Origin of the sequence: Corynebacterium ciconiae DSM 44920 (assembly GCF_030440575.1) — a bacterium.
GTDB classification, from domain to species: Bacteria; Actinomycetota; Actinomycetes; order Mycobacteriales; family Mycobacteriaceae; genus Corynebacterium; species Corynebacterium ciconiae.
The window spans coordinates 1,091,257-1,148,927 of the sequence record NZ_CP047189.1; the positions used below are offsets into that span (position 1 = coordinate 1,091,257).

At 61.0% G+C, this 57,671-nt stretch carries 46 protein-coding genes, 3 tRNA genes and 1 riboswitch (2 of these 50 only partly in view); of the genes, 36 read left to right on the plus strand and 13 right to left on the minus strand.

Annotation, left to right across the window (positions count from 1 at the left end):
• The 7 genes from CCICO_RS04860 to CCICO_RS04890 form a co-directional block, all read left to right on the plus strand.
• Window positions 1-569: the end of a DHA2 family efflux MFS transporter permease subunit gene (locus CCICO_RS04860; RefSeq protein ID WP_244264000.1), read on the plus strand. The gene continues 943 nt to the left of window position 1, outside the view; the window shows 569 of its 1,512 coding nt (coding positions 944-1,512); its start codon lies beyond the left edge, outside the window; the stop codon is at window positions 567-569.
• Window positions 570-586: 17 nt separating this feature from the next.
• Complete coding sequence (locus CCICO_RS04865) at window positions 587-1,618, plus strand: 6-phosphofructokinase (RefSeq protein WP_018019959.1); 1,032 nt, start codon at window positions 587-589, stop codon at window positions 1,616-1,618.
• A gap of 64 nt (window positions 1,619-1,682) precedes the next feature.
• Window positions 1,683-3,188, plus strand: a complete 1,506-nt coding sequence (gatB, locus tag CCICO_RS04870) for an Asp-tRNA(Asn)/Glu-tRNA(Gln) amidotransferase subunit GatB (RefSeq protein ID WP_018019958.1) — start codon at window positions 1,683-1,685, stop codon at window positions 3,186-3,188.
• A gap of 521 nt (window positions 3,189-3,709) precedes the next feature.
• Complete coding sequence (locus tag CCICO_RS04875; RefSeq protein WP_018019957.1) at window positions 3,710-4,906, plus strand: efflux RND transporter periplasmic adaptor subunit; 1,197 nt, start codon at window positions 3,710-3,712, stop codon at window positions 4,904-4,906.
• Window positions 4,899-5,576: an ABC transporter ATP-binding protein gene (locus tag CCICO_RS04880; protein WP_026161489.1), complete on the plus strand. Its 678-nt coding sequence runs from the start codon at window positions 4,899-4,901 to the stop codon at window positions 5,574-5,576. The genes CCICO_RS04875 and CCICO_RS04880 overlap by 8 nt, the downstream gene beginning before the upstream one ends.
• Window positions 5,573-6,880: an ABC transporter permease gene (locus tag CCICO_RS04885; RefSeq protein ID WP_018019955.1), complete on the plus strand. Its 1,308-nt coding sequence runs from the start codon at window positions 5,573-5,575 to the stop codon at window positions 6,878-6,880. Before CCICO_RS04880 ends, CCICO_RS04885 begins: the two co-directional genes overlap by 4 nt.
• A 234-nt stretch (window positions 6,881-7,114) precedes the next feature.
• On the plus strand, window positions 7,115-8,542 hold the full coding sequence (locus tag CCICO_RS04890) for an HNH endonuclease signature motif containing protein (protein WP_018019954.1): 1,428 nt from the start codon (window positions 7,115-7,117) through the stop codon (window positions 8,540-8,542).
• Between the two features lie 57 nt (window positions 8,543-8,599).
• On the opposite strand, the gene CCICO_RS04895 is transcribed toward CCICO_RS04890, so the two are convergent.
• Together CCICO_RS04895 and CCICO_RS04900 are read right to left on the minus strand one after the other, a co-directional pair.
• Entirely contained in the window at window positions 8,600-9,724 is a 1,125-nt protein-coding gene (locus CCICO_RS04895; protein WP_018019953.1) for an ABC transporter ATP-binding protein, read from the minus strand.
• A 121-nt stretch (window positions 9,725-9,845) separates the two neighbouring features.
• A complete protein-coding gene (locus CCICO_RS04900; RefSeq protein ID WP_018019952.1) occupies window positions 9,846-11,204 on the minus strand; it encodes a M20/M25/M40 family metallo-hydrolase in 1,359 nt (452 codons plus the stop codon).
• An 80-nt stretch (window positions 11,205-11,284) separates the two neighbouring features.
• Between CCICO_RS04900 and mgrA the strand changes: the two genes are divergently transcribed.
• The gene (gene mgrA, locus CCICO_RS04905; RefSeq protein ID WP_018019951.1) at window positions 11,285-12,379 is read left to right on the plus strand and encodes an L-glyceraldehyde 3-phosphate reductase; all 1,095 of its coding nucleotides are present in this window, start codon (window positions 11,285-11,287) and stop codon (window positions 12,377-12,379) included.
• A gap of 79 nt (window positions 12,380-12,458) precedes the next feature.
• Here mgrA and CCICO_RS04910 read toward each other — a convergent pair whose 3' ends face one another.
• Window positions 12,459-13,253, minus strand: coding sequence for a LysE/ArgO family amino acid transporter (locus CCICO_RS04910; protein WP_018019950.1), 795 nt, complete (start codon window positions 13,251-13,253; stop codon window positions 12,459-12,461).
• Between the two features lie 70 nt (window positions 13,254-13,323).
• Here CCICO_RS04910 and CCICO_RS04915 point away from each other — a divergent pair, with 70 nt between their 5' ends.
• Entirely contained in the window at window positions 13,324-14,202 is an 879-nt protein-coding gene (locus CCICO_RS04915; protein ID WP_018019949.1) for a LysR family transcriptional regulator ArgP, read from the plus strand.
• Between the two features lie 86 nt (window positions 14,203-14,288).
• A complete protein-coding gene (locus tag CCICO_RS04920; protein WP_018019948.1) occupies window positions 14,289-15,647 on the plus strand; it encodes a DoxX family protein in 1,359 nt (452 codons plus the stop codon).
• A 186-nt stretch (window positions 15,648-15,833) separates the two neighbouring features.
• Here the strand turns inward: CCICO_RS04920 and ilvD are convergent, their stop codons facing one another.
• From ilvD to CCICO_RS04935, 3 genes are all read right to left on the minus strand, one after another.
• The gene (gene ilvD, locus CCICO_RS04925) at window positions 15,834-17,678 is read right to left on the minus strand and encodes a dihydroxy-acid dehydratase (protein ID WP_018019947.1); all 1,845 of its coding nucleotides are present in this window, start codon (window positions 17,676-17,678) and stop codon (window positions 15,834-15,836) included.
• A 524-nt stretch (window positions 17,679-18,202) separates the two neighbouring features.
• Window positions 18,203-18,928 (minus strand): PH domain-containing protein, encoded by a 726-nt coding sequence (locus tag CCICO_RS04930; protein ID WP_244263998.1) that lies wholly within the window; start codon window positions 18,926-18,928, stop codon window positions 18,203-18,205.
• Between the two features lie 6 nt (window positions 18,929-18,934).
• Window positions 18,935-20,665, minus strand: coding sequence for a mechanosensitive ion channel family protein (locus tag CCICO_RS04935; protein WP_018019945.1), 1,731 nt, complete (start codon window positions 20,663-20,665; stop codon window positions 18,935-18,937).
• Between the two features lie 621 nt (window positions 20,666-21,286).
• Here CCICO_RS04935 and CCICO_RS04940 point away from each other — a divergent pair.
• From CCICO_RS04940 to CCICO_RS04995, 12 genes are all read left to right on the plus strand, one after another.
• Window positions 21,287-23,245 carry an acetolactate synthase large subunit gene (locus CCICO_RS04940; RefSeq protein WP_018019944.1) on the plus strand — a complete coding sequence of 653 codons (1,959 nt, stop codon included), beginning with the start codon at window positions 21,287-21,289 and terminating at the stop codon, window positions 23,243-23,245.
• A 20-nt stretch (window positions 23,246-23,265) separates the two neighbouring features.
• Window positions 23,266-23,814, plus strand: a complete 549-nt coding sequence (ilvN, locus tag CCICO_RS04945; protein ID WP_018019943.1) for an acetolactate synthase small subunit — start codon at window positions 23,266-23,268, stop codon at window positions 23,812-23,814.
• Window positions 23,815-23,865: 51 nt separating this feature from the next.
• Window positions 23,866-24,879 (plus strand): ketol-acid reductoisomerase, encoded by a 1,014-nt coding sequence (gene ilvC / locus CCICO_RS04950; RefSeq protein WP_018019942.1) that lies wholly within the window; start codon window positions 23,866-23,868, stop codon window positions 24,877-24,879.
• A gap of 115 nt (window positions 24,880-24,994) precedes the next feature.
• Window positions 24,995-25,978, plus strand: coding sequence for a cation diffusion facilitator family transporter (locus CCICO_RS04955; RefSeq protein WP_026161488.1), 984 nt, complete (start codon window positions 24,995-24,997; stop codon window positions 25,976-25,978).
• Between the two features lie 68 nt (window positions 25,979-26,046).
• Window positions 26,047-27,924, plus strand: coding sequence for a GmrSD restriction endonuclease domain-containing protein (locus tag CCICO_RS04960; RefSeq protein ID WP_018019939.1), 1,878 nt, complete (start codon window positions 26,047-26,049; stop codon window positions 27,922-27,924).
• 260 nt (window positions 27,925-28,184) lie between these two features.
• Window positions 28,185-29,855 carry a cell wall-binding repeat-containing protein gene (locus CCICO_RS04965; RefSeq protein ID WP_018019938.1) on the plus strand — a complete coding sequence of 557 codons (1,671 nt, stop codon included), beginning with the start codon at window positions 28,185-28,187 and terminating at the stop codon, window positions 29,853-29,855.
• Window positions 29,856-30,068: 213 nt separating this feature from the next.
• Window positions 30,069-31,664 (plus strand): phosphoglycerate dehydrogenase, encoded by a 1,596-nt coding sequence (gene serA / locus CCICO_RS04970; RefSeq protein ID WP_018019937.1) that lies wholly within the window; start codon window positions 30,069-30,071, stop codon window positions 31,662-31,664.
• Window positions 31,665-31,810: 146 nt separating this feature from the next.
• On the plus strand, window positions 31,811-32,464 hold the full coding sequence (locus CCICO_RS04975; protein WP_018019936.1) for a hypothetical protein: 654 nt from the start codon (window positions 31,811-31,813) through the stop codon (window positions 32,462-32,464).
• A 59-nt stretch (window positions 32,465-32,523) separates the two neighbouring features.
• Complete coding sequence (locus CCICO_RS04980) at window positions 32,524-33,543, plus strand: 3-isopropylmalate dehydrogenase (protein ID WP_026161487.1); 1,020 nt, start codon at window positions 32,524-32,526, stop codon at window positions 33,541-33,543.
• A 152-nt stretch (window positions 33,544-33,695) separates the two neighbouring features.
• Window positions 33,696-35,624: a DUF294 nucleotidyltransferase-like domain-containing protein gene (locus tag CCICO_RS04985; RefSeq protein WP_018019934.1), complete on the plus strand. Its 1,929-nt coding sequence runs from the start codon at window positions 33,696-33,698 to the stop codon at window positions 35,622-35,624.
• Entirely contained in the window at window positions 35,624-36,265 is a 642-nt protein-coding gene (locus tag CCICO_RS04990; RefSeq protein WP_018019933.1) for an exonuclease domain-containing protein, read from the plus strand. The genes CCICO_RS04985 and CCICO_RS04990 overlap by 1 nt, the downstream gene beginning before the upstream one ends.
• Window positions 36,266-36,497: 232 nt before the next feature.
• Window positions 36,498-37,295, plus strand: coding sequence for a fumarylacetoacetate hydrolase family protein (locus CCICO_RS04995; RefSeq protein WP_026161486.1), 798 nt, complete (start codon window positions 36,498-36,500; stop codon window positions 37,293-37,295).
• Between the two features lie 162 nt (window positions 37,296-37,457).
• Here the strand turns inward: CCICO_RS04995 and CCICO_RS05000 are convergent, their stop codons facing one another.
• On the minus strand, window positions 37,458-38,582 hold the full coding sequence (locus CCICO_RS05000; protein WP_018019931.1) for an isochorismate synthase: 1,125 nt from the start codon (window positions 38,580-38,582) through the stop codon (window positions 37,458-37,460).
• Between the two features lie 54 nt (window positions 38,583-38,636).
• Here CCICO_RS05000 and gltX point away from each other — a divergent pair, with 54 nt between their 5' ends.
• The 3 genes from gltX to CCICO_RS05015 all read left to right on the plus strand — a co-directional run bounded on the left by gltX (window position 38,637) and on the right by CCICO_RS05015 (window position 40,445).
• Complete coding sequence (gene gltX, locus CCICO_RS05005; protein WP_083878305.1) at window positions 38,637-40,133, plus strand: glutamate--tRNA ligase; 1,497 nt, start codon at window positions 38,637-38,639, stop codon at window positions 40,131-40,133.
• Window positions 40,134-40,263: 130 nt separating this feature from the next.
• Window positions 40,264-40,335, plus strand: a tRNA-Gln gene (locus tag CCICO_RS05010).
• A gap of 37 nt (window positions 40,336-40,372) precedes the next feature.
• Window positions 40,373-40,445: transfer RNA gene (locus CCICO_RS05015), tRNA-Glu, on the plus strand.
• 108 nt (window positions 40,446-40,553) lie between these two features.
• Here CCICO_RS05015 and CCICO_RS05020 read toward each other — a convergent pair.
• Both CCICO_RS05020 and CCICO_RS05025 read right to left on the minus strand, forming a co-directional pair.
• On the minus strand, window positions 40,554-41,918 hold the full coding sequence (locus CCICO_RS05020; RefSeq protein ID WP_026161485.1) for an MFS transporter: 1,365 nt from the start codon (window positions 41,916-41,918) through the stop codon (window positions 40,554-40,556).
• A 120-nt stretch (window positions 41,919-42,038) separates the two neighbouring features.
• Complete coding sequence (locus CCICO_RS05025; RefSeq protein WP_026161484.1) at window positions 42,039-42,452, minus strand: Rieske (2Fe-2S) protein; 414 nt, start codon at window positions 42,450-42,452, stop codon at window positions 42,039-42,041.
• A gap of 890 nt (window positions 42,453-43,342) precedes the next feature.
• Between CCICO_RS05025 and CCICO_RS05030 the strand changes: the two genes are divergently transcribed.
• Window positions 43,343-43,415, plus strand: a tRNA-Glu gene (locus CCICO_RS05030).
• A 127-nt stretch (window positions 43,416-43,542) separates the two neighbouring features.
• Here CCICO_RS05030 and CCICO_RS05035 read toward each other — a convergent pair.
• A complete protein-coding gene (locus tag CCICO_RS05035) occupies window positions 43,543-44,268 on the minus strand; it encodes an IclR family transcriptional regulator (RefSeq protein ID WP_018019927.1) in 726 nt (241 codons plus the stop codon).
• 221 nt (window positions 44,269-44,489) lie between these two features.
• On the opposite strand from CCICO_RS05035, the gene leuC reads away from it, so the two are divergent.
• Together leuC and leuD are read left to right on the plus strand one after the other, a co-directional pair.
• On the plus strand, window positions 44,490-45,908 hold the full coding sequence (gene leuC / locus CCICO_RS05040; protein ID WP_018019926.1) for a 3-isopropylmalate dehydratase large subunit: 1,419 nt from the start codon (window positions 44,490-44,492) through the stop codon (window positions 45,906-45,908).
• Between the two features lie 35 nt (window positions 45,909-45,943).
• Window positions 45,944-46,531 carry a 3-isopropylmalate dehydratase small subunit gene (gene leuD, locus CCICO_RS05045; protein WP_018019925.1) on the plus strand — a complete coding sequence of 196 codons (588 nt, stop codon included), beginning with the start codon at window positions 45,944-45,946 and terminating at the stop codon, window positions 46,529-46,531.
• A 20-nt stretch (window positions 46,532-46,551) separates the two neighbouring features.
• On the opposite strand, the gene CCICO_RS05050 is transcribed toward leuD, so the two are convergent.
• Entirely contained in the window at window positions 46,552-47,550 is a 999-nt protein-coding gene (locus CCICO_RS05050) for an NUDIX hydrolase (protein WP_018019924.1), read from the minus strand.
• Window positions 47,551-47,574: 24 nt separating this feature from the next.
• The gene (locus tag CCICO_RS05055; RefSeq protein ID WP_018019923.1) at window positions 47,575-48,975 is read right to left on the minus strand and encodes a protein adenylyltransferase SelO; all 1,401 of its coding nucleotides are present in this window, start codon (window positions 48,973-48,975) and stop codon (window positions 47,575-47,577) included.
• Between the two features lie 179 nt (window positions 48,976-49,154).
• On the opposite strand from CCICO_RS05055, the gene CCICO_RS05060 reads away from it, so the two are divergent.
• The 5 genes from CCICO_RS05060 to CCICO_RS05080 all read left to right on the plus strand — a co-directional run bounded on the left by CCICO_RS05060 (window position 49,155) and on the right by CCICO_RS05080 (window position 54,588).
• Window positions 49,155-50,153: an NAD(P)H-dependent glycerol-3-phosphate dehydrogenase gene (locus CCICO_RS05060; RefSeq protein ID WP_018019922.1), complete on the plus strand. Its 999-nt coding sequence runs from the start codon at window positions 49,155-49,157 to the stop codon at window positions 50,151-50,153.
• Window positions 50,154-50,246: 93 nt separating this feature from the next.
• The gene (locus tag CCICO_RS05065) at window positions 50,247-51,356 is read left to right on the plus strand and encodes a D-alanine--D-alanine ligase family protein (RefSeq protein ID WP_018019921.1); all 1,110 of its coding nucleotides are present in this window, start codon (window positions 50,247-50,249) and stop codon (window positions 51,354-51,356) included.
• A gap of 82 nt (window positions 51,357-51,438) precedes the next feature.
• Window positions 51,439-51,529, plus strand: a riboswitch (cobalamin riboswitch).
• A gap of 134 nt (window positions 51,530-51,663) precedes the next feature.
• Window positions 51,664-52,713 carry a FecCD family ABC transporter permease gene (locus CCICO_RS05070; RefSeq protein WP_018019920.1) on the plus strand — a complete coding sequence of 350 codons (1,050 nt, stop codon included), beginning with the start codon at window positions 51,664-51,666 and terminating at the stop codon, window positions 52,711-52,713.
• Between the two features lie 7 nt (window positions 52,714-52,720).
• Window positions 52,721-53,509: an ABC transporter ATP-binding protein gene (locus CCICO_RS05075; protein WP_018019919.1), complete on the plus strand. Its 789-nt coding sequence runs from the start codon at window positions 52,721-52,723 to the stop codon at window positions 53,507-53,509.
• Window positions 53,510-53,523: 14 nt separating this feature from the next.
• Complete coding sequence (locus CCICO_RS05080; RefSeq protein WP_018019918.1) at window positions 53,524-54,588, plus strand: ABC transporter substrate-binding protein; 1,065 nt, start codon at window positions 53,524-53,526, stop codon at window positions 54,586-54,588.
• A gap of 30 nt (window positions 54,589-54,618) precedes the next feature.
• Here CCICO_RS05080 and CCICO_RS05085 read toward each other — a convergent pair whose 3' ends face one another.
• Window positions 54,619-55,614 (minus strand): DUF3515 domain-containing protein, encoded by a 996-nt coding sequence (locus tag CCICO_RS05085; protein WP_018019917.1) that lies wholly within the window; start codon window positions 55,612-55,614, stop codon window positions 54,619-54,621.
• Window positions 55,615-55,776: 162 nt separating this feature from the next.
• Here CCICO_RS05085 and CCICO_RS05090 point away from each other — a divergent pair, with 162 nt between their 5' ends.
• The 3 genes from CCICO_RS05090 to CCICO_RS05100 form a co-directional block, all read left to right on the plus strand.
• Window positions 55,777-56,790, plus strand: coding sequence for a thiamine-phosphate kinase (locus CCICO_RS05090; RefSeq protein WP_018019916.1), 1,014 nt, complete (start codon window positions 55,777-55,779; stop codon window positions 56,788-56,790).
• Between the two features lie 75 nt (window positions 56,791-56,865).
• Complete coding sequence (locus tag CCICO_RS05095; protein WP_018019915.1) at window positions 56,866-57,570, plus strand: uracil-DNA glycosylase; 705 nt, start codon at window positions 56,866-56,868, stop codon at window positions 57,568-57,570.
• A gap of 14 nt (window positions 57,571-57,584) precedes the next feature.
• A protein-coding gene (locus CCICO_RS05100; RefSeq protein WP_018019914.1) for a DAK2 domain-containing protein crosses the window boundary here: on the plus strand, window positions 57,585-57,671 show its beginning. The gene runs 1,494 nt beyond the window's last position; 87 of the gene's 1,581 nt are visible here — the first part of the coding sequence; the start codon lies at window positions 57,585-57,587; its stop codon lies off the right edge, out of view.

Sequence of the window (57,671 nt, forward strand, 5' to 3'; positions counted from 1 at the left end):
TTTCGATTGCGACGATGGGGTTTTGCGTGAACTCGATGATGTTACCGATCATGATGTTTTTGCAGTCAACGCACGACATGGATGCCCAAGCCGCCAGCCTCCTGCTGGTTCCTATGGCGTTGGTCGCCTGCGTGCTTGCCCCTATCACTGGGCGCATGTCCGATCGCGTGCACCCGCGCACCATGTCGGTGATTGGTTTCGGCGGCTGCGTTATCGCGCTGGGCATCATGACGGTATTCATGCTTATCGACGCCGCCCCGCTGCTCATGATGATCCCGATTACTTTATTCGGCGTGACGAGCGCGTTTGTCTGGGCCCCAAATTCGGTAGCCACCATGCGAGAGCTGACCCCGCAGCTATCTGGGGCGGGCTCGGGGGTCTATAACACTACGCGTCAGCTTGGTTCAGTGATCGGTGCCGCCGCGGTGGGGGCGGTGCTGTCTACGAGTGAAGCACTCGCGATGGCGCTGCCGATGCTGGCCATGATCTGTGGGTTGATGAGTGTAAGCAAATACACGTTTCCGAAATCGGAAGAAACGGCTGTCCGATCGGGCATTACGCACGGATAAGGACTAGACTTAAGCGCATGCGTATTGCGACTCTTACTTCTGGTGGCGACTGCCCCGGCCTGAATGCTGTTATCCGCGGTATTGTTCGTACTGCGACCGCCGAATATGGTTCCACGGTGGTGGGATACCAAGATGGCTGGGTGGGCCTGCTTGAGGATCGCCGCACCCAGCTCTATGACGATGAGAGTATTGACCGCATTCTGCTGCGCGGCGGCACTATTTTGGGTACCGGTCGCCTGCACCCTAACCAGTTCCGCGATGGGATCGACCAGGTCAAGGCGAATCTTGCTGACGCTGGTATCGATGCCCTGATCCCGATCGGCGGTGAGGGAACCCTCAAGGGAGCCAAGTGGCTGTCCGATAACGGTATCCCGGTGGTGGGCGTGCCGAAGACCATTGATAATGACGTCAACGGCACTGACTACACCTTCGGCTTCGACACTGCTGTGTCAGTAGCCACCGACGCTATCGACCGGCTGCACACCACCGCCGAGTCGCACAATCGTGTGATGATCGTGGAGGTTATGGGCCGGCATGTCGGGTGGATTGCGTTGCACGCCGGTATGGCCGGTGGTGCCCACTACATTGTGGTGCCCGAGCATCCCTTCGATATCAACGACATCTGTAAGCGCATGGAGCGTCGATTCCAGATGGGCGAGAAGTACGGCATTATCGTTGTCGCTGAGGGTGCGCTGCCGAAGGAAGGCACTATGGACTTCAACGAGGGCGAAGAAGACCAGTTTGGTCACAAGACCTTCAATGGCATTGGCCAAGTCATTGGCGAGGAGATCAAGAAGCGTCTCGGCCAGGATGTGCGCACCACTGTGCTGGGCCATATCCAGCGCGGCGGTACCCCGACTGCGTTCGATCGCGTTCTCGCTACCCGTTATGGCGTGCACGCGGCCCGCGCCTGCCACAGCGGCGATTTTGGTAAGTCCGTGGCTCTGCGCGGTGAGCACATCGAACTGGTGGACCTCGATGTAGCAGTGGGCAAACTCAAGAGCGTGCCCGAGGGGCGCTACCGCACCGCTCAGGCGCTCTTTGGTTAAACCCGTTTCGCATTCAGGCCCGCATGGATATCCCCATGCGGGCCATGAACTATTATGGGGTGCTATGACGCAAGCGGATTTTGACTTGATGGACTTCGAGGATGTTCTCGCCACCTACGATCCCGTGATGGGGCTTGAGGTGCACGTAGAGCTCTCTACCGAGACGAAGATGTTCTCGGCGAGCTCCGCGCATTTCGGCGCCGCCCCGAACTCGAATGTGGACCCGGTGAGCCTGGGACTTCCCGGTGCGTTGCCGGTGGTCAACGCCAAGGGCGTGGAATGGGCAATCAAAATTGGTTTGGCGTTGAATTGCTCGATTGCGGAGTCCTCCCGCTTTGCGCGCAAGAACTACTTTTACCCAGACCAGCCGAAGAATTACCAGATCTCGCAGTACGATGAGCCGATCGCCTATGACGGCTATCTTGATGTTGTGCTCGATGACGGCGAAGTGTTTCGCGTTGAAATCGAACGCGCCCACATGGAGGAAGACACCGCGAAGCTCACCCACCTCGGTGGCGCCGATGGTCGCCTGCAGGGCGCAACCTCGTCGCTGGTGGACTGCAACCGTGCCGGTGTGCCGCTCATCGAGATCGTAACCAAGCCGATCGAGGGCGCCGGCGCGCGCACCCCCGAGGTGGCCCGCGCGTATGTCTCCTCCCTGCGGGATCTCGTGAAGTCCCTCGGGGTCTCCGATGCGCGCATGGACCAAGGCTCGATGCGGTGCGACGCTAACCTGTCGCTGCGCCCCATTGGTCAGAGTGAATTCGGTACCCGTACCGAGACCAAAAACATCAACTCGGTGCGATCTGTCGAGCAGGCCGTGCGCTTCGAGATGCAGCGCCAAGCCGCCGTGCTGCAGGCAGGTGGGTCTATCCGTCAGGAAACCCGGCACTACCAAGAAACCGACGGCACTACCACCCAAGGGCGCCGCAAAGAAACCGCGGATGATTACCGCTACTTCAACGATCCCGACCTACCGCCGGTGTTTGCTCCGCGCGAGTGGGTAGAGGAGATCCGCGCCACCCTGCCGGAGCTTCCCTGGGTGCGTAAAGCTCGGCTGCAGCAGGAATGGGAGCTTTCCGACGCCTCCATGCGCGACCTGGTCAACGCCGGTGCCCTCGATCTGATCGTCGCCACCATGGAGGCAGGCACCACCTCCGCCGAGGCTCGTTCTTGGTGGGTGTCCTACCTCTCCCAAAAGGCCAATGAACTCGATGTTGATCTTGAGCAGCTTGCTATCACCCCAGAGCAGGTCGCTGAAGTGGTCGGCATGATCAACGAGGGCAAACTCACCAACAAACTCGCCCGCCAGGCCGTAGACGGTGTGCTCGCCGGCGAGGGCAGCGTCTCCGAAGTTGTGGCCTCGCGTGGCCTGGAAGTGGTGCGCGATGATGGCGCCATCGAAAAGGCCGTCGACGAAGCCCTCGCCGCCAACCCCGACATCGTGGAGAAATACAAGGCAGGCAACAAAAAGGTCACCGGCGCCATCGTTGGCGCAGTGATGAAGGCCACGCGGGGCAAGGCCGACCCGGCAGTAGTGAACCAGCTGATTGCCACCAAACTGAAGTAACTACGCAACAGAGTAGCCGGCAGCATATCCCCAGTTCCAAGGGGTGCTGCCGGTTTTCTTGTGCGCACATGGGTGCTGTTGCGCTAACAGGAGCATAGGTACTGAGTGGGTGTGAGAGGGTGGGTCTGGTGCTGGGGGCGGTACCGGATAGTTCGGCGGTAGCAAGCAACTAGGCCATGCTTCATCGCCGACTCCAACACTGCTGCACTGCGCCTCTGCGTGGATAGCCCTAAGCGAACGGCGGGGGAGAGTTACAGGGGGTAGCGAGGTGGTGGCGGAATTCAAAGCACTGGGATCAGTGGATAGCTGCTACTACGCAGCTGGGTGCTATTAGATGCACTATGCCAATGACCAGCAGAGAAAGTATTTCTTAGGCTGTTGCGTAGTGCCCATAAAGTCTATTGATCTGTCTGTTACGGAAACCTTATACTTCTGGGGTGTCAAGAAAAGTGAAAATAGGTGTCATTGGGGGAGGGACGGTGCTGGCGGTCCTCTTGGTCGTGACAGGAGTACGCGCGGCTATGGGTCCAGCAGCCACAAGTCTTACCAGCGCGGACATAGCGGTGGTGAAAAAGGAAGAAGTAAAGCGCCAGGTCTCCAGCGCGGGAACGCTGGAGCCGAAGAGCCAGACAACGCTTTCGACGACGCTTACCGGTCCAGTCCTGGAAGTGCTGGTTCGGCCGGGAGATCGCGTCGGCCAAGGCCAACTTCTCGCTCGAATCGATGCCTCCGATGTGCAAACCCAGCTAAACAAGCAGCGGGCCGAGCAGGCTGCAGCTAACACCACCAACGAGCAGGCAGTGGCAAAAGCACAGCAAGAGGCGAATCAGCAGGCTGAAGCGTTGCGACAAGGGCTCAATCCTGAGATCAACGCGGCAACCACCGCATTGACGCAAGCGCAAACCCAGCTCGATGCTGCTATCGCAAGCGGCAACCAGGAAGAAATAGCGGCCGCCACCCGTGCTAAGGACGAGGCACACACAGCTCTCGAAGCGGCGCGGTACACGGCAAAAACTCAGCTGCGTAGTAGCAAATCAGCCTTGGAAGAAGCTCAAGCCCAAGCACAGGCGGCAGCCACCAGTAACGATCTTGCCAACAGTGAACTGGTGGACAAGATCAACTCCTCCGAAATCTACGCGCAACAGGCAGGCATCGTCACCGCCGTGCCGGCTAAAGAGGGAAAGCCTGCGGCCGAAGGGGTGGTGACTGTGGCTGATGACAGCGTGATGGTTATTCAGTCGTCGGTAAAAGAAGCCGAGGTGCCGAAGTTGAAAGAGGGCATGTCGGTCTCCTTTACCACCATCGCCACGGGCGATAAGAAATTCAGCGGCACGGTGAGTTTTGTTTCTCCAGTAGCCACAGCGGAGCCTGCGAAAGAAGACAACGGGAAAACGGTGGCGTCTTTTCCGATCGAGATCGAAGTGACTGGCGATAGAGAGGGGCTACTTCTCGGCTCTGCTGTGAAAGCAAAGATAACCACAGAGTCATCGCCGAGATCACTTGTTGTGCCCATGGAAGCAGTGACCGAGGATGGCCATGTGCTGGTTGTGGTGGGTGATGGTGAAAAACGTAGCGTCGAAAAGCGCGCGGTCGAGAAAGGGATGAACAACGATTTCTTGGTCGCTGTGACGAGCTCCGAGCTCCAGGTAGGCGAGAAAGTGATCGCTCGCGCCGCGGAATACGCGCACCTTGAGGGCCAGGAGGTGCGGGTTGAGTGATCAGCCACTTCTGCTACTACGCAACGTGGTCAAGAGATTCCACTTAGGGGGCGCAGGTGAACTGACAGTGCTGCCTGGAGTCGATCTAGCGGTAGGGCGTGGTGAGTTCGTCTCGATCGTGGGGACTTCTGGGTCGGGAAAATCGACGCTGATGAACATCATCGGGCTGCTGGATCAGCCCACCGAAGGGGACTATCTCTTCGATGGCCAGGACGTGCTGAACATGTCGGACAACACACTCGCGCGCTACCGGAGCGAGCATGTGGGCTTTGTGTTTCAGAACTTCAACCTCATTGGCCGGCTCAGCGCACTACGCAACGTAGAAGTGGCCATGATGTACAACCGTGTTCCGAAGAGGCAGCGCCGCGACCGCGCTCTTGAACTACTTGCCCAAGTGGGTATGGCGGATCGGGCAGAACACACCCCCGCCGAGCTATCCGGTGGCCAAAAACAACGCGTTGCCATCGCGCGGGCGCTTGCAAATGATCCCGAATTAGTCCTCGCAGATGAACCGACGGGTGCCCTCGATACCGAGTCTGGGCGGATGGTGATGGACATGTTCCACGAGCTGCACTCCAGTGGATGCACGATCGTCTTTATCACCCACAACCCCGAGCTCGCTGAAGAAACTCAGCGGATCATCACTCTCAAAGATGGGGTGATCCAGTGACTCTCGGTGAAGCGATGGTATTGGCATTATTCAACCTGCGCACCAACCTACTACGCACATTTTTGACCCTACTCGGAGTGATCATTGGAGTCGCAGCCGTGATCACCATCTTGACGCTCGGCGCCTCGCTCAACAGCTCTATTAAAAAGACTTTTGAAGACCTCGGGGGAAGCGATATCACTGTGGTTGTAGAGCCGTCTGCCGGGGAAGAAAGCGACACGGACAACTCAGCCGACGATCCCTTCCAAGCACTCTACTCAGGAAGCAGTAACGACGATCCAGATTCGGGTTTTAGCACCGATGACATCGAGACCCTGAAGGCACGGCTCGGAGCGTCGATAAGCGGTGTCGGGATCGGGGCAGGGCAGTCTGCCTCACACTACGCAGGAGCCGTGACAGTTAGCTCCTCGGAGCCAACCGACGCGGCCATAGCGTTTGTCAACGCCGATGGTTTCTCGTTCGGAAAGCAACGCGTAGTAGCTGGGCGGGGAATCACTGAGGAGGATGCCCGCGACCAAAGGATGGTGGCGGTGGTACCCGAAAAACTCATCGAGAAATACTTCGATGGCAACGCCTCGGAGGCGCTCGGCCAGGAAATCAGTTTTGGGTGGGAGGACAGCTTCTTCGACGTTCGCGTAGTGGGCGTATATAGCCAAGATGAAACGCCGCTGGTCGACTCTGGGAATACACCAGCTCAGCTCTATTTGCCTTATAGTGTTGCGCCACTGACCGTCGCTCCCGGTGAGCCGCTGATGTGGAGCAACATCGTTGTGCGTGCAGCCGACGGCGTAGAGCCCGACACCGTGCGTGCGGAGATCGACCGGACCGTAGCCACGATGTGGAACAACCGCGAAGGCTACCAAGCTCGCACGCTCGACTTCTCCAGTGTGCTCGAAGAGTCCAACAAAATCACCAACATGCTCAGTGCGGCCCTCGCTGCCATCGCCGGAATATCGCTGCTCGTCGGAGGAATTGGAGTGATGAACATCATGCTCATCACCGTGACCGAACGGACCCGTGAGATTGGCATCCGCAAAGCACTCGGGGCCACGGCCAAGGACATACGCACTCAATTTGTCGTCGAGGCCATGATGGTATGCCTCGCCGGGGGACTAGTGGGAGTTCTGGCAGGCGGGGTGTTCGGGCTCGCTGGGTCAGCCATGATGCGCAACCCGGTGCTTCCACCGATCGGCGGAATCGTGTTCTCACTGTTGTTTTGCCTCGCGATTGGGCTGTTTTTTGGCTGGTACCCAGCTCGGAGGGCAGCGAAGCTGAATCCCATCGAGGCGTTGCGGTACGAGTAGCAACCACAGCTACTACGCATCAGAGTTTAAGGCTATTTGTCCTGCTCGCTGGCTGATGCGTAGTAGCTCGAAGACTAGATTCTCGTCGATGTCCCCGCCTGGGCTGTGCATAAAAAACTGCGAAATTCACAGGCTGGCGGGGCAGTGGGGCCGTGTTGTAGCGGTGGGTTTGCGGATCTGTAACAGTGTTGCTCACAAACACACCTACTGCTGCTGAGATAGGGGACGCTCAACATGACTATCGCCGTTATTGATGAGATTGATCAGTGTGAGGCCTTACTGGTCCGCCTGACTGAGGAGTTGGAGACTGGCGTAAGCGATTTAGCAAGCTTTATTGATACTTATAGGCGTTTGGAAAGACTCCTGGACCTTAAAGCGCACACAGATGTTTTACTAGCACACCGAGTTCGGTGTGATAAAGCAGTGGAGGTTGCGGGAACAAAGAAGCCGGTTCGTTTTCTGCAGGACACATTTGGCTGGTCCAAGAGGCGAGCGTCGAATATATCAACGCAGGCTGCGCGGCTTTATGGCCCGATAAAAGACAACCCGCCGGAGAACGAGCCAGCTGAAGAAACGTCGAAACGCCTTGAAGAAGCGCGACAGCTGAGGGCGCTGAGTGCTGATAAGTTGCGAAGGCATCGTCTGAGCGCAGACATGCGAAAACTTATCGAGTCAAGTTTGGCGGGGTTGCGAACCAAAGATGCGCGAGTTCGCGAATCGATTCGATTCGAAGCTGTCAGCTATGGCGTCGGCCATTCTTACGATGACACCCGAGAATTACTCAACCAGCGCGTACGGAATGTTAATAGGTCACTATCGAAGGAGCAATGTGATAGCGCTGCTTCTCGACGCCTCACCATCACCAAGCCCGGAACTGACGGTAACGTGGGGATATTCGGACGCATTGCGCCTGAGACGGCGGCGGTACTGACTGATCAAGTGGACCGTGAGATGAGAAAGCCTCGCCCTAAGGGGGATCAGCGTTCGTATCATCAACGCTACGAGGAGGCCTTCAGTACCGTCATTAAGCGGGGGACCGGCACTACAGAAAGCACGCTGGTGGTCTGTATCTCGCCCAAAGATTTCACTCATTGCGACTTCATCAATGCGGGAATTGAGCACCCCACCAATACTGGAATTCCGCTCACCACCGAGCAGGTGATGGCGCTAGGAATGAAGAAATTCGGCTTCATTGCTGTGCATGATCCCCATACAGGTGATGTTCTTCGGCTGGGCCGATTCGAGCGCTGCGCCAATATATTTCAACGCATCGCTCTAACGGCAGCGCAGAATGTGTGCACACATCCCGGTTGTTCAACTCCAATCTCCAAATGCGAGATCCACCACATCGAGCCCTACGCACAGGGTGGTGCGACCGACATAGAAAACCTCACGTGCCTATGCCGAATCCACCACAGCGACAACGACGACACCCGCGCACACCATGCCAAACACCACGCAGCCCGCGACCCCAAAACCGGCAGGGTCGGTGCTACCCGTGGGGCTGGACACGACCACAATGAGACTGAAGTGCATCTCAATGACAGCGTCGCAGCACAACAGGCACCAGGGGCAAAAGTAAGGGCCCAAGCCTGGCCACAGCGGTGCCCGCATCACAGCGCTAACCAAGGCGATGACGCCGCCACTACGCACCAGAGTTAGTGCTTTACGCTCGCCGCATTGGGGCATCAGCAACACACCTGACGAGGCCTGCTGGGGCTAAGAGGGTAGGCGCTCACCAGTGCGGGTAGAGAAAAAGTGGAGGGTGGCGTCGTCAATGCGCAGGTGTATCTGGGAACCGAGCTTCGGCGCAGACAGCGGCGGAATGCGGGCGATGATCTGGCGCGAATCGGGGGCGTCGGTTCCGGTATCGCCTAGGCTTTCACCTGCCAAGGGGCCATAGACGTAGGAGTCTGAGCCCAATTCCTCCACGAACTCCAGTGTGATGCTGAGGGAGCTGATCGTGGGATTGTCCGTTAGCTGGAGGTTCTCCGGGCGGAATCCCACAAGCACTGTGTTCTCAGATGCTTCCACTAAAGCAGCGCGGGTCGCGGGAGGAAGAAGAATGCGGGTTGTTCCGAGTAGCGCGGTATCACCGTGGACGTCGCAGGTACTCATATTCATCGCGGGGGAACCAATAAAACCTGCAACAAACGCGTTCGCCGGCTGCGTATAAACCTCATGTGGGGTGCCAACCTGCTGCAAAACGCCATCCTTCAGCACTGCGATACGATCGCCCATCGTGAGCGCTTCGGTCTGATCGTGGGTGACAAATAGTGTGGTCACGCCTAAATCTGCCTGTAAAGCGGCAATTTGAGACCGGGTTTGCACACGCAATTTTGCGTCTAGATTGGACAGTGGCTCATCCATGAGAAAGACCTGGGGTTTCCTGACGATTGCCCTGCCCATGGCCACACGCTGCCGCTGACCGCCAGAGAGAGCCTGGGGCTTACGGTCTAAAAACTTCGTGAGGTCCAAGGTGCGTGCTGCGTCTTCAACACGCTCGGTGATCTCGGATTGAGGCCGCCCAGCCATCTTCAGAGCGAAACCCATGTTCTCCCGCACAGTCATATGCGGATAGAGCGCGTAATTCTGGAAAACCATCGCGATATCGCGATCCTTAGGCGCGAGGTGAGTTACGTCGCGGTCACCGATGAAGATACGGCCGCTAGAGACATCTTCAAGTCCGGCAAGCATACGAAGGGTAGTCGATTTACCGCAGCCCGAAGGACCCACGAGAACGAGAAACTCGCCGTCTTTAATGTTTAACTCGATCGCGTCAACCGAAGGCTCGGTAGCGCCTGGATAAATGCGAGTGGTGCTGTCGAACGTCACCGAGGCCATAGGGGAGTCCTTTCACCGGCAGGTACGTGCCGGACGATCCGTAGTGAAAGTGAAACAACAACGAATGCCAGTCTAGACCGGCAAGAGAAGTGGAAACGCGCCGCTGCGTAGTAGCGCGTGTCTAGACGCCGGCGAAACGCTCAGTGACTCCCACATAGGCACGCAATGTGAGATCGAGATCCTCAAGGTGAAGATGCTCATCATGCGCATGTAACTGAGCCTGGATATCGCCGAGTGTGCGGCCGGCCGCATGTGCTGCAAAACCGTATCCCACGCCGCCCTTCTTTCGCGCAAAGCGGAGGTCAGAGCCGCCTGAGGTGACAATCGGAAGGACTTTCTCCTCGGGGAATAGCTCCGCAAAAGTTTCGGTGATTGCGTGATAGAGAGGCGATTCTGTGGAGGAGACCGTGGCATCTTCGCAGATGAGACGTTCGATGCGGCAGTGACTACGCAGCTCGCCTATGGCCTCTAGTAGGTGCTCATCGACATCGTCCTGGCTCATCCCTGGAGTGGGGCGGATGTCTAGTTCTACGTACCCAGAGGAGGGGAGGACATTAATCGGCCCACCGGCACGAACCACGGTGGGAGCGACAGTAGTGTGGGAAATCGCATGGGCGAAGCGTGACATCTCTCCAAATGGGCTGTAATCGCTGGTGCCGTGGCTAATAAGCGCTTCCTCAGTTTCAGGGTCGAATCCAAAGGCCTGGACAAACGGCTCCCAGAGAGGCTGGTCGGAGGGGATCGAAAGCGAGGCGAGACGCATGGTCACCTCGCCGAGGATGCCTGTGGTCATTGTGGTACCCCACGGTGCGGAGGCATGGCCAGGATCGCCGGTGACGTGGATCCGTCGTTGGGCGGCCCCTTTCTCTCCAGCATTGACCACTACGCATCGTGACACCCCATCTCGGACGATATGTCCGCCGCCGGTTTCGCCGAGGCAATTTTCCCAAGAAATAGCATCTGGCCGGTTTTCGGCGATCCAACCAGCGCCGAGGCCGCCGCGTGCTTCTTCGTCGGCGAGCGCGGCAAATTGGATGGGACGGCGAAGGTGACTCTGGGAAGCCGCCCATTTAGTAACAACCGCGTGCACTGCGGTGATGAAGAGCATATCCACAGCCCCGCGGCCGTATACCTTGCCGTCTTCGATCACAGCGTCGAAGCATGGCTGAGTCCAGTGTTGTTCGTCCACTACAACAACGTCGGTGTGGCCGAAGAATGTGAGGGGAGAAAGCCCCTCATCGCGCGCAGGGGCTGCCGTAACAACGAGGGTTGTGCGTCCGGGGCTTGGTTCGATGCTCTCAATGGATAGCCGCTCTCGGACCTCGGTGGGAGCGTCGTTGAAGAAATCTCGGAGGGTCTCGGCAGTGCGTTGCTCGTTGCCGGACTCCGGCGTGAAATCGTTGACGCAGGCGTTGCGGATTAGGGTGCGGAGAAGATCTAGGGCGGAATCGTAAAGTTGATGCGTAGTCATCTTCCCCATACTAAGAGCCATCTGCCTTGTTGGGGTGCAACTCTGTTGCGTAGTAGCACTATCGACCCCAGCGCAGGCACACTGGGGGTATGTCGTACACAGTAAAAGCCCCGCAGTCCTATCAGCCCGCGGCTGATCGTTACGAGTCTATGCAGTACCGCTGGGTGGGTAACTCGGGTTTGAAGTTGCCGCCGTTGTCGCTCGGGTTGTGGCACAACTTCGGTGACGATCGCCGCCTAGACGTTCAGCGAGAGATTGTGCGTAGTGCATTTGATCTCGGTGTCACCCACTTTGACTTGGCTAATAATTACGGCCCGCCCCCAGGCTCTGCAGAGCGCAACTTTGGTGAAATTTTGCGTAGTGATTTTGCGGGGCACCGTGATGAGATGATTATCAGTTCGAAGGCCGGCTGGAACATGTGGCCTGGGCCGTATGGTTTTGGTGGCTCGCGCAAGTATTTGATGTCTTCGTTGGACCAGTCGCTGGACAGGTTGGGGCTGGATTATGTTGATATCTTTTATCACCATCGCCCTGATCCTGATACGCCGCTGGAAGAAACGATGTTTGCGCTGCGAGATATCGTCGCTTCGGGCAAGGCGCTGTATGTGGGTATTTCTTCCTACGGGCCGGAGCTGACGGCTGAGGCTGCGTCAATTATGCAGGAGGAGGGGTGTCCTTTGCTGATCCACCAGCCGAGCTATTCGATTGTGAATCGGTGGGTGGAGGAGCCGGGTGAGGATGGCGAGTCGCTGCTTGAATCGGCGGCCGATAATGGCCTCGGGGTGATTGCTTTTTCTCCGCTGGCGCAGGGGTTGTTGACTGACCGGTACCTCGATGGTGTGCCGGCGCATTCTCGTGCTGCGGAGAAGGGGTCGTTCCGAGAGGGGATGCTTTCTGAGGATAACCTCGCGATGGTGCGAGCCTTGGATGATATCGCCCACGAGCGTGGCCAAAGCCTGGCCCAGATGGCTATTGCTTGGGTGCTGCGCGAGCAGGGTGATTTCGGTGAGCTGACTGTGGCTTCGGCATTGATCGGCGCTTCCTCCGCGGAGCAGCTTCGTCATAACGTTGCCGCCCTTGAGAATCTCGATTTTTCCGATTCTGAGCTTGCCGCCATCGATGAGGTGGCCGATGATGCGGGCATCAATATTTGGGCGGGCGCAACCGCGTCGAAGAGAAGGTAACTACGCACACGCGCGTGGGCTAGAAAACCCGAGGTGGCGTCGATAATGCTTATCGACGCCACCTCCTTGCCTGGAAAGGCTAGTGCAAAGCCAAACGCGCGGTAATGATGAGCATCACGACGCCAATGGCGAAGTTGAGCCGCCGCCAATTCTGTGGCTTCGACAGAGGCTGGGCCAGGGCTCGCGCGCCGAAGCCGATGGCGGGAAACCACAGTGCGCTTGCGGCGAGGGCCCCAGCGGAGAACTCCCAACGCCCGGTCGGGCCAAACTGGTTGGCCAGTCCGCCCAGCATGACCAAGGTGTCGATGTAGGCGGCTGGATTGAACCAGGTGAACACCAGTGCCGCGATGACCGGTTTGAGCCACGGCTTGTCTGAGGTGGTGATGCGGTTGCGACGCTTGGTAGCGAGCGCGCCGCCTGGGGCGGTAGCAGTGCTGGAAACCCGGGTGTCCTCGCTGGAGTCGCCGTTGTGGATCGCGGTGTTTTGGAGCGCCTCTGCCTCGGCGATGATCTCGGAGGGCTGATGCGTAGTAGCATCTCCGTCCAAATCGATTTCCTCGGGGTCGCGGACATCGGTGGCGCGCAGCGCCCCAGCCTTGGGCGCGAGGGCGTCTCGGAAACAGGTGTAGGCAAAGTAGCTGAGATACACCACGCCTGCCCATTTGAGAGCAACGAGGGCGGTTGGTGCTTTTTCCACTAGCACACCCATCCCGGCGGTGCCGCCGAGGATGAGCAAAATGTCGGAGATGAGGCAGACGGCCACTACTGCGCCTACGGCCACGCCTTTCACGCCTTGTTTAAGTAGGAGTGCGTTCTGAGGTCCAATGGCGATGATCAGGGACAATCCAACGAAGAAACCATTCAGTGCAATCACACAAATGATGTTGTCTTAGAGCTGATGTGAAGGAAAATTAAGTAGTCTTCACCTGCGTTAGAATTGCTTCATGGACCACGTCAAGCTCACTACGCTCCTCGCTGTCGTCGATGAAGGAAGCTTCGAAGCGGCCGCCTCCAGACTCGGCATCAGCCCCTCAGCGGTGAGCCAACGCATCAAGGCGCTGGAAAACACCATGGGGCGAGTTCTACTGAAACGCACCAACCCCGTCCGGGCCACGGAGGCAGGCGAGATCCTCGTCCAGGCCGGCCGTCGTATGGCGCTGCTGCAAGCCGAAACGGACGCCCAGCTCCGAGGACGGCTCGGCCGGGTGCCGCTAGCGGTCGCCATCAACGCAGACTCTTTATCCACTTGGTTTCGCCCCGTGTTGGCCAACGTTGCCTCGTGGAACAGCGCCTCGTTGCGACTACGCATTGAAGACGAATCCCATTCTCGCAACCTCTTGCGCCGCGGCGACGTCCTCGGCGCCGTCACCCGCGAAGCCGAGGCCGTGTCTGGGTGCGAATCCCATTACCTCGGCGTCATGCGCTACCGCGCCGCCGCCCACCCCGACCTGCTCGATGCCTACACGCGCGAAGACGGCAGCCTCGACTGGGCCTCCATGCCCGCTTTGCGCTATGGCCCCAACGACGCCCTCCAAGAACACGATCTACTAGGGCGACTACGCAGCGGCGAAGACAGTCGCCACCGCGGCATCTCCTGGATCCCCTCCTCCGAAGATTTCGTCTACGCCGCCCGCGTCGGGCTCGGCTGGGGTCTTCTCCCCGAACCCCAACTGCGACCCTTGCTCGATCGCGGCGATGTTGTGCTCCTCGACGACAATGTTGAGGAAGTCCACCTCTATTGGCAGCACTGGCGCCTCGAGTCTCCCATCCTCAGCGCACTGAGCGACGCCGTCCTCAGCGCCGCCACCACCCTCGGGCAATAACAATCCTGTAAAGGTTGTGCCTGAAACACGGCGCGCCGGTAATTAAATCCTCCGTTTCACCAGCGTGGGCCTATACGCTGAGCTGCATGACCAAGCCTGACAACCCCCGTCCCGACAAAGCCCGCGCCGACGACTTCGGCGAAGACACCGAAATCCCTACCTACACCCCCAAGGATTCCGCGGGCGGCACCGACGAGCGCGGGGACACATCCTCCGCCAAGGCTTCCTCCCCCCGCTCCGAGGCCGACCGGCCCGCTGACAGCCCAAAGGTTGAAGCCCAGGAAAAGAAGGCTGCTACTACGCATCAGCCTGCCACGGCCGCTCCCTCAACGCAGAAGCAGCGGTCGGCAGGAAATATTTACGAGCGCACCGGCAGGGCAGCGCCGCAGGCTATCCCGCCTCGCGGCCAGGCTGAGCAGCCCCAGGCCACAGACATTGAGTCTGACTCGCTTGAGGAATCTCATCGCGAATCTACTCCGCTGCGTAGTAGCACCTCCGAAGTTCGGGGTGATGACAGCAATGACACAGTCGTGATGCCTCGCGCCGGGGCTGCTGCCGCTGGGGCTGCAGCGGCCAAGGAGTCTTCGGATGATCATCCTGAGCGCTCCCGTCCTCTGGCTTCGGACGCCCCGACCAGTGCTCGCGACACCCGTCAGCCAGAGCCGCAGCCGGATGCAGCGGAGGCTTCTCGACGCGAACCTCCCCGCCAGGTTCAACCCGAAGCCCCGCGTCGTGACCCCGCGCCATCGGCAGCCCAAGAGACTGTGGTGATTCCGCGTTCCCAGCCTGCAACAGACGCAGACTATGACGCGGACTACGCACCAGAGCCGGGTATGGCAGCCGCGCCGGTTGCTGGGCCGCACACGGTGGCGGCTGATGTGGCTGAGCCCGTCGAGGAGGAGCTGGCTTACGACCCAGCATTCGATCATCGCCGGGGCACCCTGGACTTCGGTGTCTTTGTGCTTCGCGTGGGTGTGGGCGCAATCCTCATTCTCGCCGGGGTGAAAACCTTCTTCCAGCTCGGCGATTCTGAGGGGCTGTCTGGGCTGGAAAACGATTTCGGCGGGTACGCGATGCCGTGGCTGCTGTCGGTTGTGCAGCCTAGTCTGCAGCTACTTGCGGGAGTGTTTTTGCTTCTGGGTCTTTTGACTCCGGTAGCTGCCGCGGTGGGTATCGTCGCCACGACGCTACCCGCCCTACACCAGATTGACGTGCTTAATGCGGGCGTGAATCCACTGAATTGGCCGGCCGAGGTGCTATTCTGCGTAGTCATGGTGATCGCCGTGCTGGCACTGCAGTTCACAGGCCCCGGCAAGATGTCTTTGGACTTTAACCGCTCGTGGACGCATCGCCCCTTGCTGAGCTCGTGGCTCTGGGTGATTGTCGGTGGCGCTGCAGCAGCAGCCCTGTGGTGGTTCGGCGCGGGAGTTAACCCCCTGAACTAAAAGCACAGTTATCCGGTATGCACTTCATCTAGGGTGCACGGCGGTTAAACATGGAAGAAGGGGCTGGCCTGTTTACGAGGCCAGCCCCTTCTTTTGCGACTCTGCAGTGCCATGAGGGACAACAGGTGAACACGGAGCCCACCAGCGGAGCCCACCAGCAGAGCCCACCAGCGGCCACACCACCAGCTAGTCGACGATCCGCACGGCTCCCTTGTCTGCGGAGGAGGCCATGGCGGCGTAAGCCTTCAAGGCCTTGCTGACTGCGCGGGGGCGGTCGCTGTGGGGAGTGAAGGGATGTTCCCGAGCGTTTTCCTCCTCGCGGCGGGCCGCGAGTTCCTCATCAGAGATGTCGGCGTGAATGGTCCGCGAGGCGACGTCGATAAGTATGGGGTCACCGGTGCGAACGAGGCCAATGGCGCCGCCGGCGGCGGCCTCAGGGGAGACGTGCCCGATGGAGAGCCCTGAGGAACCGCCGGAGAAACGTCCGTCGGTGACGAGGGCACACTTCTTGCCGAGGCCAGCGCCCTTGATAAAGGCGGTGGGATGCAGCATTTCCTGCATGCCTGGGCCGCCGGCTGGGCCTTCGTAGGTGACGAAGAGTACCTCGCCGGGTTGCAGAACTTTGTTCAGAATGACCGAGACGGCTTCCTCTTGGGATTCGACAACGCGGGCTGTTCCTTCGAAGTGGAACTGCTCCTCGGAGATGCCAGCAGTTTTCAGAATCGCGCCGTCTTCTGCGATGTTGCCCCGCAGCACGCATAGGCCGCCTTCGGCGGTGTAGGCGTGGTCGATGTCGCGGATACAGCCACCTGCGGCGTCGGTGTCGAGGCTCTCCCAACGGTTCTCGGTGGAAAACGGTTGCGTAGTACGGACTCCGCCGGGGGCGGCATGGAAGAGATCCAGGGCTTCGTCGCGGGGATTGTCGGCACGAATATCCCAGTGGGCGATGTGCTCGGCGAGGGAGTCAGAGTGCACGGAATGAACGGTGTCGCTCAGCAGCCCGCCGCGGTAGAGCTCGCCCAAGATGGCGGGGATGCCGCCGGCACGGTGGACGTCTTCCATGAAGTAGTCGGAGTTCGGGGCTACCTTCGACAGGCATGGGGTGCGCCTGGAGATAGCGTCGATGTCGTCGAGGGTGAAGTCGATGTCGCCCTCGATGGCAGCGGCGAGAATGTGCAGCACCGTGTTGGTGGAGCCACCCATGGCTACGTCGAGAGTCATGGCGTTGGTGAACGCATCCCGGTTGGCGATTGCACGCGGCAACACGGACTCGTCCTCTTCTGCGTAGTAGCGGTTGGCGAGTTCAACAATGCGCTGCCCAGCGCGCTCGAAGAGGCGACGCCGATAGGCGTGCGTGGCCAGAGTAGAGCCATTGCCGGGCAGGCTCAGCCCGAGGGCTTCGGTGAGGCAGTTCATGGAGTTGGCGGTGAACATACCCGAGCAGGATCCGCAGGTGGGGCAGGCGGAGTTGCTGATCTGCTCGAGGTGTTGATCGTCGACGTTGTCATTGGCGGATGCGGAGATAGCATCCACCAAATCGGAGCCGCGCTTAGCCACCCCGTCGACCACGATCGCTTCGCCGGATTCCATCGGTCCACCCGATACGAAGATGGTGGGGATGTTCAATCGCAGCGCCGCGTTGAGCATGCCTGGGGTGATTTTGTCGCAGTTAGAAATGCACACCAGCGCATCGGCGGTGTGTGCATTGGCCATGTACTCGACCGAGTCGGCGATGATTTCGCGGGAAGGTAGCGAATAAAGCATGCCGTTGTGGCCCATGGCGATGCCGTCATCGACCGCAATGGTGTTGAACTCCTTCGGCACGCCACCAGCTGCGCGCGCCGCGTCGGCGACAATATCGCCAACATTCTTCAAATGCACATGCCCCGGCACGAACTGGGTGTAGGAGTTAGCGATGGCCACAATGGGCTTGCCGAAATCCTCGAGCTTGGTGCCAGTTGCTTGCCAGAGGGCGCGGGCGCCGGCGGCATTTCTGCCGACGGTTGTCACACGTGAGCGAAGGGGAATCATAAGGTGAACACTTCCGAAAACGACGATTGATGGGTGACTACGCTACAGAGTAGAGGGTCTGCTTCGAGGAGCAATGGACGGGGGCGTTTTCAACCCACCTGGCTACCGATGCGCGCACCTGCGATAGCTCCTCTTTTCACAGCTTATCGACGCCCACCCGCCGGTACTTTCCCCGCGGAATAAGGCTTGGCGTGGGCGGCAAAGCACCGTGTTTGGGCGTGGATAGTCGCCGGGTCGAAGGCTGATGCGTAGTAGCATCCGACAAATCAATGGCGAAGGGGCTGCTTAGGTATGTGCCGCCCCGGCGCTGGACTAGCTTTTCTGGACAAGCGTCCCTAGACCGGACGCCGATCCCTACGTCCAGGCTGGGACCAGTGGGCTCAAGGACTAAAAGAAGCGCTTATGTTCTGCACCATCCGCACCGGGCAGTACAGAGCAGCAGTGCAGTGCCTAGCAGCCGAAGGGGTGCTACACATAGCGCGCGTCCCCCCCAGCGCGCGTGCCCTGCTGCACGCGGGATGCCTTCACGCCTGTTTCGCGCGGCGCTGCGTGGCTGTGCTGTCGGCGGACTTGGTGGACTTTTTCTCCCGCAGTTCGCGGCGGCCGTCTCGTTGGATCACTTCGACCTTTTCTGCCGCTGCCTCGCGACCTTGGGTAATGGGGTCGGGGATGCGGCCTTGAGACGCGGCCTCAAGCGCGGGAAGGGAGTTGAAGGTCACCCCTGGCATGCGGTGTTTCCCAGAGGAGGTGCGCAGCAGCGCCTTTGCCCCTGAAAATTCAACGCCTTCGACTTTGTCCCACGGCACCGTTGTCGAGGAGCCGAATGCGGGGGAGATGGTGACCCCTGCGGGGCCTACGTGGGTGACAGATTTGAGTACGTAGTAGATGAAGACCACGGGCAGCACGAGGATCCAGCCGAGAACCAGCGGCTTATATGCCACGCCCACCAGCGCGATCAGAATCATGATGACGGCGGCCAAGATGTGAGTGCGATCGGGACGGAAGCTAGTCACCGTTGCTGGTGTGTGATCCCTTCCCGTCGATTCCTCTGCAGCCGCACCCCGCGAGCCAGAACCCCGCGAGCCAGAACCCTGCGCCCCGGAACCTCGAGCCGTAGTACCCTGCGGCTCCGGCGCCTGCGGGCGCGAACGACGCTCTTCAACCGAGCTGGCGTGGTCGCGTGCGTTGTCGGTGCCGCGGGGGTGAGTGGATCGTGCGGGAGTATCAGAGTTTCCGGGGCGTGAGTTCATAGCTGACTATTCTACGTCCACTGTGTCGGTGGGCTCACTGGCCTCCGTGTTGGTGGATTCGTTGTCGCCGGGGTTTTGTCCAGAATCACGCCCTGGGTCTTGCCCTGAGTCGCGCCCGGGGTAGTTCTCGGTGTCGCGTCCCGGGTTTTGCGGGGTGGTGCTCGTGGTGGGGGTAGTGCTGGTCGGGTTGGGCTGGTTAGTGGGGGCCGTGTTCTCGGTGGTGGGTTCGGTGGAGGTAACGGCTGGCTCGGAGGTTTCCGAAGTCGACGGCTGGCTGCTGGAGGTGGTCTCCGAGGTGGATGGTTGGGTCGTGGAGGTAGTGGGTTCGACAAACCTGGTGTTGGCGCGCCAGTCATCCGCCGGCTGCACGGTAAACAGTTTGATAATGAGCAGCACCATCACCGCGACCATCATCAGCATCGTGGACACGCGAATGCGCCCGCCGAGCGAGAGCACCTGCTTCCACCGCTGTTCATAGGTGTCCTTGCGGAAGATGTGGGTGGAGTCTTCGTGCTCGTCGCCCTCATGCTTATCGACGCCACCCTCCTCCGTCACCGGCACATCGGTCACAGGGAAGCTGCGGGTGCGTTCATCGGCCATGGCGGCTGCTTGCTCGCCACCGCCTGTCGGCTGAGGGGAGTGGGAGCGCGCCGGCATGTGGCTGGTGGGTGCTTCACTATCCAACGCCGCAGCACCAGCCGCAGCGCCAGCGCCAGCAAGACCGGCCCCACCGGACGCGGCAGACCCACCGCCGGCGCTGGCTTTCTCGCCGTTGTGTGGGGTGTCCGGCGAGGTGGCGTCGTCAAGCGCAGAGCGGGCGGCAAGGGAGTGCTGGCGCTCAAGTGCCCTAGAGGTGGCGTCGCGTAGCTCGGCGACGCGCATGCCATCGACGGTGGTGGCGGAGCCGTATTCGTCCCAGAATTCTTTGAGTACTTCGGTGCGAATGGCGCGTTCGACGGCCCATTGGCGCGCGGGGTTGACTTGGACGATGAAACGCATGGTCATCATCCAGGGCATGCCGACGATGCTGGGCGGGGTGATGTCCACGGCGGGGTGTACTTCCAGCTCGCCCATGATGTCGCGTTTGACTACGGGGTCTTCGAGCGCCCGCTCGGCTGCGGTGGTGGAGCGGCTGATGGCGGACTCCACGGAGTCGGAGCCGAGCAGTGGCACTGGCAGCACGGCGACGGCGCGGGCCCAGTAGTTGGAGTAGTTGATGCACACGCGAGCAGTGCCGTTGGGGATGGTCACGTTTTCGCCGTTGAGGGTGCGAATCTTGGTGGCGCGCATGGTGATCTGCATGACGTCGCCTTCGACGCTCACTCCGTTACCCTCAAACTGCACCCAGTCGCCCACACCATATTGTTTCTCCGTGATGATGAAGAACCCGGCGAGGAAATCGCCAATGAGGGCTTGGGCGCCAAAACCGAGGGCGGCAGAGATCACGGTGGCGGGCACGGCGGCGCCCATCAGCGAAAGCCCTAAGGTTTTGAAGAAGACGAGGATGAGGAGGAAGTAGGCGATACCCTGGCCGATGTAGACGGCCGCGCCCACGAGCGCGAGGCTTGCCTTGCGGTCTTCCTCGGAGTCTTCCCACTTCGATTGCACGTAGCGGTTGATCAGCCTGCCGATTCTAGGCACGAGCAGAGCCAGAAGAGTAAGGAGAATGAGGGTGAGGCCTTGGCTGACGATCCAGTCGAGAGCTTGATAAAAGATGTACTGAGCTTGAGTGAGCATGGTGGTTACCAAGGTAGTCGTTTTCGGCGTTGTCACCAACGGGCAAGCGATGCTTATCGACGCCCACCCGCATCCCCCATGACCTGCTCTCATCTGGTTCTCAGCTCTGTCGATCTGACCGGCTTCGTCCCGTACTACTCGGTGGCGTGACGGTCAGAGATTGCTGCAGCGTGTGGTGGTGTGGGTGGCCGCATGTGGCGGGAGTGGAGCCACAATGTCTGTGTGATGCCGTCTGATGGGGGTAATTTCTGTGAATTGTGTGTGAGTTTGGGCAGGGGTTGTGTATTATTGCCGCATGACCAACCTTCGACTTGTACTCGTAATTACCGAGCGGCGCGCGCCGTAACGGTACGTACTAGTCGTCCCATACAGCACGCGCCCTCGACGGACTCGAACACCAACCGAGTTCCCGCCGAGGGTTTTGGTTTATCAGCGCTTAAGTCCTCCACCACCCCTCGAGGCGCCGCTGAGTGCTAAGACACAACTACACAACGAGTGTTCTCGCCCCTGGCCGGCACGATACGCCCACCCGCGCCCCTGTTGTTCGGTTGATGCAAAGCGGGAAAACTCTGATGCGTAGTACATAGCAAGTGACAGCAACGAGCAAGGAGCCCATCCACCGTGGCCGAGAAGCAACAGCCCTCATCGCAGGCTGCAGCGCACCACAGCCAGACCTCGCAGGCGGAAGCCGTGAATGGTCAGCGCATGACTGGCGCGCAGGCAATCGTCAAGACCTTGGAATTGATCGGGGTCGACACCATTTTCGGTATCCCGGGCGGCGCAGTATTGCCGCTTTATGATCCTCTCTATTCCTCTACCAAGGTGCGCCACGTCCTTGTACGTCACGAGCAGGGGGCGGGACATGCTGCCACCGGCTACGCCCAGGCCACTGGCCGCATTGGGGTGTGCGTCGCCACCTCTGGGCCGGGCGCGACCAACCTGGTCACTCCTATCGCCGATGCAATGTTGGATTCGGTGCCGATGTTGGCGATCACCGGCCAGGTGGGCCACTCGCTGCTGGGCACGGATGCCTTCCAAGAGGCCGATATTCGTGGTATCACCATGCCGGTGACCAAGCACAACTACATGATCGCCGACCCCAATGATATCCCTCAGGCTTTCGCCGAGGCCTATCACATCGCCACTACGGGCCGGCCCGGCCCGGTGCTGTTGGACATCCCTAAGGATGTGCAGAATGCTGAGATGACTTTCCAGTGGCCGCCGAAGATCAAGATCCCCGGCTATCGCCCGACGGTCACCCCGCACAGCCGCCAAATCGATGAGGCGGTCAAGCTCATCTCCGAGTCGTCGAAGCCGGTGATTTACGCCGGCGGTGGCATTATCAAGGCCAATGCTTCCGCCGAGCTGCAGGAGTTCATCGATAAGACCGGTATTCCGGTGGTCACTACGCTCATGGCTCTGGGGACGGTGCCATCGCACCACGAGCTGAACATGGGCATGCCGGGCATGCACGGCACCGTCTCGGCGGTGGGCGCGATCCAGCGTTCGGATCTGCTGATTACCATTGGGGCTCGCTTCGACGATCGTGTCACCGGCGATGTTGATTCCTTTGCCCCAGATGCCAAGGTGATCCACGCTGATATCGACCCAGCCGAGATCGGCAAGATTCGGGTAGCTGATGTGCCGATCGTCGGCGATGCGCGCGAGGTGCTCAGTGCCTTCAACCGCGCCTTCGATACCGACACACACCCCGATGCGGCCAGCACCCAGGATTTGAGCAGCTGGCACAGCTATCTTCACTCGCTCAAGGAACGTTTTCCCCGCGGCTGGGACGATGTAGACGATGGCCTGCTGACCCCGCAGCATGTGATCCGCGAGCTATCGAAGACGGTAGGCCCAGACGCTATTTACTGTGCCGGTGTGGGCCAGCACCAAATGTGGTCGGCACAGTTTATTGACTTCGAGTATCCCCGTACCTGGTTGAACTCTGGTGGCCTAGGCACCATGGGATACTCGGTGCCGGCGGCGCTCGGTGCTAAGGCTGGATGCCCTGACAAGGAAGTGTGGGCCATCGATGGCGATGGATGCTTCCAGATGACCAACCAGGAGCTGACCACCTCCGCAATTGAAAACATGCCGATCAAGGTGGCGGTGATTAACAATGGCAACCTCGGCATGGTGCGCCAGTGGCAAACCCTGTTCTATGAGGGTCGCTACTCCAACACCAAGCTGCGCGAACAAGGGGAATTCGTGCCCGACTTCGTCACTCTCGCCGAGGGGCTGGGCTGCGTTGCCTTCCGCGTAACGAAGGAAGAGGAGATCGTGCCCACCATCCGCAAGGCGCGCGAGATCAACGATCGCCCAGTGCTCATCGACTTCATCGTCGGCCAAGACGCCCAAGTGTGGCCGATGGTCTCGGCCGGTGCATCCAATACTGATATTCAATACGCCCGCGATCTTCGTCCGCTTTTCGACGAAGACTCCTCGGCCGCTTCCGCCTCGGACTATTCGGATGGCAATGCCTCCGGCTACGCGGCGCATGCCTCTCAGGCAGAGAGCGCGTACGCAGAACACACCGCAGCACCTGCTGCCGACACCGACTCCGCATCGCGCGGCTAAGAGAGAAGGATTAAGAATCAATGTCTGAAGAAATCCATCGCCACACTCTCAGCGTGCTTGTTCAGGATGTCGATGGCATCATCTCCCGCGTCGCTGGGCTATTCAGTCGCCGGGCGTACACCATGAGCGCGATCACCTCGGCGCGCACCGAAACTCGGGGCGTTAACCGCATCACCATCGTGGTGCACACTGATGATGATTCGATCGAGCAGATCACCAAGCAGCTCAACAAGCTGATCCACGTGCTCAAGGTGGTACGCCTGACTCCGGAGAAAACGATCTCTCGGGCGCTGTTGATGGTGAAGGTCAATGCCGATGCCACCAACCGCCCTCAGGTGGTTGATGCCGCGAATCTCTTCCGTGCTCGGGTAGTGGATGTCTCGCCCGAGTCCATGGTGATCGAGGCCACCGGGGCGCCCGATAAGTTGGACGCTCTGCTCGAGGTGCTGGAGCCCTTCGGGATCCGAGAGATGGCCAAGTCTGGCCAGATCGCGATGCACCGTGGCCCGCGGATTCTCACGCCCAACCACAAGAAGGCGTCTCAAATAGTGGACTTTGAGTCCCAGTAAGTGATACACTAGCTCTAGTGCTTCCATCAATGAAAGGTTGATCTCTCCAATATGGCTATTGAAGTGTTCTACGACGCCGACGCAGACCTGTCCATCATCCAGGGTCGCAAGGTAGCGGTTGTGGGCTACGGCTCCCAGGGTCACGCTCACGCTCAGTGTCTGCGCGACTCTGGTGTCGAGGTCAAGATCGGCCTGCGCGAGGGCTCCAAGTCCGCCGCCAAGGCCGAAGAAGCAGGTTTTGAGGTCGGATCTGTCGATGAGGTCTCCGAGTGGGCCGACGTGATCATGATCCTGGCTCCGGACACCTCCCAGGCGAAGATCTTCACCGAGCAGATCGAGCCGCACCTGAAGTCCGGCGATGTGCTGCTGTTCGGCCACGGCCTGAACATCCACTTCGATCTGATCACCCCGGCCGAGGACATCGCTGTGGGCATGGTTGCTCCCAAGGGGCCAGGCCACCTGGTTCGTCGTCAGTTCGTTGACGGCAAGGGCGTGCCCTGCCTGATCGCTGTGGCTCAGGATCCCACCGGCGACACCCAGGACCTCACTCTGTCCTACGCTGCGGCAATCGGCGGTGCCCGTGCCGGCGTGATCGTCACCTCCTTCCGTGAGGAAACCGAGACCGACCTCTTCGGCGAGCAGGCCGTGCTGTGCGGTGGTCTCGAATCGCTGATGATGACCGGCTTCGAGGTGCTCACTGAGGCGGGTTACGCCCCCGAGATGGCCTACTTCGAGGTGCTGCACGAGATGAAGCTCATCGTGGACCTCATCTGGGAGGGCGGCCTGGAGAACATGAATTACTCCATCTCCGAAACCGCCGAGCTCGGCGGTTATGTCGCCGGCCCGCGCATCATCGATTCCGAGGCGAAGAAGCGCATGGAAGAGGTGCTCGCTGATATCCAGTCGGGCAAGTTCGTGCGCGACATGGTGGCTGACGTCGAGGCTGGCCAGCCGAAGATGAAGCAATACCGCGAGGAAATCACGAACCACCCGATCGAGAAGACCGGCGCCAAGCTGCGCGACATGATGTCTTGGGTGAAGAACCCGCTCGACGCTACTGCGTAGTAGCAATTCGCTATTGACACGCCCCACCATTCGGTGGGGCGTGTGTGCGTTTGGGGGACTACGCATCAGATTTTCAATACTGGAAATTAATGAAAATCGCGGCTAGGCTATAGGCATGAGCAACCCACCAAGCCGCCACCACGAGTCCGACAGCCACGGCCACTACGGCCACATGCATGGCCATGGTGCCGGCCACTCTCACGCTCATACGAACGTGCCCACAGATTCGCTGCGAGCGCTGCTCATTGTTATTGCACTCACCGCCACGGTGTTCTGTGCTGAGCTGTTGGTGGGGCTTATTTCGGGATCTCTGGCGTTGCTCTCCGATGCGGCGCATATGCTCTCAGATTCGGCCGGGTTGTTTATCGCCCTTATCGCGATGGTGGTGGGCCGCAACGCTCACTCCGATGGGGCGACCTTCGGCTACAAACGCATGGAGGTCTTTGCCGCCCTCGTCAACGCCTTAGCTGTGAGCCTGATCGCGGTCTACATCCTCGTCCAAGCGGTGAGGCGTGTTGGTCACCAGCACACGGTGGACACCGGCATGATGCTCATCGTCGCCGTGATCGGGTTGATCGTTAATTCCGTTGCGGCGATGGTGCTCGTGCGACGCCAACACGACAGCATGAACCTGCGTGGCGCCTATCTGCACGTGCTCACTGATCTTCTAGGTTCCATCGCGGTGATCGTGGCGGGACTGGTTATTCGCTACACCGGGTTCGTCGCGGCCGACACTATCGCCAGCGTGCTCATTGCTGCCTTGATCCTGCCGCGTTCGCTGCGGTTGGTTCTCGATGCCTGCCACGTGCTGCTGGAACATGCACCCGAGGGCGTCACGGTGGAGCACGTGCAGCGGCGGCTGCAAGAGATCGCCGGGGTTGAGCACGTGCACGACATTCACATCTGGAGCTTGGATGGCACGACGCATCTATGTTCCTGCCACCTTGTGGTGGGCGGTCATTGGGATGCCGAACGCCACTGCGTAGTACTCGATAAGGCCACGGCGACATTGGCCGATATGGGGCTTGGGCATGCCACCATCCAGATCGAGCCCGCAGCTCACGCCGAGCACGAGGATGTCGAATGTCAGAGCGCCTAAGTGGCGTGAGGTGAGCGTCGATAAGCGCAATCGCGACGCAAGGTAGAAGAGGCGCTAGGTTTAAAGGTATGGGTTTTAGTACACCTAGCTATGTTTTGACTGATCTTTTCGCCCGCATCAATCGGGGCGATCTCCAACTGCCCGATTTTCAGCGCTCTTTTCGCTGGGATGTTGATCGGGTGCGCGCCCTCATTTTGACCGTGCTGCGCGGATATCCCATTGGCACGCTCATGACGCTCGATGTTCGCGGCGAGCCCATGCGTTTCAAACCGCGGCCGCTGCAAGGGGCGCCGAATGCAAGCTCCGAACCCGGATGGTTGCTTCTCGACGGTCAGCAGCGCCTGACCACCCTGTTCCACACCTTGAGCGGTGATGGCTACATCGACACCATTGACTTTCGCCGCAAGCGGGTGCGCCGCAAGTTTTACCTGGACATCAATAAGGCCCTCGAGGGCGATATTCTGCCGGACGAAGCCGTATTTTCCGTCGATGAACATGGCCAAGTGCAAACGCATTTCGGTCCGGTAATCGATGGGGGAGTCAGCGACCACGAAGCTGAGCTGAGCAACGAAGTTATTCCCATTATCGATCTGCTCAACGATAATGCCGCCAATATGCTCTTCGATTTGGCTGCCCGCGGCGATGCCGATACACGCGAGCGGATGAAGACCGTGATGAATCGCGTCGTGCGGCCACTCTCGCGCTATAGCGTGCCGATGATTCGCCTCGACCGAGACACCCACACTGGGGGCATTGGCTCCATTTTTGTCCACGCCAATTCCGGCGGACTACGCATGGGAGTGTTCGATCTCCTCACCGCCGTTTTCGCCACCGAAGACAGTGACTACAAACTGGGCGATGATTGGAAGAAAACCCAGGATGTGCTGTCCAATTTTGAGGTGCTGGGTGATGTCGGCACCACGGACTTCCTCAAGGCCGTCACTCTTTTGGTCACCTACCGGCGCGGGCGGGCCTCGGGGCAGCGTGAAGACATTCTTCAACTCACCCTCGACGAATACAAACCCGCAGCCGACGCCATGCGCGTGGCATTCGCCCAAACCGCCAAATTCCTGCGCGATCGGCGAATTTTCACCAAAGACCAAGTGCCCTACACCTCTCAACTCGTAGCGCTTGCGGTGATCCTCGCGATCGTGGAGGACGATCCGGCCGTGCGCCAGTCCAAGGAAGCATGGGACCGGCTCTACCGCTGGTTCTGGTGCGTCATTCTGGGCGAGCTTTATGGCACCGCCGCCGTGGCCAACCGTGCCGCGCGCGATGTCAACGAGGTACCGCGCTGGGTGATCGCTGGGGCACATAGCGATACTGCGGCCGAAGCTGGGGATGGCACCGAGGGCGCAGCTGATGGTGCCGATGATGTGGATCTTCCCGCGAGCGTTGCCAAGGCCCGCTTCGCGGAATCGCGGCTGTTGAGCATCGACGCCGATTCCACGGCCTACAAGGGAATCTTCGCACTCATGATGGGACGCGGTGCCAAGGACTGGCGTACCGGTTTGGAGTTCAACGGCGAAAACATCGCGGATCTCGACGCAGGCTTCCACTACATTTTCCCGCCGCGCTGGTGCGCCGAGCAGGGAGTGGATCCGGTGTTGTATAACTCGGTGCTGAACCGTGCTCCGATGGGTCGCCGAACCCAAGTGGTCATCTCTGGGACACCGCCATCGCGCTATCTGCCGCGCGTACAGTCCAAGTCCATCATGGAAGACGCCGAGTTCGACGGGGTGCTGTCTACCTCCATGCTCACCCCCGGATATCTGCACGCAGCCAAGGCGGAGGAGTTTTTCTCCGACCGGCGGCGCCGTGTGCTGCAAGCCATCGAGGAGGCTATGGGTAATGAGGCCATCCATGACGTGGACGAAAACGATCTGCGTGGCGGCCATGAAGGCCCCGACGCCTTCCAACGGCCCGAAGAACCCACGAATGAGTAATTAGATGCGCTAGGCTAAGGCGTCGGTACTGCCCGTGCGGCGTCGGAGGGCTTAGCACGCGTCAGTTCGCCGGTCCAGGCCGTGGCTGCCGTGGTTAGCTTGGCTGCCGTGGCGGAGTCAGGTACCGGCGCGAGCTGTCGAACGTGGCGGCGTAGGCGCGTGTTAACCCGCACCAACGTCCTCGACGGCCCGCATGGGTAGGATTACGCGAACGACAACATCATTAGCTATCGAACCCGTCAGGGCGAGAGGATCATGTAGTGAAGAAGAACAAGGCCATCGCGATTGCCGCGAGTGTGCTCATGCTCTCCGGCGTGGGCGTGGCGTGCTCCAATAACAGTGACAGCTCCGATTCGTCGGCTGCGTCGAATGCGGCAGCGGCCCGCGATGAGGATCCGCGTTTCGGCGATGCTCCCTTTGTGGTGAGCGATACTGATTTCTCCGGCATTGATGCCTCGAAGCTCTTTTTCGATCACTCCGAAACAGCGGTGGTCACCGGAATGGAGACGGCGTCACAGCTGCGTGGCGCGTCGATCGCAGCGGTGGCCCACGCGCCGATGCTGATGAACACCCCAGAGAACCGCTCCGCGGTGCTCGATGAGCTCAAGCGACTCAAGGCCACCAAGGTGTTGCTGGTGGGCGATACCGACTTCGCCGCGGCCGAGGCCGCCAATGATAGCGAGATCACTTTCATCAAAGATCAGGGCACCGTGGAGTCGCTGCAAGTGGCCACGTCTTTGGACTTCACTGAGAAGACCACCGGCGATACTGCCCAGGCCATCAGCGATATCGTGACCCTCGATTCCAAGGAGCCGACCCTGCTGGTGCCGGAGGATTATTCCACCCCAGTCGAGGGCAAGACCGAGGAACAGGGGAATTTCCCTGCGCAATCTGCGCTTGACGACGGCAACTCCCCAGTCGTTTTGACCTCCCCGATGAGCGGTATCGCGGCGACGGCCACCGCTAAGGCATGGGGCGCTGATTTGGTCTCCTTGCCGTGGCCCGATCCCCGCGCCTCGGAGGACGGAATCAAGGCTGTTGCCGGCTTGGAAGACAAGCCGGTGATCGCCTTGGGGCGTCTGTTCGGCTCGAGTGAGAACCTGAAGAAGCGCATCGTGCGCAGTCAAGAGGTCACCGAGGAGCAGCCTGGTGGCGGCCAGCTTGTGTTCCCGGGCCGTCATGTGGTGGCGCTCTATGGCCACCACACCGGTCCCGCGTTGGGCGCAATGGGCGAGCAGGACTCCGAGGCTGCCGCGGAGCGGGTCCACGATATCGCGGAGCAGTACCAAGAGTACGTGGACGATCCAGTGATCCCTGCCTTCGAGATGATGGCCACCGTGGCGTCGGCCGATCCTGGCGATGATAATGACTACTCCAACGAGGCAGACCCCTCTGAGCTGCTTGATTATCTCGACGCCATCACGGAGATCGGTGGCTATGCCGTGATCGATCTGCAGCCGGGCCGTGCGCACCTGCTCGACCAGGCCAAGCTGTACGAGGAGCTGCTGAAGCGCCCGAACGTGGGACTGGCGCTCGATCCCGAGTGGAAGATCGGCCCGAATGAGGTTCCGCTGCAGAATGTGGGCCACGTGGATGCCTCCGAGATCAACGAGGTCTCTGAGTGGTTGGCCAAGCTGGTAGACGAAAACAACCTGCCCCAGAAGCCCTTGGTTCTCCACCAGTTCCAGCTACAGATGATCCGCAATCGCGAACAGTTGAACGTGGATTACCCCGAGCTGGCCTTCGTGTTGCACGCCGATGGGCACGGCACCCCAGACTTGAAGTTCGAAACCTGGGATGTGCTCAAGGAGGGCCTCGATCCGCGCATCTTCCTGGCGTGGAAGAACTTCTACGATGAGGACACCCCGACCTTCACCCCCGAGCAGACGATGGAGATCACTCCGCGTCCGTGGTTTGTGTCCTACCAATAAAGTTCCCCCCAATTGTGGCCGATGCATCAAGGTTTAGCCGCGTAGCCACTAAGCTCTAAACGGTCCCACCCACGCTGTACTACGCAGCAGAGGGTGGGCCTGTTTCTGGCCCCATCGCGAGTCTGGAATCACAGACATTGTGGGGCGGCGTGGCAGCGTCGTCACGCATGGGCCGGAAACCACCCTGAACCCCATATCCCCAGGAGATTTCCCGTGACCGAGACAACCCGTCCAGTCGTTCTCATCGCAGATAAACTCGCCCAGTCCACCGTCGATGCGCTCGGAGATGCCGTGGACGTGCGCTGGGTTGACGGTCCCAACCGCCCAGAGTTGCTTGCTGCGGTTGCCGATGCCGATGCCTTGCTGGTGCGCTCGGCCACCACGGTGGACAAAGAAGTGCTCGATGCCGCGCCGAAGCTGAAGATCGTGGGCCGCGCCGGAGTGGGCCTGGACAATGTGGACATCGATGCCGCGACCGCGCAGGGAGTGATGGTGGCCAACGCGCCCACCTCCAACATTCATTCGGCCTGCGAGCACGCCATCTCGCTGCTGCTATCCACGGCCCGCCAGATTCCTGCCGCAGACGCCACGCTGCGCGATGGCGAGTGGAAGCGTTCCTCCTTTAAGGGCGTAGAGATCTACGGAAAAACTGTAGGCATCGTCGGTTTCGGCCACATCGGGCAGCTGTTCGCGCAGCGGCTGAGCGCCTTCGATACCGAGATCATTGCCTATGATCCCTATGCCAATCCGGCCCGTGCCGGCCAGCTCGGTGTTGAGCTCGTCGATCTCGAGGAGCTCATGAGGCGTTCGGATTTTGTCACGATCCACCTGCCCAAGACCCCCGAAACTGCCGGCATGTTTGACGCCGAGCTGCTGGCCAAGGCAAAGCAGGGGCAGATCATTATCAATGCCGCTCGCGGTGGGCTCGTCGATGAGCAGGCGCTTGTCGACGCCATCCAGGCCGGCCACATCCGCGGCGCCGGATTCGATGTCTACGCCACCGAGCCCTGCACGGATTCCCCGTTGTTCGCCTGCCCCGAGGTGGTGGTGACTCCGCACCTCGGCGCTTCCACTGTGGAGGCCCAGGACCGCGCCGGTACCGACGTGGCGGACTCTGTGCTCAAGGCCCTCGCAGGCGAGTTTGTTCCCGATGCCGTGAATGTCTCCGGCGGGGCAGTGGGAGAAGAAGTCGCCCTCTGGCTGGAGTTGGCCCGCAAGCTGGGCTTGGTGGCCGTACACCTGCTCGATGGGGCCGCCGTGCGCGTCGAGGTTCAAGGCCGCGGCGAGTTATCCTCGGAAAACATCGAGGCCCTTGGCCTCTCGGCACTGCGGGGTGTCTTCGCCACCACCGTCGACCAGCCCGTCACCTTCGTCAACGCCCCTCAAATTGCGGAATCCCGCGGCGTAGAGCTCGAGGTCTCCACAGCGAGCGAGGCACTTACGCACCGCTCGGTGCTCGGAGTGAAAGTGGTGGCCAGCGATGGCCGGGCTGTAGAGGTGGTTGGCGCCCTTACTGGGCTCGAAAGCGTGGAAAAGATCGTCCGCATCAATGGCCGCGGCCTCGATCTGCGCGCCGAGGGGCACAACCTTTTCCTGCAATACGCCGACGCGCCCGGCGCGCTGGGCATTGTGGGCTCGGTTCTCGGCGAGTGTGGAGTCAATATCAACGCCGCCGCGCTCTCTCAGGACGCCACCGGTTCTGGGGCTACCCTGGTCCTGCGCATCGACCAAAACATTAACGACGACGTTGTTGAGACCATCGGCGAGAAGCTCAACGCCTCCCTCGCCTTCCATCTTCAGCTGGACTAGCCGCCAGCTCAATGTCTATAGCGCACTCCAGCTGCGGCGGCGTGCGTGGTAGTCAAGGTGCCTATGATCCGCGTGGCTGCCTGAGAATGCTCATGTTCTCGGGTAGTCACGCGGATAACTTTTAGGTGCTACTACGCTACAGAGTTATGCACTCTGAGATCTTGCCTGTGAGCTTCACCGCCGAGGACTATCCGCGCGCTCTTCTTGCAGTTGCGGCCTACAATTCGGCCAATCCGGGAGCGCAATTATGCGCGGATGTCGAAGAGGGCAGCATTCTGCTGCGTAGTAGCATCCCAGGGTCGAAGTATCGTGACCGCGCCCTCGCGGCCTGCGCGGCGCTCTCTGCTGATGCTGCTGTCGAGCCGGCTACTGACCTCGCGGCGGAGGAGGTTGATGAACAGGCGCGGGCGCAGGTGATGGAGTCGCTCCGGGCATGGTTTGCCGCCCAGGGGGTCACTGAGCTGCCTACCTCTTCAGAGACTGGGCGCATCGAGTTCGCCATTGATGGAGTGCCAGTGGATTTTGGGGCGTCGCGCGCCGGGCATCTGCAGGTTGTTGCACTCGCGCAGGTCGAGGGTGAGCCGGGGGAGTTGGCCCATGTGTGTAACTTCGCCACGGGCTCGGTTGAGGATGCGGCGGCGTTTCCGGTGAAGGGGGAGAGCGGCTGGTGGTGTGCGGTACACACTGCGGTGGTGGTCGATGGTGTGGACGCAGCGGAGTTTGATGCTGTATTGCGCGGTGCGGTGGCCGCGGTGCTCAAGCTCCAGCGCACCGTTGTTGTGCTCGCTGGGGAGAGTTAACGTGCTACACTAGCCCCGTTCACTATATGGGAAAGGTGTATCACTCTATGAAATCTGGGTTGAGGCTTGCAGTCATCGGCGGCGACGGCATCGGGCCGGAGGTGACCGCCGAAGCCTTGAAGGTCCTGCGCGCGGTGCGCGAGGATGTCGACACCACCGACTTCGATTTGGGCGCTCGACGCTACCTGCGCAACGGCGAGTTGCTGAGCGATGAGGATCTGGCAGAGCTGAAGCGCCACGATGCGATCGTTCTCGGAGCTATCGGCGCGCCGGGAGAGGTGCCGCCGGGGGTGTTGGAGCGCGGCTTGCTGCTGAAGATGCGCTTCGCCTTGGACCACCACGTCAATCTACGTCCCTCCAAAATCTACCCCGGGGTTAGCTCGCCGCTACGCGAACCAGGTGAGGTGGACTTTGTGGTCGTCCGTGAGGGGACCGAAGGGCTCTATGCCGGCAACGGCGGCACCCTGCGGGAGAATACCCCCCATGAGGTGGCGAGCGAGGTGAGCCAAAATACCCGCTTCGGAGTGGAGCGGGTGGTGCGCTATGCTTTCGAGCTCGCCCAGTCGCGCCGTAAAAAGCTCACCTTGGTACACAAGACCAATGTGCTCGTTAACGCCGGTTCCCTCTGGCAGCGCACCGTAGACGCAGTGGCTTCGGAATATCCCGAGGTGAGTGTGGATTATAGCCATATTGACGCCGCCACTATTTACCTGGTCACCGACCCCTCGCGTTTCGACGTGATCGTCACCGACAACCTCTTTGGTGACATCCTCACCGACGAAGCCGGGGCCATCACCGGTGGCATTGGTCTTGCTGCTTCCGGCAATATCGACGCCAGCGGCACCAACCCGTCGATGTTCGAGCCGGTGCACGGCTCCGCCCCCGATATTGCAGGCCAAGGGGTGGCTGATCCGGTGGCGGCCATTTTGTCCATGGCGCTGCTGCTGCGTCACCTCGACGACGAGGCCAATGCCCAGCGCATCGAAGACGCGGTGGAGGCGCACCTGGCAGAGCGTGAATCAGGTGCGAGCATCTCCACCACTGCGGTCGGCGACGATATCGCTGCGCGCGTGAGCTAGCAGCGGCGATACTGAGTGGAACTCTGCTGCGTAGTAGCAGCGGGGTGGCGTCGATAAGCATCGGCTGCTAGCTACCGATCTGTCTCACAATCGCGGATCCTTCTGGGCGAAAACACATCGTGGCCAAAGTGAAGTGAATTACACTACGGCACATGAATGTTGAACTAGAAGAGGTCCGCGATTTTTTAGCGGAGCACGAGCCCTTTAAGCATCTGCCTGCGGATGCGCTCGGCGATCTACCGCAGCACATGGTGGTGGAATATGTGCGCGCGGGGGAGGTTATCTTTAGTGTCGGCCAGCACAATCGCTATTTGAATATTATCCGCTCCGGGGCGGTGGATGTGCTGGGCGAGGATGGAGTGCTGCTCGACCGGCGGGACGCTGGGCGCTCCTTTGGGTATTCGACGCTGGAAGACGATTCCCCGTCGCTGTACACCATGACCGCGGTGGAGGACAGCTTAGTACTGCGGCTGCCGCGCGAGGCCTTTCTCACGTTATGTACCCAGCAGCCGCAAATATATCGCTTTTTCTCCTCTCAATCGCAGCGGATGCGGGCGCGGGCCACCCAGCTGCGGGAAGAGTCCTCCTCTGATGCATTGCGCAGCTTGGTCGGAGAATGCATGGTGCGCACCCCAGCATGCTGCGGGCCCGACACCCCAATTCGGGAGGCGGCAGCACGAATGGCGGCTCGCGGCGTGTCGAGCTTGTTAGTCGTTGACGGCGACGAGACAGTGCTGCGGCAGGGAATGCTCGTAGACGCAGCACAAGACTCGGTGCGACTGAGGGGCATTGTCACGGACAAAGACATGACAAAGAAAGTGGTGGCCGAGGCGCTTGATTCCTGCCTGCCGATTTCTGAGGTGATGACTCCCGACCCGGTCACCGTGAGCAGTTCAATGCGTGGCTTCGAAGCGATGCTTCTGCTAGCGCAGCACCGCATTCATCATCTGCCGGTGATCGATGATCATCACTTGGTAGGGATTGTCGCCTCTGGGGATATCATGCGGCTCCTGCGTAATGATCCGATCTTCGTACACGCCGACATGGTCCGGGCGGAAACGGACTCGGAGCTTACCCACGTCTATAGCTCGGCGAAGGAGGTGGCGGCCCGCTTTATCGAACGCGGCGCCGATCCTGCGGAGGTCTCCGGTCTGCTTACCTTGGCCGCTGACGCCCTGGCACAACGGGTGATCGCCCTCACCGAGGAGGAGATGGGCCCGCCGCCGGTGCCGTACTGCTTTGTGGTGCTCGGCTCGCACGGCCGGCGCGAGATGGGTTTTGGCTCGGATCAAGACAATGCGCTGATTTTGGACGACACCTTTAACCCAGCAGAGCATAAAGACTATTTCGCCGAGTTTTCTCACCGCGTGTGTACGCGTCTCGACGCCGCCGGGCAGGTGCTGTGCCCAGGGGAGATGATGGCCTCCAATCCAGAGTGGCGCATGACGGTGAGCCAATGGACACGCACGTTTCACACCTGGGTCTCCGCACCCGAGCCCGATGCCGTGCTGCACACGCAGGTCTTCTTTGACATGCGCGGTATTGCCGGCTCTCTCGACCTCGCCGAGGAGGTCATCGCCTCAGCACATCAGCAGGCCCATTCCGCCCGCCGGCTGCACGCCCACCTGGCGGCGCTCGCCGCGAGGCGCGATACACCCCTAGGATTCTTCCGAGGGCTCGTGGTGGAACGGGGCGGCGACTACGCCAACACCCTCGATGTGAAAAAAGGCGGCACTGCCACGATCGTGCAGATGGCCCGGCTTTTCGCGCTCTCCGCACCGGCCGACACCACCAGCAGGCCGCTGGGCACCTCCGAGCGCTTGGAGTTCGCGATGGCCAGCAACGGGATATCTGCCAAAGGTGGCGCCGATCTGCTCGACAGCCTCCACTTTCTCACCACCGTGGTGCACCGCCATCAAGCGGCGCAGCTGCGCGCCGGGGCCAGCGACGCTGAGGTGGACTATCACATCGACCCCAAACAACTCAGCACCATCGAACGCGAGGGGCTTCGCGACGCCTTCTCCATCATCCGATCGATGCAATCGGCACTGAGCACCAAATACCCAGTGAGGAGCATCTGATGTTCGGCTGGAGAGCAAAGAAAGCCACAGGCGTTCTCGCCGAGTTCAACGCCACTGCCCAGCACGAGGCGCACGTCCCCCTCGATGAGGCCGAGCTGCTTGCCGTAGACATAGAAACCACCGGGCTGCATCCCTCCAAAGACAAGATGCTGTCTGTGGGATGGGTGCCGGTGCGCGGCCGTCAGATCCGCCTCGAGGAGGCCGGATATCTCCTCATCAAACAAGACCGCCCAGTGGGTATCTCCGCGACGCTGCACCACCTCACCGACACCCAGCTTGCCACCGGTCACAGCCCTCGCCGTGCCCTTGAGGAATTTCTTCCCGTCCTCGCAGGCACAGTCATGCTGGTGCATTTTGCTCCCATCGAACAGCGTTTTCTCTCCGCTCTTTGCGAGCAGGAATTCGGCGCACCGCTACGGGTACCCACGGCAGACACGTTCCAGCTCGAGCGCACGCACATGGAAAAGATGTCCACCTACCCGCGCGGTGAGGATCTCCGCCTGCCTCGCGTGCGCGCCCGCTACAACCTGCCGCGCTATCGCAATCACAATGCGCTTATCGACGCCATCGCCTGCGCCGAGCTGTACCTGGCTATGCGGGCGCACCGTGGTTATGAAACTGTGCGCGATATCCTTGCGTGACTACGCATCAGCCCAGCCGCGAGTGCGTTCTTCACTTTGTGCTGCTCACAAGGGTGATGGGACTACGGGCAACTCTGATGCGTAGTAGCGGTGAGGGAAGCTGCCACCGCTATGAGCTGAGAAGCGCCCCACGCTGCGGCTAACCCCATCTGGTGGGAGAAGCGCTATGGTGCACCACGATTTATGCCCGATGCGCGGCGCAGCTGAGGGAGGGCTGGTTAAGATGGTCGGCATGCGTTTTGGACGAATTGCTCACCCAGAAGGAATGTGTTTCGCCGTCATCGAGGGCGAAGGCGAGAGCCAGGTAGCGAAGGAGATCAAGGAGACTCCTTTCACGAAACCGGAGTTTACGGGCCGTAGCTGGCCGATCGCCGAGGTGAAGCTGCTGGCGCCGATGCTGCCGTCGAAGATTTGCGCGATCGGGCGCAACTATGCCGATCACGTGGCGGAGGTGTTTAAGAAGTCCGCGGACGCACTGCCGCCGACGCTGTTTCTGAAGCCCCCCACAGCGGTGGTGGGCCCTGGTGCCGCCATCAAAATTCCGGATTTCGCCACTCGGGTGGAGTTTGAAGGCGAGTTGGCGCTGATCGTTGGGCGCCCGTGTAAGAACGTCAAGGCCGAGAATTGGAAGGACGTGATCCTCGGCTACACCGTGATCAATGATGTCTCCTCCCGCGATTTGCAGTTCTCTGATGGCCAGTGGTCGCGCGCCAAGGGCATCGACACGTTCTGCCCGCTGGGCCCATGGATCGAAACCGACCTTGATGTCCTCGATCTCGAGGACTTGCCGATCAAGGCGCACCTGACCCACAACGGCACCACCGAGACTAAGCAGGACTCTAATTCCTCGCAGATGATCATGTCGGTGGGCGAAATCGTGGAGTTCATTAGCGCCTCCATGACTCTTCTGCCGGGTGATGTGATCTCCACTGGCTCTCCGGCCGGTACGGCGGAGATGGTTCCTGGTGACCACATTGAAATCGAGATTCCCGGTTTGGGGCGCCTCGGCAACCCGGTCGAGCGCGCCTAGTCTATCGCCTGCGCGTCGACACCCCCTGAACACCCGCTGCTGAGTGAGTATCACTCGGTGGCGGGTGTCCGCGTATGCGCGCCCGCAATAAGGGCTGCGCCCGCCGTGTCCGCCGTGTCCGCCGTGCGCGCCGCGCTCGCCGCGCTCGCAACAAAGGCCGTGCTATAGCCCAAGTGCAGACATGATGGTCCTCAGCTTCGCGGTGGTTTCATCGAGCTCTGCCTGCGGGTCCGAGTCGGCAACGATTCCGCCGCCGGCCCAAGTACGGGCATGGGTGCCATGGGCATCTACTTCGGCGCAGCGGATCGCCACCATGTATTCGCCGTCTCCGCGGCGGTCGGCCCATCCGACGGCCCCAGCGTAGAAGCCGCGCGGGGTTTCGGTGGCGCTGATGATTGCCTCCGCGGCGTCGGTGGGGGTGCCACAGATCGCCGGGGTGGGGTGAGTGTGCAAGGCCAACTCCAGGGCAGTCATGTCTGGATCCTTGACTGTTCCGGTGATGGGTGTGGCGAGATGCCACATCTCGGCTGTTTTGGTCAGTTCGGGGCGCTCGGGTATGTCGAGGGTGTCGCACAGGGGCCGCAGGGTCTGTTCGAGGTGCTGCACCACAAAGGCGTGCTCCGCCAAGTCTTTGGCACTGTGAAATAGCCGCTGTCCATTGTCCTCGTCGGTGCGCTTGTCGACGCCACGAGGCGCCGACCCAGCCAAAGGATAAGCGCTGACCGTGCTGCCGTGTTTGCGCACCAAAACCTCGGGCGAGGATCCCACCAGCATGGACTGAGCGTGGTCGCCGCCGGCGGGGGAGAGGTCGGCAATGAAGCCATCGCAGTGGGGAGAGCGATCGATTAGTCGTGCAGCAACAAGCAGGGGGTCGGCCGGCGGGTCGAAGTGGACGTCGACTGCGCGGGCGAGAACGACTTTCTCTAGTCGCGTGCGGGCGATGGTGGCCACGGCCGCTTCGACGCGGGTGAGGTGTTCTTCCTCGTCGGGATCGACCCCGACAAGCTCGGAGTGCAGTGCTGAACCGGGGCCAATACGGTAGTGGGCGTGCGGTTCTAGGGGGCCGCGTTCCCGAATGATGCGCTCGGGCACGGTGAGCGCTGCGGGGTCGTCGCGCACAAACGGTAGGGCGCCGACCACCATCGTCACCTTCCCCTCCCGCAGGGCAGCGACAGCTTCCCACGGGTCGCGATAGCTGCCTCGTGATCCCTGGGTGCGCACTGATCCGTGGGCACGCGAGAGCAGAAAATCCGGTGCAGAGGAGGGACGGTGAGCGAATTGGGACATGGCAATTAATGCTAGTTCATGCAGGCCACGGGAAAGCTACTAGACTAGACAACCATGTCTCATACCTCAGAAGTTGTCGTTCGTTTTTCCCCATCGCCCACCGGTACTCCCCACGTCGGAATGGTGCGCACCGCCCTGTTCAACTGGGCCTACGCGCGCCACACCGGTGGCTCGATGATCTTCCGCATCGAAGATACCGATGCCGCCCGCGACTCGGAGGAGTCCTACCAGGCGATCATTGATTCGCTGAACTGGCTGGGAATCGACTGGGACGAGGGCGTCGAAAAGGGCGGTCCCCACGAGCCCTACCGGCAGTCGCAGCGCGGAGACATCTACAAGGATGTGCTCACCAAGCTTATCGACGCTGGGCTGGTCTATCCCGCCTACTCCACGGCAGAGGAAGTGGAGGAGCGTCACAAGGCAGCTGGGCGTGACCCCAAGCTGGGATACGACAACTTCGACCGAGATCTCACCGAGGAGCAAAAGGCCGCCTTCGAAGCGGAGGGTCGTAAGCCGGTGTGGCGCCTGCGGATGCCGGAGAAGGACTGGGCATGGAACGATCTGGTCCGAGGAGAGATCTCCTTTAAAGCCCAGACCCAGCCAGACTATGTGGTCGCCCGCTCCAATGGTCAGCCGCTCTACACCCTGGTGAACCCGGTTGACGATGCCATCATGGGGGTCACCCACGTGTTGCGTGGTGAGGATCTTCTGCCCTCGACTCCGCGTCAGATCGCGCTCTATGAGGCCCTGATTGAGATCGGTGTGGCGCAGCGCGTACCAGAGTTCGGCCACATGCCTTTCGTGATGGGGCAGGGCAATAAGAAGCTGTCGAAGCGAGATCCGCAGTCCAACCTGTTCAACCATCGCGACGCCGGCATCATCCCCGAGGGCATGCTCAACTATTTGGCTCTACTCGGCTGGTCGTTGAGCAAGGATGAGGACATCTTCACCACGTCCCAGCTGATTGACAACTTCGACATCAAGGACGTGTTGTCCAATCCGGCACGATTCGACGAGAAGAAACTGCTGGCGATCAACGCCGACCATATCCGCATGCTGGATTTGGAGGATTTCACCGCGCGGTTGCGTTCCTACCTCGCCGAGTACCACGACTTCCCGGCGGATTACCCAGACGATGCCTTCCGCTTCGCGGCGGAGCAGGTTCAGACGCGTATCAAGACCCTCGGCGATGCTTGGGATCTGCTGCGCTTCCTTGTTGTCGCGGACGAAAACCTCGAGCTCGAGCCGAAGGCTGCCCGGAAGAACCTTAAGGAGGACGCGGTGCAGGCGCTAGACGAGGCTATCTCCGTGCTCGAGCCGATCCAGGAGTGGAAGACGGACGCAATCGAATCTGCATTGAGCGCTCGGTTGATCGATGAGCTCGAGCTTAAGCCGCGCAAAGCCTATGGCGCCCTCCGCGTGGCCCTGACCGGAGCCCAAGTATCCCCGCCCCTGTTTGAATCCATGGAGCTGGTGGGCAAGGAATCCACGTTGGCCCGTCTTCGTGCGGCTCGTGCTGTGACTCCGTGGAGCGAGGACGCAGCGCAGTAGCACTGATGCAGGGATCACCTCAGCCCTAAAATTCCGCTTGAGCTGCTGGTTTGTGCAACGAGAGCTGTCATGGTTATAGTATTCCTCGTTGCACAGCAGGGGCTGAGAACAAGTCAGCAGCTGAGCGCGATGGCCTATGGTGTAATTGGCAACACTACGGTTTCTGGTACCGTCATTCTAGGTTCGAGTCCTGGTAGGCCAGCTTCAGTGTGAAGCTCGTATTCACGCTGAGTTCCTATGCCCCGTTCGTCTAGCGGCCTAGGACGCCGGCCTCTCACGCCGGTAACACGGGTTCAAATCCCGTACGGGGTACAATGTTCAACCTCCTCTTTCACGAAAGTGAAGAGGAGGTTGTTTTTATTTCGCCCCCCCTTTAACCCCGCCTCCACGACTGATTGAGGGCGGGGAAGTGGTCTGCCGCTAGTCCAGCGCCACGTTAGTGTTTTCTGGCAGGATCAACGCGGCTGCTGCAGCGATCGCGAAGGACATACCAAAGACAGTGAACAGCAGTACCTGCCCACCGAAGGCAAGTAGCGGAGGCACAATCAGCGGGGCGGCGATAGAGGCGAGACGGCCGAAGCCTGCAGCAGCGCCAGTACCGGTGGCGCGCAGCGCTGTGGGGTACAGCTCGGGGCCGATGGCGTAGAGCGCGCCCCACGCCCCCAAATTGAAGAAGCTGAGGAAGCAGCCGGAGACGATGATCTGCCATTCGGCGGAACTGAGACCATAGCTGAGTGCTGCAGCGGCACTGCCGGCGAGAAATACCGCCAGAGTCACGCGCCTGCCCCAACGCTCAATGAGATATGCAGCCACGGCGTAGCCAGGCAGCTGCGCGAGAGTGATGATCAGGGTGAAGGTAAAAGACTTCACGAGGGTAAAGCCCTGCTCGTGCAGAATCGAAGGGATCCAGATGAAAGCCCCGTAGTAGGCAAGATTGATACACAGCCACACGGTCCACAATGCTGCAGTGCGACGGCGAAGGGGCTGTGACCACAGGGATTGGGCCTGGGCCACCTCGGGTTCGATCGTGGATGTTGCCTGGTCATTCTTAGGCTGGCGTCCTAAGGCAGGGGAGTTCTCGAACGAGCGCACGACCTTCTCTGCTTCATCGTGGCGGTTAGTAGCCTCGAGGTAGCGCACAGACTCCGGCATGCCAAAGCGAACGACGAGAGCATAGATTGCCGGAATACAGCCCAAGGCTAAAGCCCAGCGCCAACCGTTATCATCGGCAGCTACAACAAAGGCGCCGATGCAGGCCGCCAGTATCCATCCCAGAGCCCAGAAAGCTTCAAGGATCACCACCATGCGCCCTCGGATGCGGCGGGGCGCGAATTCGGAGACGAACGTGGAGGCAACGGGCAGTTCAGCGCCGAGACCCACCCCGACAATGAAGCGGAAAACAAGAAGCACCGCCAAGCTACCGGCGAGGGCAGAGGCGCCGGTAGCGAGCCCGTACACCAAAAGAGTCAGGGTGAAGATGCACCGGCGACCGAATTTATCGGCGAGAAGACCGCCGAGCGTGGCGCCGATAGCCATCCCAACGAATCCAATAGAACCCAGGAGTGATGTTTCGGTGTGACTGAGGCCCCAGTGGGCACTCAGCGCAGCCATGATAAAAGAAATCAGCCCCACGTCCATTGCATCGAGCGCCCATCCCAATCCAGATCCGCCCAGTATCTGGGCATGTTTTCTGGTCACTGCTAAGGAATCGAGGCGTTCTGAGCGTGACGGTGCGGGCTGATGCGTAGTAGCAAAAGGCTGTGATTCAGTGTGTCCCTGGTGCATAAAGGGAGCCTAAACCAGTACATGGAGTTGTGTGCATCACAACCCCCAACTGGGTGGCGGTTGTGTCTCGATATGCTCCGAGCGCTCGGTCGCTGGTGGGTGCTGCCAGTGACTGTCCGTTTAGGACACGGTCAGGGAGGAACCGGATTGATCAATATCTGCGGGAACCATCGGGTCGCGCGAGGGTCCTTCGAGCACGGAGCCGTCAGCAAGGCTGAATTTGGACATGTGCTTTGAGCACACCGCGACCTGCTCGCCATCGAGATCCTCGAGGTGGTCAATCGGACCTTGGGCGTGCGGGCAGGTGGCGGAATAGGCCTTGAACACGCCGGCTTCTGGCTGTGCTACCACCCAGTCATCAACGAAGACAGCGCCGCCTACGGGAATGGAAGCGGAGTCGACCTTGGAGGCTGTCTCGGAGCTGCCGCAGGCTGCTAACAGTGCGCCCGAGGCGGTGGCGGCGGTGGCCACGGCGACCCCCTTGAGGAAGTTGCGGCGCGAGCAGGGAAGGCGGGATGTATCAAAACCACTCATGGCCGTCACGTTACCCCAGCTCAGCGGGGTTGAAAATTAAGGTACTCCTTAAAGCCAGCTGGGGACTGTGTGCCACTGTTGGTGTGCGTGCGATGAGCCAGGGGGTAGATACACACATTATTGGGTAGAAAAGTAAAAGCCCTTTCCCCGCCGCACGTGAAGGTCTACAGTGGGCGGTGAGAAGTTCACACGGGGTGTCTTTAAGGTCAGTCGTTATTTCCTAGGACACGGTGGCCCTTGTTGTGGCGGGTCGCTACCGCCACGGCGCGCATCGGGTGAGATTCTCGGCGATATATCGCGACAGTGTTTATTACAACGAATGTAAGCAAAGGAGAGTGGATGGCTGAAGCAGTATCAGATGAAGCAGCAGCGTCGCGCGTCCCCTTCGTAGCGAGCATTGCCATAATCTAATCCCTCTCAGCGCCAGAGATGCGTGAGGGTAGAGCTAAGCGAAGGTGACTGTCTATCGTGATTCTGTTCACCGAGACCGCCTCGGAGGCCATAGAGAGAGCGGTAGGTCACCTCGGCACCTAACTCTGTTGCAGAGACAGCGGACGGGCCCACAGTGAGAGCACCACACTGGGGTCGCGAGACTTCCGCCCCGTGTCGATAGCGCGATCTCCTTGGCTCCACCGGGCTCCGAGTGTTTATGGATCGGTTTTTTACACCCTACAGTGCGGGGCGTCTTCTCTTACCGCCGAAGACGCCCCGCACGTGCTGTGTGCCGCACACTGGCCGTTGTTCATGAGCGCGTCGTGCGCGCAGTGTACATGCTCTCAACTATTGGCCATGTGCGGAGTTTAAGCAGTTCAGCGGGCCGATTTCTGTTTCTTAATCCCCGTGGTGTAACTTTATGCAAGCAACGAACGAGCAGTTCGAGGCGATTCAAGGCCCCGTTCGTCTAGCGGCCTAGGACGCCGGCCTCTCACGCCGGTAACACGGGTTCAAATCCCGTACGGGGTACAAAAAACAACACCTCCTCTGATGATCTTCACGCAGAAGATGCAGGGGAGGTGTTGTCGTTATGTCCAGGCGCTTGAGGATCACCCGTGGCCGCGTGAGGTCAACGGCCGCGGGTGGGGGTAAAAGATTAGGCGCTGCCGCTGAGTTGGCGCGAGGCTTCGAGCAGTGCTTGGCCGTGGCGTGCGCCAGGGTTGGGTCCAAGGCGCTCCGCTGGGCCGGAGATGGATAGTACTGCGAGCAATTCGCCGTTGGCGTCGAAGATGGGGGCGGAGACGCTGGCAAGTCCAACCTCGCGCTCGGAAACGGAATCGGCGTAGCCCTGGGCGCGGACCTGCTCGAGGTCGTCGGTGGTGAAGTGAGCATCGCGCAAAATGGTGTCGCGCAGGTGCGGTGGGGCGTAGGCCACGAACACCCGGGCCGCCGAACCGGCAGTTAGGGGCATGCGAAAACCTACGGGCACGGTGTTTTGCAGGCCGGAGGAAGGTTCTTGGGCGGCCACGCAGGTGCGCATTGTGCCGGTAAGGCGATAGAGCTGTACGGACTCCTGCGTAGTCTCCATCAGGTTGGCCATGATCGGCACCGCGGCGTCGATAAGCTTATCGGAGCTGGAAGCGCCCAGAGCGCGGAGTGCGGAGCCGATGGACCATTTGCCATCGGAGGTTCGAGCGAGGAGATTGTGCACCTCTAAGGCCGTGGCTAGCCGATGTGCAGTGGCGCGGGGAAGCTGGGTGCGTTCGCACAGTTCGCTCAAGGATTGGGGCGAATGTGCGACGGTGCTGAGGATGAGGACGGTGCGATCGAGCACCTTGATGCCGCTGGACTGTTGCCCATCAAGTGAGTTAAGCTTTCCCATGACACGATACTATCATCCCATATCGTGGGAGGCTAGTTTTCTGTTGGAGATGACGTGGCTTATGCTCACGTCCAGCGTGCCAGCCCCACGCTGAGCATTAGATGCGCAGCTAATACGCGCCGCGAACACCCTTCGTTGCGTGCATGTAGTCGAAGCCGCAGCCGCAGCGACGCACCACAGTCGCTGCGAAAGGCACCATAGTGAAAGGTAACGGTGATCATATGACCAGCCCTCAGACGCTGGCGGAAAAGGTGTGGAACGACCACATCGTGACGCGTGGTGAAGCAGGAAAACCCGATCTGATCTACATCGATCTTCAGCTGCTACACGAGGTCACCTCTCCGCAGGCGTTCGACGGTCTGCGGCTGGCGGGCCGGCGTTTGCGTCGTCCTGATCTCACTCTAGCTACCGAGGATCACAACGTGCCTACCGAGGGCATCACCACCGGATCCATCCTAGAGATTAAGGATGCAACCTCTCGCACCCAGGTGGATACCTTGCGTACTAATGCCTCCGAATTCGGGGTGCGGCTGCACCCGATGGCGGATAAAGAGCAGGGGATTGTGCACGTGGTGGGCCCGCAGCTGGGTCTGACCCAGCCCGGTATGACGGTGGTGTGCGGTGATTCCCACACCTCCACCCACGGTGCGTTTGGCGCCATTGCTTTTGGTATCGGTACCTCTGAGGTGGAGCATGTGATGGCCACCCAGACGCTGCCGCTGAAGCCCTTTAAAACCATGGCAGTCACTGTCACTGGCACCCTCGCGGAAGGGGTGACGGCGAAGGATCTCATCCTGGCGATCATCGCTCAGATCGGCACCGGCGGCGGCCAAGGTCACATCATTGAATATCGCGGCGAGGCCATCGAGAAGCTGTCGATGGAAGAGCGGATGACGATATGCAACATGTCGATTGAGGCGGGCGCCCGCGCCGGTATGATTGCCCCGGACCAGACCACGTTCGACTACATCAAGGGCAGGACTTATGCCCCCGAGGGCGAGCTGTGGGATCAGGCCGTGGAGTACTGGTCCAGCCTGCGCACCGATGAGGGCGCGAGCTTCGATAAGGAAGTCACCATCGATGGCGACTCCCTCACTCCCTTCGTCACCTGGGGGACCAACCCAGGCCAGGGGCTGCCCTTGGCCGAGTGTGTGCCTAATCCGGAGGAGATCAGCGACGAAAACGAGCGCGCCGCCGCGGAGAAGGCCATCGCTTATATGGGCCTAGTCCCCGGACAGCCCCTGCGCGAGCTAAAGATCGATACGGTCTTTGTGGGTTCGTGCACCAATGGCCGCATTGAGGATCTGCGGGAGGTGGCCAAGGTGCTCGAAGGGCGCCGCGTGGCCGAGCATGTGCGCATGCTGACAGTGCCGGGTTCGCAGCGAGTGCGTGAACAGGCCGAAGCAGAAGGCTTGGATGCCATCATCACCGCGGCAGGTGCCGAGTGGCGTCAGCCGGGATGCTCGATGTGTCTGGGGATGAACCCTGATCAGTTGTCGCCTGGGCAGCGCTGCGCCTCCACATCCAACCGCAATTTCGAAGGCCGGCAGGGCAAGGGCGGGCGCACCCACTTGGTCTCACCTGCGGTAGCTGCCGCATCCGCTGTGGCCGGTACGTTGGCATCGCCCGCGGATCTATAACCCTGACGTCGCACGAGGAGATTGAGAGAACAATAATGGAGAAGTTTCACACTCACACTGGTGTCGGCGTGCCGCTGAAGCGGTCGAACGTAGACACCGATCAGATCATCCCCGCCGTCTATCTCAAGCGGGTCAGCCGTACTGGTTTCGACGATGGGTTGTTTGCTGCGTGGCGACGCGACCCAGAGTTCGTGCTCAACCAAGAGGACTATTCCAATGGGTCGGTGCTGGTCGCCGGCGAGGACTTCGGTACCGGCTCGTCCCGAGAGCACGCCGTGTGGGCGTTGATGGATTATGGTTTTCGAGTGGTGTTTTCCTCCCGCTTTGCCGATATTTTCCGCGGCAATGCCGGCAAGGCTGGGCTCTTGGCGGCCCAGATGGAACACAGCGATATCGAGCTGCTGTGGAAGCTCATGGAACAGAGCCCAGGGCTTAAGCTCACGGTGAATCTGGAGGAGCGCACGGTGACCGCCGGCGAGCACATCCTTCCCTTCGAGGTGGATGACTACACCCGCTGGCGGCTCATGGAAGGCCTCGACGATATCAGCCTTACCCTTCGCGACGAAGAGGCCATTGAGCGCTTCGAGGCGCAGCGCAAGCCCTTCATGCCGCGGGTCAACTAGCAGCGCGAGTCTCGGGCGGCTTATTTCACGGGCAGGGCGCTGGCGAGATAGTCAGCGCCCACCAACTCGCCGTCGCGGAAGTCCAGCATCCACACGGAGCCTTTCTTGGCCTTGATCTCATCGATAGGTAGCTGGCCACGCGCCGCCGCCCACGCCACCACATCGGGGATCCAGATCCCTTGGGAGCAGACCACCGAGATCGAGCCGCTGCGCGAAAGCTCCGAGATGGCACGATGGCAGTTTTTCATCTGCGATAGCCAGGCTTCGTCACCGAAGAGCGGGTTCACGCTCACCTCCATGCCGAGCTCATCGGCCAAGGGGGCAAGGGTGTCTTGGCAGCGGTCCGGTTCTGCGGAATAGAGCGCCTCCGGGCGGAAAGCACTCAGCAGCGGCACGAGCATTTCCGCTTGTCGACGCCCCTTCTTATCCAAAGGCCGGATCGAATCATCGCCCTGCCAATTTTTCCGCTGATAGGCCTTGGCGTGGCGAACGAGAATCACGCGGGTATCCGGATTAAGCTTCAGGCGCTTGTCTGCCTTGCGCAGCACATCCACATCCAGCTGGTAGGACAGCAGCGAGGCGGCGTCGTCAATGCTGAGCCAGCGCAGTTCGTCCACCTCATCGTTGGCTTCGAATTCGCCGCCGGTGACCTCAGCTAGCCAGTAGTAGACCACCTTGGTGCGCTTGTGCACGGGATAGGTGACCTTGCCGATCAGCTTGTCGAGACGCACCTCGAAGCCGGTTTCCTCCTCGATCTCGCGGGCGGCAGTCACCGGAAGCGACTCGCCCGGGTCCAGCTTTCCCTTGGCCAAAGACCAGTCGTCGTAGTGCGGACGGTGGATCACGGCCACCTCGATCTCGTCGGGGCGGCTCCGATCACCGCGCCATAACACCGCACCTGCGGCGAGGGTGGGGCGGGTGATGTCCTTCGCGGGGTTGGAAGGGATTTTCTGCAGCCTACCCGTCACAAGCACGTTGTTCTTGCGGTCTTTATCAGTTTCCTGCGCGTGAGAAGCCATAGCTGCAATTGTAGGACGGCTGTTCTAGGTGCCGCAGTAGGTGGTGAAGTTCTCCGTCCACTCCGCAGGGGCCGGCAGCAGCAGCTCTGGGTAGGCGTAGCTGGCATCGAAGGGGTGTCGCACCGCGGCAAGAAGCGCATCCCAATAGTCCCACTGATCATTGTTCGCGGCAGTGAGCGCGCGTTCAACCTCGTGGTTGCGGGGAATCACCACGGGATTAGCTCGCGCGGCATCGGGGTCGCTATCGCGCCAGGTGCGCCAGAAGGGGTGAGCGTTGTCTGCTGCGTAGTAGCGCTGCGCCTGCTTTTCCAGAGAGGAGAAAAAGATGGTGTGATCCACCTCGTGGGTATGAAGATAATCCAAGGCGAGGGAGACTGCCTCCTCGGTGTTCTCGCGGCCGCTAACACCCAGTTTCTGCGCCCACATCGTGGTGGCGATGGAATCGTAGCGCTCGGCCTGGGCGCCGAGAATGTGCTGGGCGTCGGCGATGGCGGCCTGCGGGTCGGCATCGATAAGCGGCAGCAGTGTCTCGCCGAAGCGGGCCATGTTCCAGCCAAGGATCGCCGGCTGGTGGCCATAGCGGTAGCGCCCAGTCGTGTCGATGCTGGAGAAACAGGCTTGCTGGCGGTGGGCGTCAAGGAAAGCGCAAGGGCCATAGTCGATGGTCTCACCGCTGATTGTGGTGTTGTCGGTATTCATCACCCCGTGAATAAAGCCCACGCCCAGCCACTCGGCCACCGTGTTTAACTGGGCCTCCATCACCGACTCCAGCAGCGCCAGCGGTCCGCCGCCACTGCGCTCGGGGTAGTGGCGCTCGAGGCAATACTCCACCAGCTCTGCTGCCACATCCGTAGCGCCCAGCACGGCCGCCAGCTGGAAGGTGCCCACGCGGATGTGCGAGGAGGCCACCCGCACAATGAGCGCACCCGGTTCAGGGCCACTACGCAGCACAGCACGGCCGGTGTCTATCACCGCCAATACCCTGGTGGTGGGAATGCCGAGGGCATGCATCGCCTCCGAGACCAGATACTCACGCAGCATCGGAGCTCGCGCCCCAAAGCCATCCGCGCCACGGGAAAAGGGGGTGGGACCGGAGCCTTTGAGATGCAGATCCACCAAGCCGTGCGGGGTAGCGAGCTCGCCCAACAACAGTGCCCGGCCATCACCCAACTGCGGGTTGAACTGCCCGAATTGGTGGCCCGAATAGCCCTGCGCCACCGGCTGGGTATAGCAACCGCTCGCACGCCCGCACAAAAAATCCACGCCAGCATCCGTGCGTAGCCACTGCGGATCAAGGCCCAACTCGCTAGCCAAAGGCTCGTTGAGCTGCAGCACGGATGCATCCGGGAAATCAGCGGCGCGCCATTCCAGGCACAGATCCGGAAAAGCCTCGGCAAACTCGGCACGCAACACAGGAGTAGTCATAGCGCCTCAGTCTAATCCCCACAGCACGCCGCTTTTGCTCGCTAGACTCGCACACAGCACTAGTGTTCGTCCGCAGACGGTATCTCCCTGCTGAGCAGCATTCCGCGATCAGCGAGTAGAAATAACACCGGCTCGGACGTAGTTTGCAGGCACAGCTCGGAAAGGACAGCTTAAGGCTCATGGTCAACGTGACAGTGATGGGGGCAGGAAGCTGGGGCACCACCCTAGCTAAAGTATTCGCCGACGCCGGTGCCACTGTCCGGCTCTGGGCGCGCCGGGAATCGGTGGCCCAATCCATCCAGGTGATGCGCGAAAACGTGGATTACCTGCCCGGGCTGAGTATCCCCATGGGGGTGAGTGCTACGGCTGATGCCGCACGCGCCTTGGCGGATGCCGAGATCGTGGTGCTCGGAGTGCCCTCCCAAAGCCTGCGCGGCAATGTGGAGCAGTGGGTGCAGCTGATTCCCCGCGATGCGATCGTGATCAGCCTTGCCAAGGGGGTCGAGCATGGCAGCTTGATGCGGATGAGCGAAGTAATCGCCGAGGCGGGGCAGATTGAGCCGGAGCGTATCGCGGTGCTCTCGGGGCCGAATCTGGCCCGCGAGGTGGCCATGGAACAGCCGGCCGCTACCGTGATCGCGTGCACGAATGAACGCAACGCCCAACGCGCCCAAGCGGCCGTAGCGGCCCCCTATTTCCGCCCCTATACCAATACCGATGTCATCGGCACCGAGCTTGGCGGTGCGTGCAAGAACGTCATTGCGCTCGCCTGCGGCATGGCCAGCGGCAAGGGGCTGGGGGAAAACACCTCGGCGAGCCTGATCACCCGCGGTCTCGCCGAGATCACCCGCCTCGGGGAGGCAGTGGGCGCCGATAGCCGTACCTTCGCCGGCCTAGCTGGGCTGGGGGATTTGGTGGCCACCTGTTCCTCGCCGCTATCGCGCAACCGCAGCTTCGGTGCCCGGCTCGGCAAGGGCGATAGCTTGGAGCAAGCAGCGCACGCCACCTCGGGCCAGGTGGCCGAGGGAGTGACCTCCTCAGAATCGGTGTTCCGGCTGGCCGAGTGGCACGGGGTAGACATGCCCATCACCCACGCGGTCTACCAGGTCTGCCACGAAGGAATGGACGTAGACACCATGGTGGGTGCGCTGATGGGCCGATCCAAGAAGTCTGAGTAGTACAATCGCAGGGTCCGGCACAAACCCGCCGCCCACCACGCGATCGGGCCCGTGCACCGTCGCCCCTAGACGCCGAGAGATATAAGGATAGAGATGACCGCTCCCACCTTTGCCAGCGATGCCACTGACACCCGTACCTCTGTCGCCGTCGTCTACGGCGGCCGCAGCTCCGAGCACTCGATCTCCTGTATCTCGGCAGCGGCAGTCATGAGCCACCTGGACCCTCAGACCTACCGGGTGGTGCCTGTGGGCATCACGCTCGACGGTACCTGGGTGGTAGGTAACTCCGATCCAGATAAGCTGCGCGCCCAAGGCCGCGAGCTGCCCGTAGTGGAGCACACCGAAGAGGTACAGCTATCGGTGGATCCCACTCATCGCGGCGAATTCCGCTACACCAGCGGCGAACGCGCCGGGCAGCTCTATGATCGCGTCGATGTTATCGTGCCGGTTTTGCACGGCAAGTTCGGCGAGGATGGCACCATCCAGGGCCTGTTCGAGCTTTCGGGGGTGGCGTATGTGGGCGCTGGGGTACTGGCCTCGGCCGCTGGAATGGATAAGGAATACACCAAGAAGCTCATGAGTGCTTCGGGGCTGCCGGTCGGCCGCGAGGTGGTGCTGCGTCACCGCGCCGAGCTGAGCGAGGCCGAGAAGGATCTCCTAGGCTTGCCGGTCTTCGTGAAGCCAGCCCGTGGTGGATCCTCGATCGGTATCTCCAAGGTGGAGTCGTGGGAGGAGTTTGCCGCTGCCTACCAGGCTGCGGTGGAGCATGACGAAAAGGTGATTGTAGAGGCCGAGATCAGCGGCGCCGAGGTGGAATGTGGCGTGCTGCAATACCCCTCGGGTGAGGTGGTGGCCTCGGTTCCGGCCCAGCTCATCGGCACCGAAGATGGCGAGGAAGGCTTCTACGACTTCGACACCAAATACCTCGACAATGTAGTCTCCGCCGCCATCCCGGCACCGTTGGGCGAGGAGATGACCGAGCTGATTCAGTCCCTGGCGGTGGAGACATTCCACGCTCTGAACTGCACTGGTCTGGCGCGCGTGGACTTCTTTGTCACCCCCTCGGGGCCGGTGCTCAACGAGATCAACACGATGCCGGGCTTTACTCCCATCTCGATGTATCCGAAGGTCTTTGAAGCCTCCGGCATCGCCTATGGTGAGCTTCTCGATATCGTGGTCCAGCAAGCCCTGTCTCGCCGCTAGCGAGCACACTTATCGACGCTCACTCGCAGTCCCCCCATGCCGCCGGTGTAAGATACAAGTCGCTGCTGGGCCGAGACCGCAGGGGAATCTGGTGCAAATCCAGAACTGACGCGCAACGGTAAGCCACGCACTGCTTGTTCATAGGCGAGCAGAGGTGGACGAGTCCGAATGCCTGCACTCGACCAAGGTTAAAGGCAGCTGAAAGAAAGTGTGTTAACCACTTGATGGCTAGGTTTTCGGCTTCGCGCTGGGATGCGAGTGCATCGTGATCCCTTAGGCCGCCTAGCAGTGAAGGATTGTTGCTGGCGTGTCGATTTCTCGACGCAGCTACACGGCCCTAGTGGTCGTGCTTGTGCTGCTCATTGCGGTCTCAGCCGTCGCTTCGGTGGCGGTGGGATCGGTCACCATCCCGCTCGGTGATGTGGCTGCTGTCATGCAGTCAAAGCTGGGCGTTGCTCCGGCTCGCGTGCCGGAAGAATCGGTGGAGACCATTGTGTGGCAGCTGCGGACGCCGCGGGGACTGCTTGCTCTCATCGTTGGCGCTGGGCTCGCGCTGGCTGGTGTGGCCATGCAGACTCTCGTGCGTAACCCTCTGGCCGATCCGTATCTGTTGGGCGTGTCTTCCGGCGCAAGCGTCGGCGCGACAGCCGTTATTACTCTAGGCATTTTCTCCTCATTAGGGGTGTGGGCACTCTCTGGCGGGGCGCTGATTGGTGCGCTGGCGGCCACGATGGCGGTGTACGGGATCACCTATGCGCAGGGCGGGATCACGCCTTTGCGCCTGATCCTCACCGGTGTGGTGCTCGCAAGCGCCTTTTCAGCCCTCGCCAGTTTCTTGGTGTTCATCGGCCCCGATCCGCGCGCCGCGCAATCGGTGATGTTTTGGATGCTGGGCTCTGTCGCAGGGGCACAGTGGATCAAGTTAGGCATCCCGGTGGTGGCGACGCTTCTGGCCGCCGTCATTCTCTTCGTCCTCGGTCCTCGCCTCGATGCTTTGGCATCGGGTGAGGATGTGGCCGCGAGCGTGGGGGTGGACGTCGATAAGCTGCGAGCATCTCTGTTCCTTCTCCAGGCGGTGCTCGTGGGCGTGCTGGTGGCAGTATCCGGCGGGATCGGTTTCGTGGGTCTCGTGGTGCCGCATCTAGCGCGCATGCTGGTAGGACCGACGCACCGCAGGTTGGTGCCCGTTGCCATGCTCGGCGGTGGGCTGTTTCTGCTCTGGGTGGATATGGTCTCGCGCGTTGTCGCAGGCGCGCAGGAAATTCCGCTGGGAGTGGTGACTGGCATCATCGGTGCGCCGTTGTTCTTGTTCATCATGGGCAGGTCGAGTTCGTATAGCTTCGCGAAGGAGGCCTAAAACTCTGATGCGTAATCTCTCGCTCGAGCATCTGGAATGCCGTATCGACGCCACCCCTATTCTCTCCAACGTCACTCTTAACGTGCAGCCCGGTGCCATGGTCGCAATCGTGGGGCCGAATGGCGCCGGCAAAACCACGCTGCTGCGTAGCATCGCTGGCTTTCTCCCTGCCGGCGGTACGGTGCGCATCGATGGAACGCCGCTGGAGACGTTGAACGCGAAACAGCGCGGAAGAATGCTGGCGTATGTGGGCCAGGAAGAAACCGTGCCGGAGGGGTTGAGCGTGCGCCAAGCGGTGGCGCTCGGCCGCTTGCCGCACCAGTCGATGTGGCGGCCGCCCTCGGCTGCGGATCGAGAGGTCGTAGAGTCCGCGATGCAGCGGGTTGGGGTCACCGAGCTCGCTGATCGCAACTGCAGTCAGTTGTCGGGCGGGCAGCGCAAGCGCGTGTTCCTCGCCCGCGCTGTGGCCCAAGATACCGGTCTGATCCTGCTTGATGAACCCACCAACCATCTCGATGTGGAGCATCAGCTCAGCGTGCTAGAACTCATGCGCGCCTCTGATGCCACGATCGTCTCCACAATCCATGACCTTGATTTGGCGCTCACTCACTTCGACATCTGCATGGTGCTTCACCGCGGCGAGGTTCTGGCCTGCGGTAGCCCAGCCGATGTGCTGAATACGCAGCGGGTGCGCACTGTCTTCGGGGTGGAGTCGGTGATTATCCAGCAGGGGCTGCGCAGCCCGCACCTCATCATCGATGGTTTACACACTCGTTCTCATCCCTCCAACCCATAGGATGCATTCCCATCATGTCTCAGGCTCATCGCGGCGCGCTGTTCGCCGTCCTCACCAGTGCCTCCGTGGTGCTTACTGCCTGCTCCGGCGGTGGCACCACCGAAAACCCCGCGGCGTCCGGCGGCGAGAATCCCGCCGACACCGTGACCATCACTAACTGCGGCGAGGAGGTGAGCTTCCCAGCACAGGCCGCGGGCCTAGCCAATGACGGCAATCTTATTGCCCTCAACCTGGCACTGGACGCCCAAGATCAGCTGGTGGCGGTATCCAGCATGAACCGCGACCGCGACGTGCTCGTGAAAAAGTACGGCGAGAAGGTCAATGACCTCAAAGAGATCAGCGAGGAATATCCCTCCCTCGAGCAGATCGTGGCCGAGTCCCCGCAGGTGTTTTATGGCGGCTGGGGATACGGGCTGGGGGAGGATAAAAACATCACCCCCGACTCGCTCGCCGAGCATGACATCTCCACCTATATTCTCACCGAGGCCTGCCGCCAGGAAGGCTCGACCGCCCGTGGTGTGGAAAACCCCTGGGATGCGGTTCGCAGCGATCTGCGCAATGTTGGCGCTATCACCGGCCATGAGGACACCGCTGCCGAGGTGATCGCGGATATGGATGATCGCATCGATGCCCTCACCAGCGCCCCGCAGGCCGAGGACAAGCCAGTGGTGTTCCTTTACGATTCCGGCACCGATGCGGTGTTTACCTCCGGGGCGAAGGGGGCTCCGGCCGAAATGGTGGCTGCTGCTGGTGGTGACTATGCAACAGACGACCTCGACGACACTTGGGTGGAGGTGGGCTGGGAGAAGCTGGCCGACGCCCAGCCGGATGTCTTCGTGTTTGTCGATTACCCCGGCCAGAGCTTCGAGCAGAAGGTGGAGCAGTTGAAGAACAACCCCGCCACCAAGGATCTCGAGGCGGTGAAGCAGGAACGCTTCATCAATCTTCCCTATGCGGTGTGGACCTCAGGCCCGCTCAACATCGACGGCGCAGAACTGGTACGCAAGGGGCTTGAAGACTACGGCCTCGTGCCCGAGTCCGACATTAAGCCGAGCCTCGATGTGCAGCTGAATCACTAAGTGGGCACCAGCCTGTGGTGTGCTTCAGCTCTAGCGGGCCACCGTCTCGGTGGTTTCGGCAATAACGTTGCCGACTTCGACGAACACGGTCTGGCCCACAGCCTGCGGCATGGCCACAGCAATCGCTACATCCCGACCCAGGGCATACCACACGCCCTGGGTTGTTCCATTGGCCAGGGTGGTGTCATTGAACCATGGGATGTCATTGACCTGTTGCAGCTGCTGGCCGGGCTCGTATCCTGCCGGCTCGGCCACCCCGCAGCGGGTAATAATGGGCTCGAGGCCATCATCGTCGGGCATCCACACCACCGTGTTATCCGGCTTGCGCGGATAACCAGCGGCCTCCACCTCCGAGCCCTTAATCTGCCGGTACGAGCCCGAGGAGGTCTCCAGCACGGTGGGCAATGCCTGCTGGTAGGTCTGGCAGCTGGCGGCATCTGCTGCGGGGGAATCCAGCTGCGAGAGCGGTGCGGCGGCAGGGGCCAAGGCCTCACCATCGATCGGCGAGAGCGCATCGCCCAAACCCTCGACGGGGTTGGCGGCATCCTTCAGCGATTCGGCATCAGCAGTCACCGCCACCGTGGGGGTTGCGCCGACCAGATACCAGGTTTGCATGGTTGAGCCGGTGGTGGCGTCTTTTACCCGCAGCCATTGGCGGCCGTTGATGTCTTCGGTGCGGGCCATGGTGGTGTACTGGGCGGGTGCCTGCACCCCGCATCGCAGGGTGATGCGCTGGTTATCTCGGCCGGACCATGCGAAAGCCCCGGCGGGTGCCGGGTCTACGAGGCGGGCCTTTTCCAGCCCATTGAGGGACTGCGGGAGAGCGTCGATAAGCGCCGAGCACTCGGCGGAATCCGCCTGCTCGGAGGGCAGCTCGGACAGTGCCACCGGGTCGCGGCCGTCGCCAAAGAGGAGCTTCGTTCCCACGAGTACCGCGAGGGTGAGAAGGATAGACAGCACCAGCGCGATGATGATGGGCCGGCGCGGAAGATCAGAGGTAGGAGTCTCATTAGGGGAGCTGCTCATAGCCAAAAATTCTACCCGCAGCCCACAGCGGCCATGCATCGGATAGCATCAAGTGCGGCGCCGCCACAGTGGCGTGTCCCGCATCCTTGCGCCGGGCGCATCGGTAGTTGTGGCGCCGCGGATCACACCCGAACCAGCCTAAGGACGGTGGCCTAGTACCCGATGCCCGTGACCTTTCCCAACCGCTATGGTGGGCCAACCTTGGCCGATGTCGGCGAAAAAGGGGCCATCGCCGCGATCCTGCGCGCCGCGCCTTCGGTGCGTAATGGCGACGACGCCGCGGTACTTGGCCACCCCGTTCCGAACACCCGCACCGTGGTGACTACCGACATGCTGGTCGGCGATCGGCACTTCCGGCTCGACTGGTCCAGCGCCCACGACATCGGGCGCAAAGCGATTGTGGCGAACTTCGCCGATATTGAGGCCATGGGCGCACGGCCTGTCGCCGCGCTGTTGGCGCTCGGTGCCCCCGCCGCCACCCCGGTGGGCTTTGTCGAAGAGCTCGCCCACGGCATAGCGGAGGAAACCGCCAAGCACAATGCCGAACTCGTCGGCGGCGATCTCGTGGAATCCGATGAACTCATCATCTCCATCACCGCCACCGGTCAACTCGGCGGAAACCTGCCCGCCACGACCTTGTCCAAGGCGCGCGTCGGGCAGAAAGTCGTAGCCTCCGGAGCGATCGGCGAATCCGCCGCCGGCCTCGCCTTGCTCTCCCAGCTCGGACCCGAGCGCATCCCAGCGGATCTCACTCACCTCGTGCGCTCCCACTGCGCCCCCGAGCTGCAACCCAAACGCGGCGTGATCGCCCGCGCTACTGGGGCAACGGCGATGACAGACACCTCGGACAGCCTCTACACCGACTGCCAGGCCATCGCCCATCACTCGAACGTGGGCATCAATCTCTACGGCCACGCCATCGAACCCAGCGCCGCGATGCGCCGCGCCGCCGAACTTCTCGGCCGCGACCCCTGGGAATGGGTTCTTGGAGGGGGAGAAGACCACGCCATCATCGCCACCACCGCCGGCCAGGCACCCAGTGGATTCCGCGTCATCGGCGAGGTGGTGCGCGCCCGAGCCCCCTACAGCGTCACCGTAGACGGCACACCCGCCCGCTTTGCCGCCGGCTGGAGCACCTTCTCCAGCAGACCCGCCGATAGGCACCAGCCGGACTGAGTCTCGCCTCGTTCCCACTTTGGCCACTTCGTTTCACCAACCCGCCCCCTGTGACACCGTGGAAGGCACCTGCAGATGCACACCACCGACCTCCCCGTCCATGACAGCTGGAAACCCGTACTCAGCCCCGTCGTCGAGACCATCCACCAGCTTGGAGAATTCCTCCGCGCCGAAAACGCCGCCGGCCGCGGCTACCTGCCCGCAGGCTCTGATGTTTTGCGCGCCTTCACCTATCCCTTCGATCAGGTGCGGGTACTCATCGTGGGCCAGGATCCCTATCCCACTCCCGGCCATGCCATGGGGCTGTCCTTCTCCGTCCAGCCAGATGTTCGCCCCCTCCCGCGCAGCCTGAACAACATCTACAAGGAACTCCACTCGGATCTCGGCATCACCCCGCCCGAGCACGGCGACCTGAGCGCCTGGTGCGAACAAGGAGTGGCCCTGTTCAACCGGGTACTCACCGTCAGCCCCGGCCGCGCCGGCTCCCACCGCGGCAAAGGCTGGGAAGATGTCACCGAATGCGCCATCACCGCGCTCGCCGAACGCGATGCCCCTCTCGTGGCGATCCTGTGGGGCCGTGACGCCCAAAACACCCAGCGTTTCCTCGGCGATACGCCCTGCGTCTGTTCCCCACATCCCTCCCCGCTGTCCGCCTCCCGTGGCTTCTTTGGCTCGCGGCCCTTCTCCCGCGCCAACGAGATCCTCAGCAGCCGCGGCGCCAACCCCATCGACTGGAGCCTGAACCCCCAACCCGGCCCCGAAACGCAGCAGAAACACTAGACTGGGCTGTCGTTATGACTCCAGCTCCACCCACCACGCTCGGCCCCAGCGAACTCCACTCTTGGGCCCGCGCAGCCGCCAGCCAACTCGCGGCGCGCCGG

Coding starts and splice junctions, on each gene's coding strand:
- CCICO_RS05075 (WP_018019919.1), top strand. CDS start 52,721: ATGCGTAATCTCTCGCTCGAGCATCTGGAATGCCGTATCGACGCCACC.
- CCICO_RS04975 (WP_018019936.1), top strand. CDS start 31,811: ATGCACTCTGAGATCTTGCCTGTGAGCTTCACCGCCGAGGACTATCCG.
- CCICO_RS04900 (WP_018019952.1), bottom strand. CDS start 11,204: ATGGGGAAGATGACTACGCATCAACTTTACGATTCCGCCCTAGATCTT.
- CCICO_RS04985 (WP_018019934.1), top strand. CDS start 33,696: ATGAATGTTGAACTAGAAGAGGTCCGCGATTTTTTAGCGGAGCACGAG.
- gltX (WP_083878305.1), top strand. CDS start 38,637: ATGTCTCATACCTCAGAAGTTGTCGTTCGTTTTTCCCCATCGCCCACC.
- mgrA (WP_018019951.1), top strand. CDS start 11,285: ATGTCGTACACAGTAAAAGCCCCGCAGTCCTATCAGCCCGCGGCTGAT.
- CCICO_RS04895 (WP_018019953.1), bottom strand. CDS start 9,724: ATGGCCTCGGTGACGTTCGACAGCACCACTCGCATTTATCCAGGCGCT.
- CCICO_RS04995 (WP_026161486.1), top strand. CDS start 36,498: ATGCGTTTTGGACGAATTGCTCACCCAGAAGGAATGTGTTTCGCCGTC.
- CCICO_RS05025 (WP_026161484.1), bottom strand. CDS start 42,452: ATGAGTGGTTTTGATACATCCCGCCTTCCCTGCTCGCGCCGCAACTTC.
- CCICO_RS05095 (WP_018019915.1), top strand. CDS start 56,866: ATGCACACCACCGACCTCCCCGTCCATGACAGCTGGAAACCCGTACTC.
- CCICO_RS05090 (WP_018019916.1), top strand. CDS start 55,777: ATGCCCGTGACCTTTCCCAACCGCTATGGTGGGCCAACCTTGGCCGAT.
- ilvD (WP_018019947.1), bottom strand. CDS start 17,678: ATGATTCCCCTTCGCTCACGTGTGACAACCGTCGGCAGAAATGCCGCC.
- CCICO_RS04915 (WP_018019949.1), top strand. CDS start 13,324: ATGGACCACGTCAAGCTCACTACGCTCCTCGCTGTCGTCGATGAAGGA.
- CCICO_RS05085 (WP_018019917.1), bottom strand. CDS start 55,614: ATGAGCAGCTCCCCTAATGAGACTCCTACCTCTGATCTTCCGCGCCGG.
- leuD (WP_018019925.1), top strand. CDS start 45,944: ATGGAGAAGTTTCACACTCACACTGGTGTCGGCGTGCCGCTGAAGCGG.
- ilvC (WP_018019942.1), top strand. CDS start 23,866: ATGGCTATTGAAGTGTTCTACGACGCCGACGCAGACCTGTCCATCATC.
- CCICO_RS05000 (WP_018019931.1), bottom strand. CDS start 38,582: ATGTCCCAATTCGCTCACCGTCCCTCCTCTGCACCGGATTTTCTGCTC.
- leuC (WP_018019926.1), top strand. CDS start 44,490: ATGACCAGCCCTCAGACGCTGGCGGAAAAGGTGTGGAACGACCACATC.
- CCICO_RS04875 (WP_018019957.1), top strand. CDS start 3,710: ATGGGTCCAGCAGCCACAAGTCTTACCAGCGCGGACATAGCGGTGGTG.
- CCICO_RS05065 (WP_018019921.1), top strand. CDS start 50,247: ATGACCGCTCCCACCTTTGCCAGCGATGCCACTGACACCCGTACCTCT.
- gatB (WP_018019958.1), top strand. CDS start 1,683: ATGACGCAAGCGGATTTTGACTTGATGGACTTCGAGGATGTTCTCGCC.
- CCICO_RS04960 (WP_018019939.1), top strand. CDS start 26,047: ATGGGTTTTAGTACACCTAGCTATGTTTTGACTGATCTTTTCGCCCGC.
- CCICO_RS05035 (WP_018019927.1), bottom strand. CDS start 44,268: ATGGGAAAGCTTAACTCACTTGATGGGCAACAGTCCAGCGGCATCAAG.
- CCICO_RS04990 (WP_018019933.1), top strand. CDS start 35,624: ATGTTCGGCTGGAGAGCAAAGAAAGCCACAGGCGTTCTCGCCGAGTTC.
- CCICO_RS04890 (WP_018019954.1), top strand. CDS start 7,115: ATGACTATCGCCGTTATTGATGAGATTGATCAGTGTGAGGCCTTACTG.
- CCICO_RS04955 (WP_026161488.1), top strand. CDS start 24,995: ATGAGCAACCCACCAAGCCGCCACCACGAGTCCGACAGCCACGGCCAC.
- CCICO_RS04935 (WP_018019945.1), bottom strand. CDS start 20,665: ATGCTCACTCAAGCTCAGTACATCTTTTATCAAGCTCTCGACTGGATC.
- CCICO_RS04920 (WP_018019948.1), top strand. CDS start 14,289: ATGACCAAGCCTGACAACCCCCGTCCCGACAAAGCCCGCGCCGACGAC.
- CCICO_RS05080 (WP_018019918.1), top strand. CDS start 53,524: ATGTCTCAGGCTCATCGCGGCGCGCTGTTCGCCGTCCTCACCAGTGCC.
- CCICO_RS05055 (WP_018019923.1), bottom strand. CDS start 48,975: ATGACTACTCCTGTGTTGCGTGCCGAGTTTGCCGAGGCTTTTCCGGAT.
- CCICO_RS05050 (WP_018019924.1), bottom strand. CDS start 47,550: ATGGCTTCTCACGCGCAGGAAACTGATAAAGACCGCAAGAACAACGTG.
- CCICO_RS05060 (WP_018019922.1), top strand. CDS start 49,155: ATGGTCAACGTGACAGTGATGGGGGCAGGAAGCTGGGGCACCACCCTA.
- CCICO_RS04930 (WP_244263998.1), bottom strand. CDS start 18,928: ATGAACTCACGCCCCGGAAACTCTGATACTCCCGCACGATCCACTCAC.
- ilvN (WP_018019943.1), top strand. CDS start 23,266: ATGTCTGAAGAAATCCATCGCCACACTCTCAGCGTGCTTGTTCAGGAT.
- CCICO_RS05020 (WP_026161485.1), bottom strand. CDS start 41,918: ATGCACCAGGGACACACTGAATCACAGCCTTTTGCTACTACGCATCAG.
- CCICO_RS04865 (WP_018019959.1), top strand. CDS start 587: ATGCGTATTGCGACTCTTACTTCTGGTGGCGACTGCCCCGGCCTGAAT.